The following is a 54,416-nucleotide window of genomic DNA, read 5'->3' on the forward strand; positions in this document are numbered from 1 at the left end:
CAGCGGACGGGACTCGAACCCGCGACCCCCGGCGTGACAGGCCGGTATTCTAACCGACTGAACTACCGCTGCGCGTAACTGCGAGATGGTGGGTGATGACGGGATCGAACCGCCGACCCTCTGCTTGTAAGGCAGATGCTCTCCCGGCTGAGCTAATCACCCTTCACTCTCGAAGTGGGGCGCATTCTAGAGAGCGATCCGAACCTTGGCAAGCTCTTTTTTTAAAAAAATCTGCAATCGTTCCAAAGGCTTAGCGATGGGTTGGCCAATGAGCCCCAGCGGAGAATAATGCGCGCTTTGCGCAATTGGAGAGTCAGCCCCATGTGGTTCCGCAACCTGCTCGTCTATCGCCTCACCCAGGACCTGCCTTTCGACGCCGAGGCACTCGAGGCTGCGCTGGCCACCAAACTCGCGCGTTCCTGCGCCAGTCAGGAACTGACCACCTACGGTTTCATTCCACCATTCGGCAAGGGCGCCGACGCGCCGCTGGTACATGTCAGCGGTGACTTCCTGCTGGTTGCCGCACGCAAGGAAGAACGCATCCTGCCGGGTAGCGTGGTGCGTGATGCCCTGAAGGAGAAGGTCGATCAGATCGAAGCGGAACAGATGCGCAAGGTCTACAAGAAGGAACGCGACCAGCTCAAGGACGAGATCGTCATGTCCTTCCTGCCGCGCGCCTTCGTGCGCCGCTCCGCCACCTTCGCCGCCATCGCCCCCAAGCTTGGCCTGATCCTGGTCGACTCGGCCAGCGCCAAGCGCGCCGAAGACCTGCTGTCGACCCTGCGTGAAGTGCTCGGCAGCCTGCCGGTGCGCCCGCTGGCCGTGAAGATGGCGCCGACCGCCACCCTTACCGACTGGGTCAAGGCTCAACAGGCGGCCCCTGACTTCTTCGTGCTCGACGAGTGCGAGCTGCGTGACGTCAACGAAGACGGCGGCGTGGTGCGCTGCAAACGCCAGGACCTGACCAGCGAGGAGATCCAGCTGCACCTGTCGTCCGGCAAGCTGGTCACCCAGCTGTCGCTGGCCTGGCAGGACAAGCTGTCCTTCGTGCTGGACGACAAGCTGGTGATCAAGCGTCTGCGCTTCGAAGACCTGCTGCAGGACCAGGCCGCCCAGGACGGTGGCGATGACGCCCTCGGCCAGCTGGATGCCAGCTTCATGCTGATGATGCTGACCCTCAGCGACTTCCTGCCGGCCCTGTTCGAAGCCCTCGGCGGCGAAGAGATTCCGCAAGGCATCTGACGCCTCGGCAGTACAGCCGCAAAGACGAAGCCCGCCAATTGGCGGGCTTCTCGTTTCAGCGCTGGTCGCCGCGCAACTGCGCGACCTGTTCCTGCAATAGCAGGCGCCCGGTGTCGGGTGGCAGCGGCTGGCCGGCGATAAGATTGATCCGCGACCAGAAGCGCTTGAACAGGCCCTTGTGCGGCGCACGGCTGAAGAAGCTGCCCCACAGCCCCTGCAGCGCCATGGGAATGACCGGCACCGGGTTGGCGGCGAGGATGCGCTCAATACCGGCCTTGAACTCATCGATCTCGCCGCTGGTGGTCAGCTTGCCCTCGGGGAAGATGCACACCACCTCGCCCTCCTCCAGGTACCTGGCGATAAGCGCGAACGCCGCCTCGAACACCTGTGGGTCCTCGTTGCGTCCGGCAATCGGCACCGTGCCGGCGGTGCGGAACACGAAGTTGAGTACCGGTAGGTTGTAGATCTTGTAGTACATGACGAAACGCACCGGCCGGCGGATGGCGCCGCCGATCAACAACGCGTCGACGAAGGACACGTGGTTGCACACCAGCACTGCGGCGCCTTCATCGGGGATCACGTCGAGGTTTTCATGACGTACCCGGTACATCGAATGGCTGAGCATCCAGATCAGGAAGCGCATGGTGAACTCGGGCACCACCTTGAAGATGTACAGGTTCACCGCGATGTTCATCAGCGAGATGGCCAGGAACAGCTGCGGAATGGACAGCTTGGCCACACTGAGAAAGAGGATCGAAACCAGCGCCGCCGCGACCATGAACAGCGCATTGAGGATGTTGTTGGCGGCGATGACCCGCGCACGCTCGTGCTCCTCGGTGCGCGACTGAATCAGGGCATACAACGGCACGATATAGAAGCCGCCGAACACGCCGATGCCGAGGATGGAACCCAGCACCCACCAGGCCTGGCCCACGCCGAGCAGGCTCAGCCAGTCGTAGCTGGCCGCTGCTGGCGGAAAGCCGCTGGAAGCGCCCCACAGCAGGATGCCGAACAGGCTCAGGCCGGCAGAGCCGAACGGCACCAGGCCGATTTCCACCTTGTGCCCGCTCATGCGCTCACACAGGATCGAACCCAGGCCGATGCCCACCGAAAACACCGCGAGAATCAGCGTCACCACACTCTCGTCGCCGTGCAGCAGTTCCTTGGCGAAGGCCGGGATCTGCGTCAGGTACACCGCGCCGAGAAACCAGAACCAGGAATTGCCCACCAGCGAGCGCGACACCGCCGGGCGCTGCCCCAGCCCCAAATGCATGATCTGCCAGGTCTGGCGGAAGATGTTCCAGTCCAGCTGCAGGCCCGGCAACCCGGCCGCCGCCGCCGGAATGGCGCGGCTGGCCAGGTAGCCAGCCACGGCCACCAGCACCACTATCGCGCCTACCAGGGCGGCGTAGCTGTCGCTGGCCAGCAACACGCCGGCACTGATGGTACCGGCGAGAATGGCCAGGAAGGTGCCCATCTCCACCAGCGCGTTGCCGCCTACCAACTCATGTTCTTCAAGAGCGGCCGGCAGGATCGAATACTTCACCGGACCGAACAGCGCCGACTGGGTCCCCATGGCGAACAGCGTGGCCAGCAGCAACGGCAGGCTATCGAGCAGGAAGCCCGTCGCGCCGAGCAGCATGATGAACACCTCGGCCAGCTTGATCTTGCGGATCAGACTGTCCTTGGCGAACTTCTCGCCGAACTGGCCGCCCAGGGCGGAGAACAGAAAGAACGGCAGGATGAACAGCAGCGCACAGAGATTGACCAGCAGATCGCGATCGGCGCTGACACTGAGCTTGAACAGAATGGCGAGGATCAGCCCCTGCTTGAACACGTTGTCGTTGAACGCGCCGAGCAGCTGGGTAATGAAGAACGGCAGGAAGCGCCGGGTGCCGAGCAGGGCGAATTGCGAGTGTTGGTTCATCGTCCTTGTACCTGTCTGAGGCCAAACGGCCGTCCAGCATTGGACTCCATCTGGCCTGCGCAAAGCCACACCCGTGTGTGGCTTTTGCGTACTACCAGGCTCAGATCGGCAACTGCCCCAACGCCCAGCGCAGCAGGAAGAACACCAGCAGACCGCCACCGATGGTGGCCAGCAGGTGGCGGGTCAGCGCGGCGATGGCGATGGTCGCCAGGCCGGCCAGCAGGTAGGCGTTATCCAGGTTCAACGCCCAGTGCTGGCCGTCCGGGAGAAACATGCCCGGCACCACGATGGCGGTCAGCACCGCCGTCGGCACATAGTGCAGGCCCTGGCGCACCAGCGGCGGAAAGCGAAGGTCGGGGAAAGCGAACAGGCTGTAGCGGGTGGCGAAGGTGATCGCCAGCATGCCGAGAATCAGAATCCAGTTTTCCATCACAGCTCCTTGTCCAGCAGCAGGCGATAGCGCTGCTCCAGCACCACGCCGACAACGATCCCGGCCGCCGCCGCAGCCATCAATCCGAGTTTGTAGGGCAGGCCATGGCAGGCCAGGGCCACGCCGCCGGCCACTAGGGCCGCCGCCACCTGCGGACGATTGCGCAGCATCGGCACGACGATGCCGATGAAGGTGGAGAGCATGGCGAAATCCAGGCCCCAGGCGGCGATGTTCGGCACGGCCTGGCCGAACAGCAGGCCGATCAGCGTGCACGCTATCCAGTTGCCATACATGGCCAGGCCGGCGCCGAGGAAATACCAGTGCTTGTGCGGCGAGACATCGTCCTCTGCGTAGCGGTGCTGGACCACCGCGAAAGCTTCATCGGTCAGGCAGAAGGCCAGCGGTACCCGCCAGCGTTTGGGCAGGTGACGGACAAACGGCTGCAAGGTGGCGCTGTAGAGCGCGTGACGCAGATTGACCACCAGCGTGGTCAGCCACAGCACCAGCAGTGTGGCACCGCCCCCCAGCAAGCTGATGGTGATGAACTGGGCGGAGCCGGCGAATACCAGTACCGACATGCCGATGGTCTGCCAGGGTGTAAGGCCAGCAGCGCCGGCCAGGCTGCCGTAGATGATGCCGAAAGGCATGGCGCCGAGCAGCATCGGCAGCATGTCGCGCAGGCCCTGCAGGAATTCGTGTTGACGGGACATGGAACCTCCTTGAACAGCGGAGGTTAACCAATTGGTCAGATCAGGTCTTGAACGATCTTGCTCAGGCCCTGGAACTCTTGAGTAAGGCAGGTGGGAGCGGCTTTAGCCGCGATGCTTTGCAACAGCCGACATCGTGGCTAAGCAGAGTGCAGAGCAATAGCCGCGCCCACGCTTATATGGCGCAGGCGCTGCGATATTCACCGGGGGCCACCCCATAGGCCTGCTTGAACTGCCGGGTCAGGTGGCTCTGGTCGGCGAAGCCCAGCTGCATGGCCACGTTCAGTGGCGTGCAGCCACCCTTCAGCAACGCCCGCGCCTGTTCCAGGCGCCGCTGCTTGAGCCAGGCATGCGGTGGCAAGCCCGTGGCGCGACGGAACACCCGGGCGAAGTGGAACGGCGACAGGTTGACCGCGCTGGCCAGCTCCTCCAAGGACGGCGGCTCGACCAGGCTGGCAGCCAACACTTCCTTGGCCCGTGCCACCGCCTGAGGCTCACGCCCGGCATCCTGTACTTCGGGAGTCCGCGCATGGCGTTGCAGCAACTGCAACATCACCTCGCGCCACAGGGTCTGGCGCTGCAGTGCAGGTATTTCGGGACACTCCAACAGGCGATGCAGCTGCCCCAGCGCAGCAACCAGGTCGGCGTCGTGGTGTACGCTGCCCTGGAACACCGGCGCGCTGCCGTGGGGCATTTCCAGTTCCGCCAGCAGCTCACGGAACTGCTGCGCGTGCGGGTAAAACACGCGGTAGCGCCAGCCCTGCTCACTGGCCTTGGAGCCGGTGTGCACTTCGTCCGGATTGAGCAGGGCAAAGCTGCCAGCGGCAGCCAGGTGTTCGGCACCACGATAGCGATAGCGCTCGGCCCCCTCCTCCAGCACGGCAATAGCGTAGGTGTCGTGCACATGAGGATCGAAGCTGTGCTCGATGAAACGCGCAGACAGCAGCTCCAGACCACCGAGGTCGCGCACCGAGCTGAAGCGTGATTGTTCGAGGACGGCCATTGCCAATCACGCGCCGAAGCGCGCCTCCAGCGCCAGCTTCACCTGCGGCCATTCACCGTCGGTGATGCTGAACAGCACGCTGTCGTCGAGACGACCATCGGCCAGCCGGCGATGGTTGCGCAGCACGCCTTCGCGCACGGCACCGAGCTTGGCGATGGCGGCCTGGGAACGCAGGTTGCTGGCCGCCGTCTTCAGCTGCACGCGCACCAGGCGCCACTCCTCGAAGGCGTGACGCAGCATCAGGTACTTGATCATGGCGTTCAGGCCACTGCCGTGCTGGCGCGCGTCGAGCCAGGTGTAACCGATCTCGGCGGCGGGCAGCAGCGGATTGAAGTCGAAGAAACGGGTGGTGCCGACCAGCTCGCCGGCCAGGCGAATGGCAAAGGCCACGGCACGCCCCTCGCGATGGTCAAGCAACGCCGTGCGGTAGTAATCGGGACGCAGGGTGCCATTCATGTACTGCTGGCTGTCGCGGTTGGCCTCGGCCAACTCCAGCAAGGCGGGTAGATCCGCCTCGGCCAATGGTTCCAGGCGCAGCGCGCCCTGCTGCAGGGTAATGGGGAGAGGCTGGAACATCGGGCAACTCTTCTGAAGCGAACTCGGCCAGTCACGCTATCAGCCCGCAGCGCCCGTCTCAAGCGACCTGCGACCTTGGTCGCCCCTGACGGGCGGCACGCCCCATGCGAGACTAGAGTCTGGCTTGATGCCCACACCTGGAGCCCGCATGTCGCTGTCCGGCGGATTGATCGCCTTCGTCGCCCTGGCCTACATGGCCACCCTGTTCGCCATCGCCTTCTACGGTGACCGTCGCCGTGCGCCGCTGTCGCCACGGCTGCGCGCCTGGGTCTACAGCCTTTCGCTGGCGGTGTACTGCACCAGCTGGACCTTCTTCGGCGCGGTCGGCCAGGCCGCCGGTGAGTTGTGGTCATTCCTGCCGATCTACCTGGGGCCGATCATCGTCCTGCTCTTCGCGCCCTGGGTGCTGGAGAAAATGGTGGCGATCAGCAAGCAGGAGAACATCACCTCGATCGCCGACTTCATCGCCGCGCGCTACGGCAAGTCGCAGAGCCTGGCCGTGGTCGTGGCGCTGATCTGCCTGGTCGGTGTGCTGCCCTATATCGCCCTGCAGCTCAAGGGCATCGTCCTCGGCGTCAACCTGCTGGTGGGCGCCACCTCCAGCGTCACCCGCGGCCAGGACACCGCGCTGATCGTGTCCCTGGTGCTGGCCGTGTTCACCGTGCTGTTCGGCACGCGCAACCTGGATGTCACCGAGCACCACCGCGGCATGGTCCTGGCCATCGCCTTCGAGTCGCTGGTCAAGCTGCTGGCCTTCATCGCCGTCGGCGTATTCGTCACCTGGGGCCTGTTCGACGGCTTCGCCGACCTCTGGCGCCAGGCCGAACAGGCACCGGAGCTGCGCGAATTCTGGGGCCAGACCCTGAGCTGGCCGTCGATGCTGGTACAGACCGGCCTGGCCATGGCCGCCATCGTCTGCCTGCCGCGCCAGTTCCACGTCAGCGTGGTGGAGAACAACGACCCGAGCGACCTGCGCCTGGCGCGCTGGGTGTTCCCCGCCTACCTGGTGCTGGCCGCCCTGTTCGTGGTGCCGATCGCCCTGGCCGGCCAGCTGCACCTGCCCACAGGCGTGCCGCCGGACTCCTTCGTCATCAGCCTGCCGCTGGCCGAAGCGCACCCGGCACTGGCCCTGCTGGCTTTCATCGGTGGCGCATCGGCGGCCACCGGCATGGTCATCGTCGCCTCGGTGGCGCTGTCGACCATGATCTCCAACGACATGCTGCTGCCGCTGCTGCTGCGTCGCCAGCGCACCGAGCGGCCATTCGAGGCCTTCCGTCACTGGATGCTCAGTGCCCGCCGGGTGAGCATCCTGATCATCCTGCTGCTGGCCTACGTCTGCTATCGCCTGCTCGGCACCAATGCCAGCCTGGCCACCATCGGCCAGCTGTCGTTCGCCGCTATCGGCCAACTGGCACCGGCCATGTTCGGCGCCCTGCTGTGGAAACAGGCCAACCGCCGCGGTGTATTCGCCGGCCTGGCCGCCGGCTGCACGCTGTGGTTCTACACCCTGGTGCTGCCCCTGGTGGCGGGCGGCCTGCGCTGGTCGCTGGACAGCTTCCCGCTGCTGCCGGAATTGCTCTACTACCCCATCGGTATCGAGGTCGAGCCGCTGACCCGCGGGGTGATCCTGTCGCTGGCCGGCAACATGCTGCTGTTCGCCTGGGTCTCCTGGTTCTCCCGCACACGGGTCTCGGAACACTGGCAGGCCGGGCGCTTCATCGGCCAGGACCTCGGCGCCCGCAGCAGTGGTCGCAGTCTGCTGGCCGTGCAGGTCGCCGACCTGATGCAGCTGGCCGCCCGCTTCGTCGGCGAAGAACGCGCACGGCAGAGCTTCGTGCGCTTCTCCTACCAGCAGGACAAGCCCTTCAACCCCAGCCAGAACGCCGATACCGAGTGGATCGCCCACACCGAACGCCTGCTCGCCGGCGTACTCGGCGCCTCCAGCACCCGCGCCGTGGTGCGCGCCGCCATCGAAGGGCGGGAGATGCAGGTCGAGGACGTGGTGCGCATCGTCGACGAAGCCTCGGAGGTGCTGCAGTTCAACCGCGCCCTGCTGCAGGGCGCCATCGAGAACATTACCCAGGGCATCAGCGTGGTCGACCAGAACCTGCGCCTGGTGGCCTGGAACCATCGCTACCTGGAACTGTTCGAGTACCCAGAGGGCCTGATCGGCGTGGGTCGGCCAATCGCCGACATCATCCGCTACAACGCCGAGCGCGGCCTGTGCGGCCCCGGCGAGGTGGAAAGCCACGTAACCCGGCGCCTGCACTGGATGCGCCAGGGCAACGCGCACACCTCCGAGCGCCTGTTCCCCAACGGCCGGGTCATCGAACTGATCGGCAACCCCATGCCCGGCGGCGGCTTTGTCATGAGCTTCACCGACATCACCGCCTTCCGCCAGGCCGAACGCGGCCTCAAGGAAGCCAACGAGGGCCTGGAACAGCGGGTGATCGAACGCACCCACGAGCTGTCGCAACTGAACCAGGCGCTGGGCGAAGCCAAGGGCCACGCCGAGGCGGCCAACGCCTCGAAGACCCGCTTCCTTGCCGCCGTCAGCCATGACCTGATGCAGCCACTGAACGCCGCGCGGCTGTTCTCCGCCTCCCTCGCCCACCAACAGGACGCCCTGCCCCGCGAGGCCCGCGAGCTGGTACGCCATCTGGATAGCTCGCTGCGTTCGGCCGAGGACCTGATCACCGACCTGCTGGACATCTCACGCCTGGAAAGCGGGCGCATCACGCCCGAACGCCACGTCTTCTCCCTCTGCCAGCTGTTCGAGGCCCTGGGCGCCGAGTTCAAGGTACTGGCCCAGGAACAGGGCGTGGACTTCCGCCTGGTTGCCAGCCAGCAACGCATCGACAGCGACCCGCGCCTGTTGCGCCGGGTGCTGCAGAACTTCCTCACCAACGCCTTCCGCTACGCCAAGGGCCGTGTGCTGCTTGGCGCCCGGCGCGAGGGCGACCAGCTGCGCCTGGAGGTCTGGGACCGCGGCCCGGGCATTCCCGAGGACAAGCGCAAGGTGATCTTCGAGGAATTCAAGCGCCTGGACAGCCACCAGACCCGCGCCGAGAAAGGCCTGGGCCTGGGCCTGGCCATCGCCGACGGCCTGTGCCGGGTGCTCGACCACCACCTGGAAGTGCGCTCCTGGCCGGGCAAGGGCAGCGTGTTCAGTGTCAGCGTGCCGCTGGTGCGCGGCCCCGCTCCACAAGCGCTGCCGGTAGCAGCCAATGGCGAACTCAATGGCCACAGCCTGGGCGGCGCCCAGGTGCTGTGCATCGACAACGAGGACAGCATCCTCACCGGCATGCACAGCCTGCTGTCACGCTGGGGCTGCCAGGTGTGGACGGCGCGCAATCGCCTGGAGTGCGAGCACCTGCTGGATGAAGCGGTACAACCGCAGCTGGCGCTGGTGGACTACCACCTGGACGAGGGTGACACCGGCACCGAACTGATGGCCTGGCTGCGCACGCGCATGGGCCAGCCCCTGCCCGGCGTGGTGATCAGCGCCGACGGGCGCCCGGAGCTGGTGGCAGCCGTGCATGCCGCCGGCCTGGACTACCTGGCCAAACCGGTCAAGCCGGCCGCCCTGCGCGCGCTGATCAGCCGCCACCTGAAACTGGCCTGACGGCCGGGGCGGCTCACCGATAATAGAGCGCCTGCCAAGGCAGGCCCTGCAGCGCTTCTCGGCACGACAAACAATCAATTAAATCGATATGAAGTAGCGGCTTTTTGCGCTTTTTATCAGTACCTCATCGATAGATCATTCGCTCCATCCCCTGCGGCGCAATCTGGCGCCCCGGACCACGGAGTCATCACCATGATCGAAGTACGCCCCTTTGCGTCCCTCGGCCACGCCCACCACGGCTGGCTGAATGCCCGTCACCACTTTTCCTTCGCCGAATACCACGACCCGCAACGCAACAACTGGGGTCGCCTGCGCGTCTGGAACGATGACGAAATCGCCTCCCAGAGCGGCTTCCCGCCACATCCGCACCATGACATGGAGATCATCACCTATGTCCGCGAAGGCGCGATCACCCATCGCGACAACCAGGGCAACCAGGGCCGCACCGAGGCCGGTGACGTCCAGGTAATGAGTGCCGGCACCGGCATCGCCCACTCCGAATACAACCTGGAGGACGTGACCACCAAGATCTTCCAGATCTGGATTCTTCCCGACCGTCAGGGCGAAGCCCCGGCCTGGGGTGCCAAGCCCTTCCCCAAAGGCGAGCGCGCCGGTCAGTTCGTGGTCCTCGCCAGCGGTCACGCCAGCGACGGCGAAGCCCTGCCGATCCGCGCCGATGCGCGCCTGGTAGCGGCCACGCTGAATGCCGGGCAGAGCGCCGAGTATCCACTGGGCCGCCTGCGCAAGGGCTATCTGGTCGCCGCGCAGGGCCGCATCGAGGTCAATGGCGTGGAAGCCCAGGCCCGTGACGGTGTGGCCATCGCCGATGAGGAAGTGGTGCGGGTCACCGCCCTGGAAGACAGCGAGGTGGTGCTGGTCGACGTGGCTTGACCTGCAGCAAGCACGAGGCAGTTGCGCGAGGCTAGACTGCGCGCAACAGCCTCGCTGAAGGAACACCTATGTCGCCCAATGCCGAGCTCGCCCTGAGCCTCGCCACCGCCCTCGCGGTCGGTCTGCTGATCGGCACCGAACGCGGCTGGCGAGCCCGGGACAGCGACGACACCCACCTGGTAGCGGGTATCCGCACCTTCGGCCTGATCGGTCTGCTCGGCGGGCTGGCAGCGCTGCTCGGCGAACACTTTGGTGCGGCCGTCTGGATCGCCATGCTGCTCATGCTCGGCCTGCTGGCCGTCGCGGGCTATCTGGGCGAAGTCAAACGCAGCGGCGACCTCGGCCTGACCAGCGAGGTCGCCATGCTGCTGACGTTCACGTTAGGCAGCCTGGCCATCGTGCATAGCCGCAGCCTCGCGGCCGGGGGCGCGGTGGTGGTCGCCCTGCTGCTGAGCCTCAAGGAACCCCTGCACAGTGGTCTGCGCCGCCTCTCGGAAGCCGAGCTGTCGGGGGCGCTCAAGCTGCTGTTCATTTCCCTGGTACTGCTGCCGGTATTGCCCAACCAGGGCTACGGCCCCTGGCAGGCCTTCAACCCCTACGCCACCTGGTGGATGGTGGTGCTGATCGCCGCTATCGGCTTCGTCGCGTATGTCGCCATTCGCCTGGTCGGTGCACGCCACGGCCTGCTGGTCACCGCGCTGCTCGGCGGCACCGTTTCTTCCACGGCCATGACCCTGACCCTCTCGCGCCTGCACGATGGCCCGCGTTTGCGCGCCCTGCTGGCAAGCGCTTTGCTGGCGACCTCGGCCCTGATGTTTCCACGGATTCTGCTGGAAGTCGGCGCCGTGAATGCCGACATGCTGCCACCGCTGTTGCTGCCACTGTTGCTGGCCGGGCTGGTTTACGCCAGCGGTGCGCTGGTGTTCTACCGCATTGCCGGCACCGAACTGCCGGACGCCCTGGAACCACCGCTGAAGAACCCTTTCGAGCTGGGCCCGGCGCTGCGCTTCGCCGCACTGCTGGTGGTCATTCTGTTTCTCATCGAAGGCGCTCGCGAAGGGTTCGGCGATGCCGGCATCTATGGGGTTGCCGTCCTGTCCGGGCTGAGCGACGTGGATGCCATCACCCTGTCACTGGCGCGCAGCGCACAGAGCGACCTGACCCCGGAGCTGGCGGTGCAGGGCATCTACCTGGCGGCATTCAGCAACAGCCTGGTCAAGGCCGGGCTGATCGCCCTGATCGGCGGTCGCGAACTGGCCATGCGCACGCTTCCGATCATGTTGCTCGGTCTGCTGCTGGGCCTCGGCGCTCTGCTGGCGTTCTGAACCACCCGGGGGAGCGGACCAACCAGCAGCCTTCCCGTTTACGGCTGACCTACTCCCCCGCCTCATCCAGCTGCGGCACGCCGGAAGCACGCTCGATCAGCTCCGGCGACAGGCTCTTGCTGGCGCGGGCGCCGAGCAGCTTGAGGTTCTCGACCCGGTTGATCAGGTTGCCGCGACCCTCGCACAGTTTGTTGCGCGCCGCGTCGTAGGCCTTGTCCAGCTGCTTGAGGCGACTGCCGACTTCGTCCAGATCACCGATAAAGGCGACAAACTTGTCGTACAGCTGGCCCGCACGCTCGGCAATGTCGCGCGCGTTCTGGCTCTGTCGCTCCTGACGCCAGAGGCTGTCGATCACCCGCAGGGTGGCCAACAGGGTGGTCGGGCTGACGATGACGATGTGCTGCTCGAAGGCTTCCTGGAACAGGCCAGGGTCGGCCTGCAAAGCCGCGGCGAAAGCCGCCTCGATCGGCACGAAGAGCAGCACGAAGTCCAGGCTGTGCAGGCCTTCGAGGCGCTGGTAGTCCTTCACCGAAAGACCCTTGAGGTGGCTGCGCAGGCTCAGCACATGCTGCTTGAGCGCCGCGGCGCGGCTGTTCTCATCCTCGGCTGCCACCAGCTGCTGGTAGGCAGTGAGGCTGACCTTGGCGTCCACCACCACCTGCTTGTCGCCGGGCAGCTGGATCAGCACGTCCGGTTGGAAACGCTCGCCGTCGCTGCCCTTGAGGCTGACCTGGGTATGGTACTCGCGGCCCTTCTCCAGGCCGGCGTGCTCCAGCACCCGTTCCAGCACCAGCTCGCCCCAGTTGCCCTGGGTCTTCTGGCCCTTGAGCGCGCGAGTCAGGTTGGTGGCCTCGTCGCCCAGGCGCTGGTTGAGCTGCTGCAGACGTTCCAGCTCCTTGGCCAGGGAGAAACGCTCGCGGGCTTCGTTCTGGTAGCTCTCCTCGACACGCTTCTCGAAGGCCTGGATGCGCTCCTTGAGCGGGTCGAGCAATTGCCCCAGGCGCTGCTGGCTGGTCTCGGCGAAGCGCTGCTCGCGCTCGTCGAAGATCTTGCCGGCCAACTCGGCGAACTGCGCGCGCAGCTCGTCACGGGCGGCCTGCAAGTCGGTGAGGCGCTGCTGATGATTGTCCTGCTGCTCGCGCAGTTCGGCGACCAGGCCGGCGCGTTCGCTTTCCAGACGGCGCAACTCGCCTTCCTTCTGTTCGCGCTCGCGGCTCCAGTCCTGCGCCGCCGCGCGCGCCGTTTCGCGCTCGCGGCCCAGCAGCTCGCTCTCGCGGCGCAGCGCAGCCAGCTCGGCCTGCTGGCGACTGCCCTCCTGCTGCTGGTTGCGCAGATCGTCCTGCACACCGTCGAGCTGCGCGCTCAGCCCTTCCTGGGCCAGGCGTGCCTGACTAAGGCGCTCTTCGAGCAACAGACGCTCGGCGGTCAGCAGGGCCTGACTACGCTGCAGACGCCAGGCCAGCACGGCCAGCGGCGCGGCGCCCAGCAGCAGGCCGAGCAGCAGGTTGGGAAGGTCGGGAACGAAGGACAGGGGCACGGGCGGACTCGCTGGCGACTGGAGAATTGCCCGGCAGTATACCCGGGCGACACGTAGCTCCGAGGGCTTGCAGCAGTAAGCCCCTTACAGGAGCGAGCACCAAGCACGAAAGGCCCGGCCATACATGTGGTTTCGCTGTGGGAGCGACTTTAGTCGCGATGCTTTTGTGCTGACCTAATCGCGACTGAAGTCGCTCCCACAAAAGCTTGGCTCGGCACAACCCCGCAATAGGGACGAGCCGACAAAGACCGTGGTTTCTACAGAGCCCTAGCGAGAGCCACTCAGTGCAGACGCTTCAGCAGGCGGGTGGCTTCGTGGGAACCCTGGGCTGCGGCCATTTCCAGCCAGTGACGCGCCTGCAACGGCTCGGCCTGGCGCGGCTGACTGTAGTGACGGGCCAGTTCCAGCTGGGCACGCAGATCGCCGGCACGGGCGGCCTGACGCAACAGTTCGAGGCCGATACGACGGTCGCGGGCATTACCGCAGTCGCGGCACAGCAGTTGCCCCAGACGGCTCTGGGCGACGACCACGCCCTGGCGCGCCGGCAGTTTGAGCATGCGCCCGGCGAGACGTTTGACACTGGCATGGTGGCCGAGACGGGGACGATCGAGCAGCCACAGGGCCAGGCGGGTCGGCAGGCGAGTGCTTGCATCGGGCTGGTGCTGGGCGGCGGACAGTGCGCGAGACTTCATGTAGGCATTGGCTGACATCGGGGCGCGCCACTCTACTCTCTTTTTTCGCGGGGTAAAGACTTGCAAAACGATGCGATTGCGGATCTAGAGCGGTCACTCTAAAAAGTCCACAGAAGCTGTGGATAACTCCGTGGGTAACTTGGTGAAAGTTCTTCTCATCGCCCAGCCGGTGGGGCTCGCGGTCAAACTGGCGCTTTTTTCACCAGCTTAAAAAAGCCTTATTTTTCAATGCCTTGAAAAATGGCCATGAATAATCAAACAGTTACAGCACATTGTGACAGAAGCTTGACAAGGTGCTTCGCCATTGTGCACAAGTGCATCGCGCGCACCATCGGCATGCCCAGTTTCAGAGCGCGCCAGGTGCGGCATATCCGCGCGTTTCTTCAGAACCATTAGGGTGCTACATTCGCCCCCCATGAAGCTCAGCCACTCACGCCGCGCCGCTACCGCCTGGATGCTCTACCTGTGCATCCTGAGCAACCTGCTGGCTTGCGCCATTGTCCACGGCCAATACGCCGGGCTCGAACTGAGCGGCATCGGTGGTCTGTACTGCTCGGCCAACGGCAATGCCGGGCCAGGCTTCTCCGGCGACCTGGCCGACACCTCCAGCGCCGGCCTGAGCAGCCCCTTCAGCTGTGCCCTGTGCGCCAGCGCCGTGGTCAGCCTCGGCCTGCTGTTCGTCCTCGCCTGGCTGCTGCGCCTTGCTCCTGGCCCGGCGCCATACCGCGAACCCCGCGGCAATATGCCGCCCCGCCACGCCTGGCCACCGGCCAACCCCCGCGCACCACCCCTGCACTGATCCCCCACCCCTGACACCTTTCGTCATTCGCGCGAGCAACGGCCTGCGGCCGGGCTTGCGCCACAGTGGATCAGAACAATGAAGAAACCGACTCAGATCGCCCGGCGTGCCTCTGCACGCCCCGTTTATCTGCTGAGCCTGCTCGCCCTGAACCTGGGCATGGCCAAGGCCGCATTGGCCGCCGAACAACTGCAACTCGACAGCACACGGATCGAGGGGCACTACGCAAGCGACCCGACAGCCCCCAGCCTGGCCGAGAAACGCGCGGAGTTCGCCCGCATTCCCGGCGGCGCCGAGGTCGTGGATGCGGAGACGTACAAGAACGGCCGTAGCAGCACCCTGCAGGACGCCCTGGGCCTGGCGACCGGGGTGTTCATCCAGCCGCGCTTCGGTTCCGAAGAAGCGCGCCTGTCGATTCGCGGCTCCGGCCTGCAGCGCACCTTCCACGGTCGCGGCTTGCTGCTGATGCAGGATGGCGCGCCGGTCAACCTGGCCGACGGCAGCTTCGACTTCCAGAGCATCGAACCGCTGGCCACCGACCATATCGAAGTACTGCGCGGCGCCAATGCCTGGCGCTACGGCGCGGCCAACCTGGGCGGCGCGATCAACTTCGTCAGTCCCACCGGCAAGACTGCGCCCCCGGTGACCCTGCGCCTGGAGGGCGGCAGCTTCGATTACCAGCGTCTGTATGCCGCCGTGGCCCAGGACTTCGGCGACTGGGATGCCTTCATCAGCCTCAACGACTATTCCCAGGACGGCTTCCGCGACCATGCACGCCAGGACAACCAGCGCTACTTCGCCAACCTCGGCGGGCGCATCAACGAGCGCCTGGCCACCCGTTTCTACCTGACCCATGTGGAAACCGACTCGGACCTGCCCGGTAGCCTGAGCAAGTCCCAGCTGCGCAAGAACCCGGAGCAGGCCTCGGCAGGCAGCCTGAGCGGCGACCAGCAACGCGATTTCACCTTCAACCGCCTGGGCAATATCAGCACCCTGCAACTGGACGGCGGCCACAGCCTGGAGCTGGCGAGCTACTACAGCGAGAAGTCGCTGTTCCACCCGATCTTCCAGGTACTGGATATCGACAGCGAGGATTACGGCCTGCGCCTCAGCCATAAATGGCAAGACGCCGACGGCTGGCGCTGGCAGGGCGGCCTCGATGCCAGCCAGGGGCGCAACTGGGACTCGCGCTATATCAACCAGGCCGGGCACAAGGGTCGTAAAGTCAACGAACTGCACCAGACCGCCCGCAATGTCGCCCTGTTCGGCGAACTGGAAGTTCCCCTGGCCGAACGCTGGGCCCTGCTCGCCGGGGCGAACTGGCAGCATCAGGAGCGCGACGTGGATGACCGCCTGCGCTGCAACGCCTTCGTCAGCGGCTTCTGCCTGGCGCAGGACGAGTCCTTCAACAAGAGCTACATCGGCCGCAGCGGGCGTATCGGTCTGCGCCACGACCTGAGCGAGGGCGTGCAACTGTTTGCCAACCTCAGCCAGAGTTTCGAGCCGCCAACCTTCAGCGAACTCACCGGCGGCCAGGTGATCAGCGCCAACGACGCACAAAGGGCCAATACCCTGGAGCTCGGCATGCGCTGGAATCGCGACAATCTGGACCTGGATCTGGCCGTCTATCGCAGCGAGATCCGCGACGAGCTGCTCAGCCTCAACGATGCCGATGGCAACCCGCTGGGCACGGTCAACGCCGACCACACCCTGCACCAGGGCATCGAACTGGGCGCCGCCTGGTCCCTGGGCCAGTTCGTCCTGCGCGGTCAGTACCTGCTCAACGATTTCCGCTTCGATGACGACGCCACCTACGGCGACAACCGCCTGGCCGGCGTGCCACGCCAGTTCGTCAAGGGCGAGGCGCTATGGCAACGGGATGGCTGGTATGCCGGGCCGACCTTCGAGTGGGTGCCGAGCCACTACAACGTCGACCAGGCCGAGAGCCTGTATGCCGAGGGCTATGCGATCTGGGGCCTGAAGGGTGGCTACCGCCCAGCCGAGGGCCTGGGCTTCTTTATCGAAGGGCGCAACCTCTCGGACACCACCTATATCGCCACGACCGGCGTGATCGCCGACGCCCGAGGCCAGGACTCTGCCCAGTTCCTGCCGGGCGACGGTCGCAGTCTCTACGCGGGACTGGAGTGGCGGATGTAACAGATTTGAAGAAGCGCCGCGCCCCATGACAGGATCTGCGACCAGCCCCTGCAGCGGCGCGGCACAACGCGTACAACACCGGTTACCCACAAGGAGATGCACCATGAAGCTGCCCAAGTTCCTGCTTATCGCCGGCCTGCTGGCCTCGCCACTGCTGGCCCAGGCCCATGAATACGACGCCGGCAAGATCCATATCGACCATCCCTGGTCGCGCGAGATGCCGCCCAGCGCACCCAACGCCGCCGCCTATTTTGTCCTGCACAACAAGGGCAACAGCGCCGACCGCCTGACTTCCGCCAGTACGCCGGTGGCAGAAAAGGCCGAGCTGCACCAGCACATCCACCAGGACGGCCTGATGAAGATGCAACAGGTTCAGACCGTGGATGTGCCCGCCGGCGGCGAGGTGCAGTTCGCGCCCATGGGCTACCACGTCATGCTGTTCGGCCTGAAGCAGCAACTGAAGGATGGCGAGCGCTTCCCGCTGACCCTGCACTTCGACAAGGCCGGCGATGTGCAGGTGGAAGTAGCCGTGCAGAAGGACGCCCCGGCCGCCGAGCACCAGCACTGATCAGGCGGGCTGCGGCAGGCGCCCGTCCACGAGATAGAGTTCGAGCGCGAACAGGCGTGGCGTATCCGGCGCCTGGGCGCTCTTGAAGGCCACGTAACCTGCCGTGGTTTCGCACAGCCAGGGCTGCAGGTTGCGCGGCCGCTTCTCGCTGAATGCACCCGGCGCATACAGGGCGACATTGTTGCCCTGTTGCGGGCAGCGCGCCGAGGGATATTCGAAAGCCTCCACCCCCGCCTCGCGCATGGCGCTGCCAAGCGCATGGGTGGCGGCGTAGTCGCTGCGATGAATGAGCGCCTGGCGATAACGATCGAACGGCGGCATGTGCAGGCGCACACCTCGCTCCACCTGGTAACGCGCCTCGAAGGACGAATGTTCGGAGAGAATCCGCCCGCTGGGCGGCGGCTCGGCCATCCCCTGCCAGAGCACGAAGCGATAGTAGCCGGTTTCCGCCATTGCCGTTTCCAGGCGGCAGGCCGCGTAGAACAGACTGGGCTCGTGCCTGCGCCCGAAGCGCGAACCCCAGCGCAGCGGCGGGTAGCGAAACGGCGTGTGCAACAGGTAATGCAGCGGTTCGGCACTGGCCGGCAGCGGTGGCTTGCTGCTCTCCAGCAACTGTTCGAGCAGGGCCTGCTCTTCCAGGGTGTCCACCAGTTGCAGAGTGGCGACCTGCTCCTGATTCTCCACCAGCCGCACCAGCCGACCGCGCAACGGAATGATCTGCGCCACACCGGCGCAGGCTTGCCAGATATCCATATCGCAACTCGCTTAGGTCCCGCGGACCGTCAAAGCCACATTCAAGTCCGACAGTCAGACCTTGCCGCGAATGGCGTCGAGATACTCCACCACCCGTACCAACCCCTGCACCTGAGCCATCTGCTGCAATGGCACTCCCGCCAGGTGGCGGTTCTCGGTGCGCAAGAAGTGACGCATGTCCTGCAGATTGCCGCCGAACAGGGCAAACAGCGCGCGATAGGCACGGATCAGCAACAGCGCCAGCTCACCGGTCTTGCTCTGCGGCCGCAGACCACCGCTCTCGCTCCAGCGACTGATGGCGGAGCGATTGACCCCGACGATACCGGCCAGCTCCTGCTGGGTCAGGCCCAACTGCTCGCGGGTACTGAGCAGGGCCTTGAGCAATACCGCATCGGCATCAACGCCGGGCTTGCTGAGCGCACTCATGATCGCCTCCAGATGTTTGTTTCAAACAAAAATAGCAGAAAAAAAGCACAACAAACATATAGACAACAATCTGAGCCGCACTCGGCTCGCCCTAGAACAACCCTCGAGTGGATTTCGTCACTGCAGAAACGCAAAAACCCCAGGAATCCGGAGACTCCTGGGGTTTTGCACTTTGTATGGCGGGAAGATAGGGATTTGAACCCTAGGTGCCATTGCTGACACAACGGATTTCGAATCCGTCCCGTTCGACCACTCCGGCATCTTCCCAAAGCGGTGCGCATGATACCAGTTGATCGCCTTTAGTCCAGCTATTTTTCTTGTGCGATCAGACGCTTGCGCACCGCATACGAAAAAGGGCGCCGCAGCGCCCTGATTCGTTACCCGGCAGATTATTGCGTCAGCCGGGTCAGAGCCTCGCGGTACTTGTCGGCGGTCTTTTGTGCAACGTCGGCAGGTACGGTCGGGGCAGGTGGCTGCTTGTTCCAGCCAGTGGACTCGAGCCAGTCGCGTACGAACTGCTTGTCGAAGCTCGGCGGGTTACTGCCTTCGGCATAGCTGTCGGCCGGCCAGAAGCGGCTGGAGTCGGGAGTCAGCGCCTCGTCCATCAGGGTCAGGGTGCCGTCTTCGTCCAGGCCGAACTCGAACTTGGTGTCGGCGATGATGATGCCACGCGTGGCGGCGTACTCGACCGCCGCACTGTACAGGGCGATGGCAGTGTCACGGACCTTGGCGGCCAGCTCCTTGCCGATAATGGCCTCGCACTGCTCGAAGCTGATGTTCTCGTCATGATCGCCGACGGCGGCCTTGGTCGAGGGGGTGAAGATCGGCTGCGGCAGCTTGGCCGCTTCCTGCAGACCTGCCGGCAGCTGGATGCCGCAGACGGTGCCGCTCTTCTGATACTCCTTCCAGCCGGAACCGACGATATAGCCACGCACAATGGCCTCCACGGCCACCGGCTTGAGGCGTTTGGCGACCACCGCACGACCTTCCACCAACGGCAGCTCGGCGGCCGGCACCACGTCCTCGACCTTGTCGCCGGTAAAGTGGTTGGGCACCAGGTGGCCCAGCTTGTCGAACCAGAAGTTGGAGATGGCGGTGAGAATCTTGCCTTTCTCCGGGATCGGCTCGTTGAGGATCACGTCGAAGGCCGACAGGCGATCGGTGGCAACCATCAGCATGCGCTTGGCATCGATCTCGTAGAGGTCGCGGACTTTGCCGGAGTAGATCTTCTTCAGGCTCAGGGTGCTGGGTGTAGTCATGTCGAAATTCCGCCTGGTTGAAACGAAACAGGCGAAACCCACCGGGTTTCGCCTATCGATTGGCTGCGCAGCCGGCTAACGCCGGGCCGGATTAGCCGAGGTTTTCCTGGATCAGGGTCAGCACACGGCGCGCTACGTCGGCCGGAGCCGCGGTATTGATGTCCTTCTCCACCGAAACCTGCACTTCGCCACCGGCACTGCTGGTCAGGCGTACCTGATAGCGCTCGGCACGGGCGTCGATCTCTTCCTTGCTCGGCTCGCTGCTGAACAGGCCGCTGATGAAGCCTTTCTCTTCTTCCGGCTTCTTCGCGCCCTCGGCCAGGTTGACGTAATACACCCCGAGGCTGCGGTTGATGTCGTCGATACGCACATCACCCAGCTCGAGTGCACGGCCAACGCTGGACCAGGCACGATCAAAGTCGGTGCTCAGGTTGAGTACCGGGTTACCGGCACCATCAGCGGTCAGGTTGACGCGGCTCGGGGCGTCGTAACTACGTGCGGCCAATAGCGATACCGAACCATGTTCGGTGGTGCTGCTGAGGTCCGCGAGCATGCCATCGAGCAGAGAAGCTTCCAGGCTGGCAATGCCGGTACGGGCGGGGAAGCCCACATCGGCGCTGCTGCCCTCCTCACGCTCGACGCTGGCCACGAAGACTTCGCTGGTGCCACGCACAACGCCCGGCTCGATACGCACACGCACACGAACCTGGTTGTCCTCGTCGGACAGCAGACTGCCTACACGTCGCCCCATGGAAGGGGCCAGCTCGGCCGGAGTCTGCCATTCGGTACTGAACTCGCCGGTTTGCGGGCGCTCTTCGGCAATACGGAAGCCATTGTTCTCGAAATAGGAACGCGCCACCGGCCAGACCGCCGCCGGATCACGCTGCGCCACCAGCCAACGCGAATCACCGCTCTTCTGCAGGCTGAACTGGCTGGCCTCGCCGGTCACACCAATGGGCTGCGGGCGCGGCACTTCGAACTCCTGCGGAGTCAGAGTGCTGGTGGCAACATGGGTCGGCACCGGCAGCAGGGGATCGAGTCGCTTGGCGTCCACGTCCGCGGGAACCTGCATCGGCGCCGTCTGGCGCGCATCGAGGTAATCGGTGGAACGATCACGGAAGTAGCCTTCGTCGCCCCAGAGCCAGCCGCAGCCGCTGGTGCTGGAGATGATCAGGGCAAGGGTGGAAAGTCCAGCCAGTCGCTTCATGCGTAATACTTCCTCGATTAAGCCAGGACGCCGGTCTGGCGCATGGCCTGACGCAGCGGTTCGTGACAGCGCGGGCTGAGCCAGGTCAGCGGCAGACGAATGCCGTCGCCCATCAAGCCCATCTCATGCAGGGCCCACTTCACCGGAATCGGGTTGGATTCGATGAACAGGTTCTTGTGCAGCGGCATCAGGCGCTCGTTGATGGCGCGAGCGGTAGCGGCATCGCCGGCCATGGCGGCGGCACACAGCTCGGCCATCGCGCGCGGGGCGACGTTGGCCGTTACCGAAATGTTGCCCTTGCCGCCCAGCAGCATCAGCTCGACAGCGGTGGCATCGTCGCCGGAGTAGACCAGGAAGTCGGCGCTGACCCGATCCAGGATGTCCTGGGCGCGCTGCAGGTCGCCGGTGGCTTCCTTGATACCGATGATGTTGCTGATCTTGGCCAGGCGCTCGACGGTCTCCGGCAGCATGTCGCAGACGGTGCGGCCCGGCACGTTGTAGAGAATCTGCGGAATCGCCACAGCCTCGGCGATATGGCGGAAGTGCTGATACAGGCCTTCCTGGGTCGGCTTGTTGTAGTAAGGCGTGACCAGCAGGCAGGCGTCGGCACCAACACTCTTGGCGTTCTGGGTCAGCTCGACCGCTTCGCGGGTGCTATTGGCGCCGGTACCTGCGATGACCGGAATACGCCCGGCAACCTGGTCGACTACGCGACGGATGACTTCGACATGCTCATGCACATCCAGCGTGGCGGACTCGCCAGTGGTGCCCACGGCGACGATGGCGTTGGTGCCTTCCTGCAGGTGGAAATCCACCAGTTTGTGCAGGCCATCCCAGTCCAAACCACCCTGTGAGTCCATGGGCGTGACCAGTGCCACCATGCTGCCCGAAATCATGCAACCGCTCCTGCCGGAAAAAGAGAGCGGTAATGGTACTGGTGCCACCTGTGTTGTACAAGCGAACCCACGGGCCCCAGGGCATAGCCCGGCATTCCCCTGAGCGGCGCTTTTCGCTACCCTTCTTGCTTTGCTCGGCACCGCTCAGGTACCGATCACCCCTCCTCTCAGGAAAGCTGCATGTCCACCCCCCCGGTTCGCGAACAATTCCTCGTCATCAGCGCCCTCGGCGCCAACCCCATGGAGCTGACCAGCGTGCTTTGTCGCGCCACCCAGGAGAACCGCTGCGGCGTGGTCAGCAGTCGCCTTACCCGTCACGGCGAGTACAGCGCGCTGACCCTGCAGGTCAGCGGCAGCTGGGACGCGCTGGCCCGCCTGGAAGGCGCACTGCCAGCCTTGGCCAAGCGCCACACGTTCAGCGTCAACATGACCCGCAGCGCCGCCCTCGATGTGCGCCCCGACTCGCTGCCCTATGTGGCCTACGTCAGTTGCGCCTACCGGCCGGACATCCTCAACGAGCTGTGCCAGTTCTTCAGTGACCATCGCGTAGAGCTGGAGAACATCACCTGTGACACCTACCAGGCCCCGCAGACGGGCGGCACGCTGCTCAATGCCACCATTACCGTGACCCTGCCGGCCGGCACTCAGATCAGCTGGCTGCGTGACCAGTTCCTCGACTTCGCCGACGCACTCAACCTGGACGCACTGATCGAACCCTGGCGCCCACAGAACCCGTAAACAAGGAGCAGACGATGGCCGTAGCCCTCGACCAAGCGGTTGCCGACTTCAGCGCCGCCGCCACCAGCGGCCAGCAGATTAACCTGAGCGCCCTCAAGGGCCAGCAAGTGGTGATCTACTTCTACCCCAAGGACAGCACACCGGGCTGCACCACCGAAGGCCAGGGCTTTCGCGACCAGCACGCGGCCTTCCAGGCGGCCAATACGGTGATCTTCGGCGTGTCGCGTGACGGCCTGAAGTCCCACGAGAACTTCAAGTGCAAGCAGGCCTTTCCCTTCGAGCTGATCAGCGACAAGGACGAGGCCCTGTGCCAGCTGTTCGACGTGATCAAACTGAAGAAGCTGTATGGCAAGGAATACTTAGGGATAGACCGCAGCACCTTCCTGATCGACGCCGAAGGCGTACTGCGCCGCGAATGGCGCGGCGTGAAAGTGCCAGGCCATGTGGACGAGGTACTCGCTGCGGCACAAGCCCTGCACCAGGGCTGAGCCCACTGACGACAAGGGCCGCGCTTGCGGCCCTTTCTGTTAAAGATGAATCACGCCTTCCTCAGCCAGTAGCGAAACACTCCTCCCTCTTCCTCTTCGCGCAACAGCGCATGCCCCGCCAATCGACTGAAAGCCCGAAAATCGCGCTGCGAACCGGCATCGGTAGCCGTCACCTTGAGCACCGCGCCACTGGTCAGGCGATTGAGCTCGAGCTTGGCCTTGAGCAACGGCATCGGGCAATTGAGGCCGCTGGCATCCAGCTCGGCATCACACTCTGGAATATCGGTCATCGCATCCTCCTCGAAGGTCGGCAAGGATACCGCACAAGCCTGGCCAGCGGCCCACCCGGCCAGCTAGAGTAACGGCTTTGCCCAAGCCAGAGCCTCTGCATGAATCTTCTGCGCCCGACCCTGCTTGCCCTTGCCTGCCTGACCCTGCCAGCCGGCGCCAACGACCTGCCCTCACTGGGCGACGCCAGCTCCTCGATCGTTTCGCCCGAGCAGGAACACCGCCTCGGTCGCGCCTGGCTGAGCATCCTGCGCGGGCAGATCGATCAGCTGTCCGATCCGCAGCTCAAGGACTTCGTGGAAACCAGTGTCTACCGCCTGGCTGAAACCAGCGAGCTGCAGGACAAGCGGCTGGAGTTCGTCCTGCTCAACAGCCCGCAGATCAACGCCTTCGCCGCACCCGGTGGAATTGTCGGGGTCAACGGCGGCCTGCTGCTCAACGCCAAGACCGAAGCCGAGTACGCCTCGGTGATGGCCCACGAACTGGCGCACCTTTCACAACGCCACTTCGCCCGCGGCGTCGAAGCCCAGCAGCGCATGCAGGTGCCGGTGATGGCCGCCATGCTGGCCGGTATCGTGGCTGCCGCCGCCGGCGCTGGCGACGCCGGTATCGCCACCATGATGGGCGCCCAGGCCGCTGCCATTCAGGAGCAACGCCGTTTCTCCAGACAGAACGAACAGGAGGCCGACCGCATCGGCCTGCTCAACCTGAAAAAAGCCGGCTACGATCCGCGCGCCATGCCGAAGATGTTCGAGTTGCTGATGCGCCAGTACCGCTACGACTCGCGACCGCCGGAATTCCTCCTCACTCACCCGGTCACCGAGTCGCGTATCGCCGACACGCGCAACCGCGCCGAGCAATTCCCCGCCGGCGGTATCGAGAACAGCCTGCAATACCAGCTGATGCGCGCCCGGGTGCAACTGATCTTCGAGGAGACTCCCGGCATTGCCGCCAAGCGTTTCCGCGCCATGCTCGACACCGACCCGACATTGGAAGCCGCTCACTACGGCCTGGCCATCGCCCAGATCAAGGGCGGACAAGCCGAAGCCGCACGCAAGGAGCTGGACGGCCTGCTGGCCAAGGCCCCGGACGAACTGGCCTACAACCTGGCCATGGTCGATGTGGACACAGCCACCAGGCGCCTGGGCGAGGCCCGCCAACGCATCGAACGCATGCGCGGCCTGTATCCGGAAAGCTACCCGCTGGAGCAGGCTCGCATCGACCTGATGCTCAAGCAGGGGCAGAACAAGCAAGCCGAAGCGGCGCTCGATCAACTCCTCAAACAACGCGACAACGACCCGGACGTCTGGTACCAGGTCGCCGAAGTACGCGGCCTGACCGGCAACATCATCGGCCTGCATCGAGCCCGCGCCGAGTTCTTCGCCCTGGTCGGCGATTACGATCAGGCTCTGGAACAGCTCGACCTGGCCAAGCGTCGCGCCAGCAGCAACTTCCCCATGGCCGCACGCATCGACGCACGCCAGCAGGAAATCCAGGACGAGAAAAGGGCCATCGACAAGATGCTGCGCTAAAGGCCGCAGACAAAAAAAGCCCGGCTATACGCCGGGCTTTTTATTGCGACCGCTATCAGGCATTGCCGCTCAGTTTCATCCGCGCCGCCTGGGTGAAGTCCAGCATGCGCTTGAGCGGGCGCACTGCGCGCGGAATCAATGCCGGCTCGACGAGAATCTCGTTGCTGCCTTCGCGCAGGCACTGCAGGGTACGCTGCAGGGTATTCATGGCCATCCACGGACAATGCGCACAGCTGCGACAGGCCGCGCCGTTGCCGGCGGTCGGCGCCTCGACGAACTCCTTGTCCGGACACAGCTGCTGCATCTTGTAGAAGATGCCGCGATCGGTCGCGACAATGAAGGTCTTGTTCGGCAGGGTCTGCGCCGCCTTGATCAGCTGACTGGTGGAACCCACCGCATCGGCCAGCTCGATCACCGCTTCCGGCGACTCCGGATGCACCAGCACGGCCGCGTCCGGATACAGCGCCTTCATGTCTTCCAGCTGCTTGGCCTTGAACTCTTCGTGAACGATGCAGGCACCGTCCCACAGCAGCATGTCGGCGCCGGTTTCACGCTGGATATAACGCCCCAGGTGCTGATCCGGCGCCCAGAGAATCTTCTCGCCGTTGTCCATCAGGCTCTCGACGATCTCCAGTGCGCAGCTGGACGTCACCACCCAGTCGGCACGTGCCTTTACCGCCGCCGAGGTGTTGGCGTAGACCACCACCGTGCGGTCCGGGTGCTGATCACAGAACGCCGAGAACTCGTCCACCGGACAGCCCAGGTCCAGCGAGCAGGTGGCATCCAGGGTCGGCATCAGCACGCGCTTTTCCGGATTGAGGATCTTCGCCGTCTCGCCCATGAACTTGACTCCGGCCACCACCACGGTTTGCGCCGCGTGCTGGTTGCCGAAGCGAGCCATTTCCAGAGAGTCGGACACACAACCACCGGTTTCCTCGGCCAAGGCCTGGATCACCGGATCGCAATAGTAGTGGGCCACCAGCACGGCATTCTGCTTCTTCAGCTCCGCAGCGATCTCGTTGCGGTAGAAGGCTTCCTGCTCTGGCGTCAGTGCCACCGGTTGCTTGGCGTCGAGATGAGCCTGAACCAGAAGGCGTTCGGAAATATGCGTCATATCATCAGACCTGCGGGCGCTCTTTGGCGAGCGGCGAGTATATCACCCAGCCCTCCGCCCCCAGCAGCGCTGGCCGGGCACAACATCGGCAGAAGGCTTTTCCGAGGGCAAAAAAAAGCCAGTCTTGCGACTGGCTTTTGCGATTTGGTGGGTCGTGTAGGATTCGAACCTACGACCAATTGGTTAAAAGCCAACTGCTCTACCAACTGAGCTAACGACCCAACGCGGGGCGTATAATACTGATTTAATTCAGGAAATCAACACCCCACAAGAAAATTAGCGATATCGGGTCGGGTCCGCCACGCCAGCTGCGGCAAAACCGGCCGCACGCAGGCGACAGCTGTCGCACTTGCCACAGGCACGCCCTTGATCGTCGGCCTGGTAGCAGGACACAGTCAGACTGTAATCCACGCCATGACGCAGCCCAACCTCGACGATCTGCGCCTTGCTCAGGTTCTGCAGCGGCGCCTGGATACGGAAGCCATCGCCCTCGACACCCGCGCGAGTCGCCAGGTTGGCCATCCGCTCGAAAGCCTCGATGAAAGCCGGCCGGCAATCCGGATAACCCGAATAGTCCACCGCATTGACCCCGATGAAGATATCTCGTGCACCCAGCACCTCGGCCCAGCCCAGCGCCAGGGAGAGGAAGACAGTATTGCGTGCCGGCACGTAGGTCACCGGAATGCCTTCGGTCGGCGCCTCGGGTACATCGATGGATGTGTCAGTCAGGGCCGAGCCACCAATGCCGTTGAGGTCGAGGCCGATCACCTTGTGCTCGACCACACCCAACTGGGCCGCTACCCGCTCGGCCGCCTGCAGTTCGGCACGATGACGCTGACCATAATCGAAGCCCATGCTGTAGCAGGCGAAACCTGCTGCTTTGGCCTGCGCCAGGATGGTCGCGGAATCCAGGCCACCCGAGAGCAGCACCACGGCTTTCTTGTCGCTCATATCACTACCCTCCTCAGTGTCCGGGCTCGTCATTCCACAGAATCTTGTGCAACTGCATCTGGAAACGCACCGGCAAATTGTCTGCGACTATCCACTCGGCCAACTCACGCGCACTCACCTGTTGGTGACTGGGCGAGAACAGCACCTCGCCGGCCCGCTCGTCGAGGCGATACTCGATCAGTTTGGACACAGCCCAGTCGTAGTCCTCTCGTGAACAGATCACGAACTTGACCTGGTCGTTGCGAGTCAGCTCATGCATGTTGCTGTACAGGTTGCGCGAGACTTCCGCGGAGCCCGGTGTCTTCAGATCGACCACACGACTGACGCGCCGGTCAGTCGGTGCGATATCCATGGCACCACTGGTCTCCAGTGACACCTGGTAACCGGCGTCGCAGAGGCGCTCAAGCAGGGGAATGCAGTTCGGCTGGGCCAGCGGCTCGCCGCCGGTGACGCAGACATACCGCGGCTTGTAGCTGGCAATCTGCGCGCAGATAGCGTCCAGAGTCATGAGCTCGCCGCCATTGAAGGCATAGGCGGTGTCGCAGTACTGGCAGCGCAACGGGCAGCCGGTCAGGCGAACGAATACCGTGGGCAGACCACTGGTACGCGTCTCGCCCTGCAACGAGTAGAAAATCTCGGTAATGCGCAGGGTTTCTTGCATATGAGCACCGGGCGTGACGGCGAAACAGGCCATCCGCCTCCGTTGCGGGTGATTCGGGGCGGCGATTCTAAACGAAAACACCCCAGCAGACATGGTTAACGGAGTGCATGCGACGACCAGCGGACAGCGCCACAAAGAGCCAGGCACAAAAAAGCCCGCGGCTGGCGCGGGCTTGCGGATCCGTCAGCGTATTTAGGGCAGGCGCTGCAGGTCGCGCTGCGCCAGCTGTGCCGCCGAGGTACCGGGGTACTGAGCGATCAGCTGCTGCAGGATGCCCTTGGCATTGGCCGTGTTACCCATGCGCTGCTCGACATCGGCCAGCTTGAACAGTGAGTCCGGGACCTTGGCATGGGTGGGATAATTGGCGCTGACCAGTGCAAAGGCACGGCCGGCAGCTTGCAGATCGCCCTTGGCCAAGTTGACCTCGCCCAGCCAGTACTGTGCATTGCCAGCGTACTGACTCTTGGGGAACTTGCGCAGGAAACCGTCGAAGGCCTGGCTGGCCTTGTCGAAGTCCTTGGCCTTGATCAGATCGAAGGCAGCGTCGTAGTACAGCTTTTCCTTCGCCGGATCGGCGGGTTCATTGCTCGCCGGAGCCTGCTGGCTCGGCGCGGCGGGAGTGCCGGCGGCGTTGATCGCGCCACCGGCAGGAGAATTCTGGGCAGGTGCCTGAGCACCGGCTGCACCGCCTTGCAGGCGGCCATCGAGATCCTGATAACGCGCCAGGCTTTCCTGCTTGAGGCGTTGAATCTCGTTCTGCTGTTCTTCAACCATGCCGCGCAGCTGGGCAATCTCGGATTGCATCTGCTGCAGCTGCATGAACAGCTCACCCTGCGCCGAGGTCGGAGTCGCAACCCCTCCCCCGGCGTAGGCGCCACTCGTACCATAACCGGCTGGTGGGTAGCTGCTGCCGTAACCGGCACTGCCGTCCACCACAGGAACCTCGGCCAGCGCCGCAAGCGGCAGGGCCAGTACCAGAGAGGTCAGAATACGAGGGCACTTATGCATGGCGAATTACTTGCGCAGTTCGACGCGGCGGTTCTGAGCCCAGGAGGACTCGTCGCTGCCGGTAGCAACCGGACGCTCTTCACCGTAGGACACCAGCTCCAGCTGAGCCGGGGAAACGCCCTGCAGTACCAGGTAGCGCTGAACGGCCTTGGCACGACGCTCGCCCAGAGCCATGTTGTACTCGCGGGTGCCGCGCTCGTCGGTGTGGCCTTCCAGAACGACGCGAGCGCCGTTGCCTTTCAGGTCCTTGGCGTGTACGTCCAGAGCGCGCATGGCTTCCGGCTTCAGGTCGGAGCTGTCGTACTCGAAGTAGAAGGTGGTGATGGCGCGCAGAGCAGCTTCTTCGCTCATTGCACCGTCAACGCCGTTGGCGTTGGCGTCGTAGCCAGCGTTCGGGTCTACCGCGCCTTCGCCGGAGGTGTCGCCGCCTTTGGAGGAGCAACCTACAGCTACGGCCAGAGCCAGACTCAGAGCAGCAAATTTGCCGAATTTAAGCATATCCATAATGGACTCCTAATGATCCCAGGTGTGTTTAGAAAGGTGTTGGTTCTGATTACCGCATCAGTTCAGGTATGGGGACCACGAAGGCTCTCGGACATCGCCTTGAGCGGTAGGAATTGGGAGCCTAACGCGCCCATTGGTGGACACGAGCATCAAGACTCCCCGGCCCTGCTGGCGGGTGGCGTAGATTAGCATGACGCCATTTGGCGCAACAGTGGGCGAATCATCCAGACTGGTCTCCGAAAGGATGCGCAAACGGCTGGTAACCAGGTCCTGAGCAGCCACTTTGAAGTTAGTGAAACCGTCCTGACGGTGAATCATCACCAGGGTCTTCTCGTCCGCCGATAGCTTCGGGTTGGCATTGTAGTTCCCCTTAAATGTCACCCGTTCGGCATTGCCGCCATAAATGCTCTGCTTATAGATCTGCGGTTTGCCGGCACGGTCGCTGGTGAAATACAGAGTCTTGCCATCCTTGCCCCAGAAAGGCTCGGTATCGATGGCGTAGTGATTGGTCACTCGCTGCAGTTGGCGACTGGCCAGATCCATCACATAGATCTCCGGGTTGCCGTCCTTGGACAACACGAATGCCAGACGGTTGCCATCCGGCGAAAACGCCGGGGCGCCATTGAGGCCCTCGAAGTTGGTGATCTGCTCGCGGCGGCCGGTGTCGATGTGCTGAATGAAGATGCGCGGACGGCGCTGCTCAAACGACACATAGGCGATACGCCGACCATCCGGTGCGTAACGCGGCGACAGGATCGGCTCACGCGACTGCAGCAGGGTTACGCCGCGCGCGCCGTCGTAGTCGGAGCGCTGCAGAGTGAAGCGAGTGTTGTTAACGCCGAAACGCTCGGCAGTGACGTAGAGCATCTTGGTGGAGAACGCGCCCTTGACCCCGGTGAGTTTCTCGAATGCCTGGTCCGCCGCGTAGTGCGCCATATCGCGCAGCTGGTCGGTGGTACCGCCGACGGTACCGGCCATCACCTGCTGCTGGGTCGCCACGTTGAACAGCGCGTACTGCGCCTGCAGACGCGCGCCATTGGCGGCAATGCTGCCGACCATCACGTACTGGGCACCGAGGGCCTGCCAATCGCGATAAATGATCTCAGCCGCCGAGGTCGGCAGACTGATCATGTTCTGCCGCGGGATAGGCTCGTACATGCCGGTATTGCGCAGGTCGTTACCAATAACGGTGGCCAGGTCTTCCGGCAGCACAGTACCGCCTTGCCAGCCGAACGGCACAACGGCGATCGGGATGGCGCGGTCAGCGCCACTGGTCACCAGGATATTCTTTTCCTCAGCCATGGCCAGACTGGCAGCACAGCAGAGCAGGAGCAGCAGGCCTCGAAACTTAGTGATCACAGATCCAGATCCTCTGGGGTAAAGGTCATCTTGAACGAACGGTAGGCATTGAAATCGCTTGGGCTCATGCCGCTCATCTCGGGTATGCGGCCAACGTTACGCACCGCCGTCACCGCCGAACTGTCGAAAGCGGCATCGCCGCTGGAGCGCGCTACCGTCGCATTGGTAATGGTGCCATCGGGCAACATGTTGATCTGCACCATGACACTCATGCCGTTACGCGCCGACGGTGGACGACTCCAGTTCTGCGAGACCAGTTGGCGAATCAGATCATCATAGTTGCCGGAAACCTGATCGCCGATCTCATCGGCCACGGCCTGCTGACGCTCGGTGGTATCCGAGAGCAGCTCGGCCAGCGCCTGCGCCTTCTTCTCTTCCGCAGCCTTGCGCGCAGCCTCTGCGGCTTTACGTTTCTTGTCCGCCTCGGCCTTTTTCTTGGCCTCCTCGGCTTTTTTCTTCTGCGCCTCGTAGGCCTTCTTCTTGGCCTCCTCCGCCGCCTTCTTCTTCTCGTCCTCGGCCTTCTTCTTGGCGATTTCGGCCTGCTTCTTCTGCTCGACCTTCTTCGCCTCTTCGGCTTTCTTGGCCTCTTCGGCTTTCTTGGCCTCAGCCTGTTTTTTCGCTGCCTCGGCCTGTTTGGCCGCTTCAGCTTTCTTTTGTTCCGCAGCCTGTTGTTTCTGCTGCTCTTCCTTCTTGGCCTCCAGCTGCTCGGCCTCGTACTGGCGAGCCGCCGTCTTCTTGGCTTCGCCGGCGATCTTCTGGTTGGTCTGGGTGGTCGCCTGGCTTTGCGACTTGAGCTGATAGAGCGTTGCCTGGACGATAGGTTTGGCCGGCGGCAGTTCTGGCGCGAAATGGAAGCTGACGAACAGCATGGCGAACATCAGGGCGTGCAGAGCCACGGCCCAGATGGTTGGCCAGAAATAGCTTTCCGAGGAGGAGCGTGTGCTCTGCTGCTGCATCAGGGCGCCTCGGTGATCAGCCCGACGTTACCCACGCCGGCCTGCTGCAAACCGCCCATCACGGCCATGACCGAACCGTAGTCGACGGACTTGTCGCCCCGCACGAAGACCTGCACCTTCTTACCCTGGCTGGCGTTCTGATTGAGGATGGCCCCCACCGTCTGCACCAGTGCGGGCAGCTCGGTCGCCGTTTCACTGGCCTTACTCTGATCCGGGTCGACTTCCTCGCCCATGTTCCAGTAGTAGGTCTTGTCGGCCTTGATCGAAATGGTCAGCACGCGGGCGTTGTTGTCCTGCGGCAGCACCTCGCTGGAAACCTTGGGCAGGTCGACCTTGACGCCCTGGTTGAGCATCGGCGCGGTCACCATGAAGATCACCAGCAGCACCAGCATCACGTCGATATAAGGTACGACGTTCATCTCGGCGACTGGCTTGCGTCTGTTGCGAATTCTGGCCATGGGCTGAGCCTCAGTCTTCCGAGGTATGCACTTTGCGGTGCAGGATCGCCTGGAACTCGTCGGCAAAGGTGTAGTAGCGGCCGATCAGGCGCTCGCCCTGCGCGGAAAAGCGGTTGTAGGCGATGACCGCCGGGATCGCCGCGAACAGGCCGATAGCCGTGGCGATCAACGCCTCGGCAATACCCGGCGCCACGGTGGCCAGAGTTGCCTGCTGCACCTGCGCCAGACCGCGGAAGGAGTTCATGATGCCCCACACCGTACCAAACAGACCGATGTAGGGGCTGGTGGAGCCGACGGTAGCGAGGAACGGCAGGCTGGTTTCCAGCTTCTCTTCCTCACGCGAGATGGCCACACGCATGGCACGCGCCACGCCATCCATGACCGCATCCGGGTCGACCCCGGACTGCTGACGCAGACGGGAGAATTCCTTGAAGCCGGCACGGAAGATCTGCTCCACGCCGCAGTCCGGGTCCGGGTTGCTACCCGCCTGACGGTACAGTTTGGACAGATCGATGCCCGACCAGAAGCGCTCTTCGAACACTTCCAGCGACTTTTTCGCCGCACGCAGCATGGTGCTGCGCTGGAAGATCATGATCCACGAAGTGACCGAGGCGGCCACCAGAACCAGCATGACCAGCTGCACCACGAAACTGGCGTTGCTGATCAGGCTCCACATCGACATATGGTCAACGGCGTTGGCTGCTTCCACGCTTACTCTCCTACTGGAACGGAAACCGCGCCGGCGAAGGCCGTACGAAGGACCTCGGGGATGGCGCGGGGTTTCAAATTGTCGGCACGCACACACGCCACCAGGAACTGCCCCTCGCAGAGCAGCACGTCATCCGCAGCCCGTCGTACCTGTTGACGGAAACGCAGGCTGGCACGGTTCAACTCCATCACCTCGGCACTGATAACCAACTCGTCGTCCAGCTTGGCCGGCGCGTGATAACGCGCTTCGGCGGAATGCACGACGAACAGCAGGTTCTCGCCAGCCAGCTGCGACTGGGCGAAACCCAGGTGCCGCAAGCATTCTGTGCGAGCCCGCTCCATGAACTTGAGGTAATTGACGTAGTAGACAATGCCGCCGGCGTCGGTGTCTTCGAAATAAACCCGACAGCGGTGGGTAAAAGGCTTGGCCTCGTTTTGTGCGCGCATACTCTAGTGCTAGCTCCATGGGTTGCCAATCGGGGTCGGCAACTATTTTTTGTTACTCGTCGTCTGCTGCGAACAGGTCCGTTGTCGGCACGTCGAGCAAGCGCTTGGGCAGGTTAAGGCCGAAGTGCAGGTAGGCATGACGAGTCACCACCCTGCCCCGCGGCGTGCGCATGATGTAGCCCTGCTGAATCAGGTAGGGCTCGAGCACATCCTCAATGGTGCCGCGCTCTTCGCCGATGGCTGCCGCCAGGTTATCGATACCCACCGGCCCGCCGTCGAACTTGTCGATCATGGCCAGCAGTAGACGCCTATCCTGGTGGTCGAAGCCACGTTCATCCACATCCAGCATGTTCAGCGCCTGGTCGGCCACTGCCCGGCTGATCTGCCCGGTGGCACGCACCTCGGCGAAATCACGTACGCGGCGCAACAGGCGGTTGGCAATGCGCGGCGTGCCACGGGCGCGACGGGCGATCTCGAAGGCGCCCTCGGCATGGATGGGCAAACCAAGAATTCCGGCAGAGCGGGTCACGATGGTTGCCAGATCGGCGCTGGAGTAGAACTCCAGGCGCTGCACGATACCGAAGCGGTCACGCAGCGGATTGGTCAGCATGCCGGCACGGGTGGTGGCGCCAACCAGAGTAAAGGGTGGCAGGTCGAGCTTGATCGAGCGCGCCGCGGGACCTTCACCGATCATGATGTCGAGCTGGAAGTCCTCCATGGCCGGATACAGGACTTCCTCGACCACCGGTGACAGGCGATGGATCTCGTCGACGAACAGCACGTCGCCGGCTTCCAGGTTAGTCAGCAGCGCGGCCAGATCGCCAGGGCGCTCCAGCACCGGGCCCGAAGTGCTCTTGATCGATACGCCCATCTCCTGGGCGATGATATTGGCCAAGGTGGTCTTGCCCAGACCCGGCGGACCGAAGATCAGGGTATGGTCCAGCGCTTCCTGGCGATTCTTGGCGGCCTGGATGAACAGTTCCATCTGCTCGCGCACCACGGGCTGGCCGATGTACTCGGCCAGTTTGAGCGGACGAATGGCGCGGTCGAGCTGCTCGTCGCGGTCACGACTACTGGCTGTGATCAGGCGGTCGGCTTCGATCATCGCGGGTTACACCATTCCTTTCAGGGCGCGGCGGATCATTTCTTCGCTGCTCAACCCGTCTTCCTTGATCGCCGCCACGGCCTTGCTGGCCTCCTGCGGCTTGAAGCCGAGGGCGATCAATGCACTCAGGGCATCGCTCTCCGCGCTTGAGACTGCCACACCGGCGCGAGGTTCCACCACCAGCGGGGCGATGGTCGGCATGCTTTCCCAGGCCTTGAAGCGATCCTTGAGCTCGACCAGCAGGCGCTCGGCGGTCTTCTTGCCGACACCGGGGATCTTCACCAGGGTCGAGGTGTCCTGAGCCTGCACACAGCGCACCAGCTCGTCCACCTCCAGCCCGGACATCAACGCCAGGGCCAGCTTGGGCCCGACGCCATTCAAGCGGATCAGTTCGCGAAACAGCTCGCGCTCGCGCTTCTCGAAGAAGCCGTAGAGCAGATGGGCGTCCTCGCGCACCACCAGGTGGGTGTGCAAGGTCACCGGCTCGCCGACCGAAGGCAGGCGATACAGGGTGGTCATCGGCACTTCCAGTTCGTAGCCGACGCCATTCACATCGAGAACCAGATGCGGCGGCTGCTTTTCCGCCAAAGTGCCTTTCAGGCGTCCGATCACGGGTTCGCTTCCTTCTTCTATAAGCGCAGACGACCGCTACGGCGCTTGGCGCCAAGCAGGCCGTGGGGAATCAGGCTTTGTCGGTGGTGGGCATGACAGAGGGCAATGGCCAGGGCGTCGGAGGCGTCGATCTGCGGCTTCTGCACCAGCTTGAGCAGATGCATGACCATCATCATCACCTGCTGTTTGTCCGCCCCACCGGTGCCGGCGATAGCCTGCTTGACCTGGCTGGCGGTGTACTCGCTGACATCCAGCCCTGCCTCGATGCCGGCGACGATAGCCGCGCCACGGGCCTGGCCCAGCTTGAGCGCCGAGTCGGCATTCTTGGCCATGAACACCTGTTCGATGCCCATGGTTACCGGGCCGTGCAGACGAATCACCTCGCTGACACCGCGAAACACCTTCTGCAAGCGATCCGGCAAGGCGCCGTCGCCTGTGCGAATGCAGCCCGAAGCCACATATTCGCAACCGCGACCGGTATCGCGCACCACGCCATAGCCAGTGATGCGCGAGCCGGGATCGATGCCAAGAATCAGGGTCATGCCGCCGCGCACTCCATAACCGGCCAAGGCCGGCATACTGTCTATTTATCCAGCCGCGAGTATACGGAGTGGCACCGATATAAAAAAGCCGGAAGCGCCTGAGGCGACTTCCGGCTTCTGTAACACAGCCGCAATCAGTCCAGCTGCTCCATGATCTCGTCCGGGATCTCGGCGTTGTGGTAGACGTTCTGCACGTCGTCCAGATCTTCCAGCATGTCGATCAGCTTGAGCACCTTCTTGGCCGTGTCGAGATCGGCAATCGGTGCGCTGATGGACGGCACCATCGCCACCTCGGCCTCCTCACCCTTGAAACCCGCCGCGTTCAGCGCCTCGTTGACCGCCAGGAACTCGGCGAAGCTGGTCGACACAAGCGCCGAGCCGTCCTCGCCCATCTCCACGTCATCGGCACCCGCCTCCAGAGCCGCCTCCATAAGCGCGTCTTCATCCACGCCCGGGGCGAAGCTGATCTGCCCCTTGCGGTCGAACATATAGGCCACGGAACCATCAGTGCCGAGGTTGCCGCCACACTTGGTGAAGGCATGGCGCACCTCGGCGGCAGTGCGATTGCGGTTGTCGGTCATGGCCTCGACGATGATCGCCACGCCACTGGGCGCGTAGCCCTCGTAGCTCAGCTCGGTCATGTTGTCGGCTTCCGTGTTGCCGGCGCCGCGCGCGATGGCTCGGTCGATCACCTCGCGGGACATGTTGGCAGTCAGCGCCTTGTCCACCGCCAGACGCAGGCGCGGATTGTCCGCCGGAACCGGACCGCCATGTTTGGCCGCCACGGTCAGCTCGCGAATCAGTTTGGTGAATATCTTGCCGCGCTTGGCGTCCTGGCGCCCTTTGCGGTGCTTGATGTTGGCCCATTTGGAATGACCAGCCATAACTCACTCCGTCTCTTTCAACTCAGGTTTAACAGGGCATGGCCCCATAACGAAGAAGCCTGGAAATCCAGGCTTCTTGTACCGATTTACTCAGCCTTGGGCTGTTCGCGCAGGCGAATGTGCAGCTCGCGCAGCGACTTGTTGTCCACCTCGCCCGGCGCCTGGGTCATGACGCAGGCCGCGCTCTGGGTTTTCGGGAAGGCGATCACTTCACGAATCGACTGAGCACCGGTCATCAGCATCACCAGGCGATCCAGACCGAAGGCCAGGCCACCATGGGGCGGCGCACCGTACTTCAGCGCGTCGAGCAGGAAGCCGAACTTCTCCTGCTGCTCTTCTTCGCTGATGCCCAGCACGCGGAACACGGTCTGCTGCATGGCCTTGTCGTGGATACGGATCGAACCGCCACCCAGCTCGGTGCCATTGAGCACCATGTCGTAGGCACGCGACAGCGCGGCGGCCGGATTGGCCTCCAGCTCGGCCGGGCTGCAGCTCGGCGCGGTGAAGGGGTGGTGCATGGCAGTCAGGCTGCCGTCGTCGTTTTCCTCGAACATCGGGAAGTCGACCACCCACAGCGGCGCCCACTCGCAGGTGAGCAGGTTGAGGTCGTGGCCCAGCTTGATGCGCAGCGCGCCCAGGGCTTCGCTGACGATCTTGGCCTTGTCAGCGCCGAAGAACACGATGTCGCCATCGACTGCACCGACGCGGTCGAGAATCACATTGATGTTGTCCAGCGGGATGTTCTTGACGATCGGCGACTGCAGGCCGTCAACACCGGCAGCACGCTCGTTGACCTTGATATAGGCCAGGCCCTTGGCACCGTAGATGCCGACGAACTTGGTGTAGTCGTCGATCTGCTTGCGCGGCATGCTCGCCCCACCCGGAACGCGCAGCGCAGTGACGCGGCATTTCGGGTCGTTGGCCGGACCGGCGAACACCTTGAAGTCGACGTCTTTCAGCTGATCCTCGACATCCACCAGCTCCAGCGGGATGCGCAGGTCCGGCTTGTCGGAACCGAAGCGGCGCATGGCCTCGGCCAGGGTCATGTGCGGCAGCTCGCCGAACTCGACATCCAGCACTTCCTTGAACAGGTTGCGCACCATGGTCTCGGTGATGCCCATTATGTCTTTCTCATCGAGGAAGCTGGTCTCGATGTCGATCTGGGTGAATTCCGGCTGGCGGTCGGCGCGCAGGTCTTCGTCGCGGAAGCACTTGGCGATCTGGTAGTAGCGGTCGAAGCCGGCCACCATCAGCAGTTGCTTGAACAGCTGCGGCGATTGCGGCAGGGCAAAGAAACTGCCGGCGTGGGTGCGGCTCGGCACGAGATAGTCGCGCGCGCCTTCCGGAGTGGCACGGGTGAGGATCGGGGTCTCGACGTCGAGGAAGCCGTTCTCGTCCAGGTAGCGGCGGATGCTCGAAGTAATGCGCGAACGCAGCTTGAGCTTCTCGGCCATTTCCGGGCGACGCAGGTCGATAAAGCGGTAGCGCAGGCGGGTTTCTTCGCCCACATCGGTGTACTCGTTGAGCGGGAACGGCGGGGTTTCCGCCTCGTTCAGCACTTCCAGCTCGTAGCCCAGCACTTCGATAGCGCCGGAGGCCATATTGGCGTTGCGTGCGCCTTCCGGACGCAGGCGCACCTTGCCGACGATTTTCACCACGTACTCGCTGCGCACGCGGTCGGCCTTGGCGAAGGTCTCGGCACGATCCGGGTCGAACACCACCTGGGCCAGGCCTTCACGGTCGCGGATATCGAGGAAGATCACACCACCGTGGTCGCGACGGCGATGAACCCAGCCGCAAAGGGTGATTTCCTGACCGTCCAGGCTTTCGTTCAACTGGCCGCAATAGTAGCTGCGCATCATGGTCGTGTTCGCTTCTCTAATCAGTCTTGAATTCGGGTCCGGACATCGAAGGTGCTTCGCAGGCATTTTCTTCAATTCGGAGGCGAAAAAGCGCGAACAGTCGACCAGTGGTGGCATGGCGCTGCGACTGGCGCGGTTCCGCGTCCGGGACAAGGGGCGCGATTATATATGGTTAATCGCATCGACGCAGCCGCCAGCCAAAGCAGCACGCCACCACCTTTCTATACTGAAAGTCCAGCCACGCGGAGAGCATTCCATGGCCCTGCCCCGCCCCGTCGATATCCCTCAGGATCTGCTCGAGGATTTCCGCCTCGATACCCGCGAGCAACTGCCGCGCTGCGAACAACTGCTGATCGAGCTGGAGCGCCACCCCGATGACAGCGCGCGTCTGCGCGAGCTGTTCCGCCTGATCCACACCATCAAGGGCAGCCTCGGCTATGTCGGCCTGAACCAGTTGCTACCTCTGCCTCAGGCCATAGAAGACGTACTGGGCAGCCTGCGCGAGGGTGATCTGCAGTTCGATAGCCTGCTGGGCGATATCCTGCTGCTCAGCCTCGACCAGTTGCGCAACCTGATCGATGCCACCCTGGGCCTCGGCGAAGCACCGCCCCCCCAGCAGATCGCCAACCAGTGCCAGGCCCTGCAAGCACTGGCCAGCGCCCCCGCCTCGCGACAAAGCGAAATTCGCCGCACCCTGCTGCAACACCTGGACCCCAGCACCCGCCTACAGCCTGTCGAAGTGGGCAACGGGCAGCTCCAGCAGTTGCTAGAAACCTATGACATTGAGGCCGAAGCGGACCTGCTGTTCTTTGCCGAGCTGATGAACGCCAGCGAACAACGCTCACCCTACTGGCATGGTCGCGGCCTGCGCCTGCTCGACCTGGCCCTGAGCATGAACGAGACAGCCGGCAAACCCGTGGAACCCGGGCAATTGGCGGCCGCTGTGTGCCTGCATGACCTGGGCATGGCTTTTCTCCCGCTCGATCTACTGCACAAGAACAGCGAACTGAGCCGCGAAGAACGCCGCCAGATGCAGAGCCACCCGCGCCAGGCCTGCGAGCTACTCAAGCGCATGCCCGCCTGGAGCACGGCTGGCGAGATTATCCTGCAGCATCAGGAGCATGCCGATGGCAGCGGCTACCCAAAGGGACTGCGAGAAGCGGAAATCCACCCCGGCGCCCTGCTCCTGAGTGTCGCCGACACCTTCGACGCCCGCACCCACGAACGCGCCCACCAGACGCTGAGCAAACGACCGCGCCTGCGCGCCATTCTGGAAATCAACAACCTGTCAGGACAGCAGTTCAGCGCAAGATGGGTCGAGGTATTCAACCGCACCCTGCAGGTCAGGCCAGCACTGGCGCACCTATAGAAAGATGGAACCAGGCGCACCTCGATAGCCTCCAAGCATGGCTTCGATTGATACAAGACAAGCCGGGTAGAAGTGCGCCTGTGATAGGCTCCCGTCATCAAGGGGAGCGTCTACCCCGGCCACCTGAGAGGAGAGACAAGGTATGGAAATCAATATCGGCATCGCTGAACAGGATCGTGCCGCCATCGCGGAAGGACTTTCCCGCCTTCTGGCAGACACCTACACCCTGTACCTGAAGACCCACAACTTCCACTGGAACGTTACCGGGCCGATGTTCAACACCCTGCACCTGATGTTCGAGGGTCAGTACACCGAGCTGGCCCTGGCCGTCGACATGATCGCCGAGCGTATCCGCGCCCTGGGCTTCCCGGCGCCAGGCACCTACGCCGCCTACGCCCGCCTGTCCTCGATCAAGGAAGAAGAAGGCGTACCCAGCGCCGAAGAGATGATCAAGCTACTGGTTCAAGGCCAGGAAGCCGTCGTGCGCACCGCCCGCGGCATCTTCCCACTGCTGGACAAGGTCAGCGACGAGCCTACCGCCGACCTGCTGACCCAGCGCATGCAAGTGCACGAAAAAACCGCCTGGATGCTGCGCAGCCTGCTCGCCGCCTGAGCACAGCCCGAGCCGACCAAGGCCCGGCTAGTCCGGGCCTTTTGCTAGGCACCCAGCCAGCAACTACTCTATCCTTTGCCCATTCACCTATTCGCCACAGTGACGTGCATGAGCCAACCGCCCAAAGCCCCTTCCATCCTCGAGCAATATCCTGAAGAAACGCGCGAGGCTGCAGACCTGCTCAAGCAGGCGGTTCCGCATATGGTGCGCCACGACATCCCGCCAAACCCCGTGCACTACGCACTCTGGTACAGCTACTGCAGGGGCAACGAGCCCGAGCTGAATCGCCGCCTGGACAAGATCATCAAGGACTTCTCCAGCTTCCCACCGGAAACCGCAGCCAAACTGTTTCGCGACTACATCATTCGTGGCGAACTGGACGAGGCCCGAGCCGGCCAGCAGCAGGTCATCGAACTGGTCGACGACATAGAAGACGACGTACAGCGCAGCGTGACCGGGAGCCAGCACTATCAGGAAAGCCTCTCGCAAGGCCTGGCCGCCCTGCAGGAGCCCATAGTCGACGACCTGCCCACCGTGCTCAACGACCTTCAACTGAGCACCCTGCAGATGCACGAGCAGCAGGAAAAATTCCTCTACCGCCTGCGTGCCGCTCAGGGCGAAATACAGAACCTGCGCAGCCAGCTGGAGCGTGCTCAGGCCGCAGCAACACTGGACAGCCTGACCCACGTCTTCAATCGCCACGCATTTACCCGCCTGCTGGAACAGGCGCTGGCCGGAGACGTTACTGGCCTGGCCCTGGTGATGCTGGATATCGACCATTTCAAGCAGTTCAACGACCAGTACGGGCATCCTCTGGGCGACCGTGTATTGCAGCACGTAGGCCAACTGCTTCGCGACCTGCTGCCGGCACGCGGCGTAGCGGCCCGCTACGGCGGCGAAGAGTTCTGCATCATCCTCAAAGACTGCTTCGACCTAGGCACCGCTAGCGCCTTCGCCGAACAGCTGCGCCTGAAAATCCAGGCCCTGCGAGTCAAGGTGCGTAGCACCGACAAGGTGCTGGACAGCATCACTGCCTCCTTCGGCCTTGCCCTGGCCGAACCCGGCGACACCTTCGACAGCCTGGTGACCCGGGCAGACGATGCGCTCTACCAGGCCAAACGCAACGGTCGTAACCAGATCCACCCCGCCAATCCCGAAACGGCCCTGAGCGCCTGATTTGAGCGCTCCCCCGCTTTGCGGTTAAATACGCCAGTGCTGCATCCGCAGCGCCAGCTGGCCAGCTCGGCGTCCGGGACCCAGTCACCGGGTCCACACCGGCACCGCTAGCCACGTTCAAGACAAATCGTGAATTTAAGTGAGCTCATCACCCATGTTGAAGATCGTCCACCTGATCACAGGCGGCGGCGCTCTGCTGCTGTCCTTCCTTCCCAGCCTACGCAACGAAGCCCTGCCCTTTCTACAGACCCCCGACGCTCTCTACCTCGCACTGTTCGGCCTCACCAACCTGTTCATGGCGCCACTCCCTGCACGCCAGCAAGGTGCTCGCAGCCAACTGCAAGTACTGGTCAGCGCCCTGCTGGTATTTGCCACCGTGCTGCAGGCCCTGATTCTGCTTGCCCCACTCCCGCAAATCGGCAGCCAGCCAGCAGTACTCTTGAGCCTGGCCACCCTGGCAGCCGCAGCCATCCTGCACTTGAGCATCAGCCTGAGCAAAAGCAGCCCGCGCAGCAGCCTGCCGAGCCACAGCCCAAACGACAACCGCGAGACTGGCACGGTCAAGTGGTTCAACACCTCGAAGGGCTTCGGTTTCATTTCCCGCGATAGCGGCGACGATATCTTCGTGCACTTCCGCGCCATTCGCGGTGAAGGTCATCGAGTCCTGGTCGAAGGCCAGCGCGTCGAGTTCTCCGTCATGAATAGAGACAAGGGCCTGCAGGCCGAAGATGTGATAATCGCCCTACCCGGTTATCGCTAAGTCAAAAAGAAGCCCGCAAATCGCGGGCTTCTTTATATTCAGTAGTGCGGTGGAGGCGCCTCGCCCTCAGCCAGCCCAAACTGACCAGCCCCTTCCTCCTGGCGCCTGGCCAACTCGACGATCTGCACCTGCAGGCGCTCGACAGTGCGTTGCTGCTGCACCAGCGCATCATTCAACGCAGCAATGGTGTCATCCTGAAACGCCAGGCGACTCTCCAGTTCCACAACCCGATCTTCCAGACTCATATCAAACCTCGGCCCACTGAAAGCCATCCGTCAGCACCAACCGCAGACGCTCACGCATAGCCACAAGCTGTTGCTGCGAATATGGCACCGCCGGATGACGCCCCCAGACTGGAGCCGGCCAGGATGCGTCGTCGCGGCGCCGTACCACGACATGCATATGCAGCTGACTGACCACATTGCCGAGCGTAGCGATATTCATCTTGTCTGCCACGAAAGCATCCTTGAGGGTTTCCGCGAGCCAGGTCGTTTCCTGCCAGAGCTGTTGCTGCTCATCTGCCGCCAACTGAAAAAGCTCACTGATCGCCTCGCGCCGCGGCACAAGAATGAACCACGGATAGCTGGAATCGTTCATCAGCAGCAACCGACACAAGGGGAAATCCCCCAGAACCAGGGTGTCCTGCTGCAAACGCGGATCAAGGCTGAACATCTGACTTCCCTCCAGCTCGTGTCATACCAATCATCGGGCGCGCAGCATAACGGGATGCCACGCGCAGTTCACCTCATGACAGGCCAGCCAGTCACAGCCCAAGCCCCAAAAGCAGGCATGGGCACGACCATCCCTGAAGCAGGACCAAGGGCACGCCCCATATGTGGGCAGAAAAGTGGCAGTCATGCCCACAAATTGAACAACCGCACAGGTAAAAGCGTTACCGAGGAGTAGATTGCTCCCGAACCATCGTACCAACGCATCGCGAGAACCACGACTGATGCCGCCTACGCTATCTGGAACCCCCTATCTAGGAGCGCTGCAGAACCTTCTGGAACGCGAGAACCAACCGCCAGAGAAAGTTTTTCAGGCCTCAAAGCAGTTTGTGCATGGAAGTTGCTTTAGCACTGTCACCGTCGGCACAGGAGAGCCCCTCGACCCGAGCCTGACTCCCACGCAAGGCATGCCTTAACGCCGTAAGCGCTTGGATTCATAGCTTTTTCGAGACGGCAGGGACGGATGAAAAACAGCGGCACGAACCTACATAAATGCGACATTGCAAATGCAGATTTGCGACAAGCACTCTAACTAAAACGTAGGGAATCAATGATATCTGTCGCCAAGTTAAATCTCCGTGCTATAAGTTAGCGCCGACACAAAAAGAAAGAGCCGCCCATATAACAAAACAGTGGGCAGCACAACTCTTCTAAACCAAAGGAGCAATCACAATGCAAGTGATGAAGTGGAGCGCACTGGCTCTCGCCGTGACCGCCGCAACTACCCAACTGGCTTTCGCCAGCGCGCAGTCCGAGTCCAAGGGCCTCGTTGAAGATACCAGCTTCGACATCTTCAACCGTGTTCTGTACATGAACCGCGATTTCCGCAACGGTGCCTCCAACACCAATGACGTAACGGGCAAAAAAGCCGGCTATCGCGAAGAAACCGGCTATGGCCTGCGCCTGCTGCTGGAATCCGGTTTCACTCAAGGCACTGTCGGTGTTGGCTTCGACGCCCACTCGCTCTCCAGCTTCAAACTGGACGGCGGTCGTGGTCACTACGGCAGTGGTCTGTTCGGCCAAACCGACGAAGGCCGTGGCGATGACACCCAGACCGAAGTGGGTGGTGCAGTCAAATTCCGTGTTTCTGACACCGTCCTGAAGTACGGCAACCAGTTCGTTGCCAGCCCTGTATTCTCTACCGACGACAGCCGTATCCTGCCGGAAGTCGCTACTGGCACCTATGTTGTCAGCAACGAAATCGAAGGCCTGGAGCTGAGCGGTGGTCACTTCACCGCCAACAACAGCCAAGAAAACACCACTCGCGATGGACTTGGCCTCAAGTCTGCCGATATCGTGGGCATCAGCTATCAATTCACCGATGATTTCAGCGCCGCCTTCCATGCTTCTGACGTAGAAGACTACTGGAAGAAGTACTACGGCAACCTGAATTACACCCTTGGTGACCTGAACTTCGACTTCAACATTTACAAGACCGACTACGAAAAAGGCTACATCGAGTCCGCCACTGCAAATGAAGACGATGGCATCCCTGGTGTACGCGAATCCAAAGACAACACCATCTGGAGCCTTGGCGCTGCCTACACCTTGGGCGCGCACACCTTTACTCTGGGCTACCAACAATCCAACGGCGATCGCGGCTATGACTACGGCGTTGATGGCGGCGGCACTGTCTGGCTGACCAACTCGGTTCAGTACTCCGACTTCAACGGTGAAGACGAGCGTTCCTACCAAGCTCGCTACGACCTGGATATGACCGAGTACGGCGTACCTGGCCTGAGCTTCATGACTCGCTACATCACCGGCACCGATATCACCGTTCGCGGCGATCTGGATGCAGTAGTTGATGACAATGCTAAAGAGCATGAACTGGATATCGAAGCCAAGTACGTAGTTCAGGAAGGCGCTGCCAAAGACCTTTCCTTCCGCGTACGCAATGCCATCTACCGCACTAACAGCAGCTACGGTAATGACATTAATGACTTCCGCCTGATCGTCGAGTACCCGCTGGACGTGCTGTAAGTCCTAGCGATACCGCAATCAGTGCAAAAGAACCCGGCCTAGGCCGGGTTCTTTTTTATCTACTCAGACGGCTCAGAGTGGCAAAGCGTAGGTACCAGTGACATGCGCCACCAACTCGCCCTCCTCACCTAACGAATAAAGCTGCACTTCACACACCGCCTGACGCTTGGAAAGACGCAGGATGCGCGCCTCGGCGACCAGATCTACCGGCTTGGGCCTGGCCAGGAAGTTGATATTCAGGTTGGCCGTCACAGCCATCTCCACCCGCCCCAACCGCCCCAGAACCACTGCATACATGGCCGCGTCGGCCAGCGACATGATAGTCGGCCCCGACAGGGTGCCACCTGGTCGCACCAGCTTGCCGTGGAACGGCACCCGCGCCACCGCCAAGTCTCTATCCAGCCGGTCGATGCGCAGATCGATATCCTCCGCCATCGGCACACCGGCACGAATCAGCGCCTGCACCTGGCCAGCAGTCAGCTCCGCCATACTCAACTCCCGCTCCGTCCTGTACGCCACATGGTTGGCCCCGTACAATGCCGAGTCATTATTTGCCCTCGCAACCGACAGAACGGCCAAACATGCGTACCAGTCAGTACCTGCTCTCGACCCTCAAGGAAACCCCCTCCGACGCCGTGGTAATCAGCCACCAGCTGATGTTGCGGGCCGGCATGATCCGCAAACTGGCCTCGGGCCTGTACAACTGGATGCCGATGGGACTGCGCGTACTGCGCAAGGCCGAAGCGGTGGTGCGCGAGGAAATGAACGCCGCCGGCGCCCTCGAAGTGATGATGCCCGTCGTGCAACCTGCCGAGCTGTGGCAGGAGTCCGGGCGCTGGGAGCAATACGGCCCCGAGCTGCTGCGCATCAAGGATCGCCATGACCGTGCCTTCTGCCTCGGCCCGACTCATGAAGAAGTGATCACCGATCTGGCCCGCAACGAGCTGAACAGCTACAAGCAGCTGCCGATCAACATGTACCAGATCCAGACCAAGTTCCGTGACGAGATCCGTCCGCGCTTCGGCCTGATGCGTGGCCGCGAGTTCCTGATGAAGGACGCCTACTCCTTCCACCTCGACCAGGCCTCGCTACAGGAAACCTACGACCGCATGCACCAGGCCTACTGCAACGTGTTCAGCCGCCTGGGCCTGAATTTCCGCCCGGTACAGGCCGACACCGGCTCCATCGGCGGCACCGGTTCCCACGAGTTCCACGTCCTGGCCGAATCCGGTGAAGACGATATCGCCTTCAGCGACAGCTCCGACTACGCCGCCAACATCGAGAAGGCCGAAGCCACCCCGCGCGAAACAGCTCGCGGTGCTGCCACGGAAGAATTGCGCCTGGTCGACACCCCCGATGCCAAGACCATCGACGACCTGGTCAGCCAGTTCGGCCTGGCCGTTGAGAAAACCGTGAAGACCCTGGTGGTGCATGCCGCCGAGGAAGGCAAGCTGGTCGCCCTGATCGTACGCGGTGATCACGAACTGAACGAAATCAAGGCTGCCAACCACGAACTGGTCGCCAGCCCACTGGTTTTCGCCTCCGAAGCCGAAATCCGTGCGGCCATCGGCGCCGGCCCTGGCTCCCTTGGCCCGCTGAACCTGCCGATCGCCTGCGTCATCGACCGTAGCGTCGCCCTGATGAGCGACTTCGGTGCCGGCGCCAACGTCGACGGCAAGCACCACTTCGGCCTCAACTGGGAACGCGACCTGCCGTTGCCGGCCGTGGCCGACCTGCGCAATGTGGTCGAAGGCGACCCGAGCCCGGACGGCAAGGGCACCCTGGTGATCAAGCGTGGTATCGAAGTCGGGCACATCTTCCAGCTCGGCACCAAGTACAGCGAGGCCATGGGCTGCAAGGTGCTGGGCGAGAACGGCAAGCCGGTGACCCTGATCATGGGCTGCTACGGCATCGGCGTATCCCGCGTGGTCGCCGCCGCCATCGAGCAGAACTGGGACGAGCGCGGCATTCTCTGGACCGACGCCCTAGCGCCTTTCCAGATTGCCCTGGTGCCGATGAAGTACGAAAACGAAGCCGTGCGCGAAGCCACCGACAAGCTCTACGCCGAGCTGACCGCCGCCGGCTACGAAGTGCTGCTGGACGACCGCGATAAGAAGACCAGCCCCGGTGTGAAATTCGCCGACATGGAGCTGATCGGCATACCGCACCGCATCGTGGTCAGCGAGCGTGGCCTGGCCGAAGGCAACTTCGAATACAAAAGCCGCCGAGACAGCGACAGCCAGCAATTGCCGGCCGCCGACATCCTGGCTTTCCTTGCCGAGCGCATCGCCCGCTGAACCCAGATCAAGTAACTCACATGTTCCAGCGAAACACCCTTAGAACCGGCGCCGCCCTACTCGGCGCCCTGCTGCTCGGCGGCTGCGCCAACCAGCTGCCGCAACGCAGCGAGCACGAGGAACGCCTCGAACGGCGTCTGCTTGCGCACAGCCTGCAGATCGACGTCGGCGAACCTCGCGTGCTGGCCTTGCCGCAGCGCCGGATCCGCATCCACGAGCAGAAGACCTTCGAAGTTACCGAGTTCGAAGTCACCCGTCGCTATGACCGCTACACCCCCTATCAGCCCTGGCGCGAGCTATACGAAGTGCCTCTTGGCGCGGTCGCCATAGTCGCGGGTGTCGGCGCCAATATCGTCAACGTCATCATGCTTGGACGCCTGCCCGACAGCGTGACCAAGGATTGGATCAACTACGGATTTGCCGGGATCAACCCGGCGATGAACGTCGAGTCCAACGGCCGCTCCGAACAGAATCTGGCCAAGATCGATGAGGTCCAGCGGGACAAGCGCACCGAATACTCCAGCCTGCCCTGGGCGGAGCGCACGGTACTGGTGAAGGCCGGCAGCGAAAACCATGAGATGAGTACCGATCGGGCCGGCGTGCTGCGCCTGAATCTGCTCGATGGCCCCTTCGCCGATCACGACGCCAGCCAGGTCGGCACCCTGCTGCTCAGTGTCGAAGATCCGCAGGACAACACCCGAGCCGACGCAACCCTGCTGGTCAGCCGTGACCTGCGCGGCAAGTTGCGCGAAGCGCATGCCCTGATCTACGACGACCTCGAAGAAGACGATGTGGCGCACTGGGTACACAGGGTCAAACGCCTGTCCGACCTCGGTCTCGAGGAAGAGGCAAGCGAACTGGAGCAGAGCCTGATCGAGCTGACCCGCAACGACCCCGAATTGCAGCAGGAGTTTCTCCACGCCCTGCTCAAGGATGCCGGGCGCCTGGCGGCCGACCCCGGCGAGGACTGATCAGCGGCGAATCAGGAAACCGGCGATACCCTGCAGCGGCTGCTCTTCCAGAGCCACGCCGCTGACCTCCGCACGCTCCGGCCCCCGCTCCAGCCAATCGGCCAGCTCACGCACAGCGCTCTCCTCACCTTCGGCAAGCACCTCAACACGGCCATCGGCCAGGTTGCGCACCCACCCATCCAGATCAAGACGCTCGGCCTCTTCCTGGGTGAACTGACGAAAGCTCACACCCTGCACCTTGCCGCTGACGAAACCGTGCATACAGATGCGCATAGTCATTGCTCCTGTGCCTGCCAATGGGCCAGCCGCGCCCGCAGGCCGGCAGCCGTCTGTTCTCCGACCAAGCGCTCGCGCAGCCTGCCGTCGGCACCAATGATGTAGGTAACCGGCAGCACATCGTTACGTGGCAGATCGAGACGTGCCGCCGGGTCTGTAGCCAACACGGTGAAGCCTATGGAGAAGGTGTCGCTGGCCTTGCTCAGCGCCTCGCCCTGCAGGGCATCGAAATTGACCCCGAGCACCTGCGCGCCCTGGCCGTGCAGCTGTTGATTCAAGCGATTCAGCTCGGGAATCTCGGTACGACAGGGCTTGCACCATTCGGCCCAATAATTGATCAGCAACCACTGGCCATCCAGCTGCTCAGCCGTTACCTTTCGTCCATGCTGATCGAGGCCCCAGTCCTCGGCACAGCCGGCCAGGAGAAGCGCGGCGATGCAACCTATCACCATCCGGAGTGACCTTCCCATGCATTCGCTCCTCGTGCACGCGGGGTTGATATGACGCTGGATGCCCTGCACCTCGAAGTGCCGGACATCCTCGACGGGGATGCTACGTCACTCGCAGGCCTCAACGAGCAATTGAGCGCAGCGCGCCAGCAGCCCAGCGAGGAAGGACTGCAACAGCTGTTGAGCCTGCTGTTCCGCCTCAATCGCAGTGCCATGACCTTACTGGAAAGGCAGCGCGCCCTGCAAAGCTTCTGCGAGGAATACCGCCACTACAGCGCCCCGCTGCTGGCCGGCAAGCAACCCTCCGCATTGTTCCTGCATCTGTGCGACGAACTGGCCAGCGGCTTCAAGCGCCTGCTACTGCAGATACTTCAGGGCCGCCAGCCATCACGTCCGCATCTGGCCTGGTGCCTGTACATGGCCGAACACTTCCTGGCCCAGAGCCTGCTGCGCCATTACCAGCTGTACAAGGAGCCGGCCGAATCGCTTTGGAGCGACAGCCACCTGCTGTACTGGATCGGCGAGCATCAGGGCTGCCTGGACGAACATGTCGCCGCGCCCTTCCAACCGACACCCGCCGGCACCTTGCGCGGGCTTTATCAGCAGATGCTACTGCTGGCCCTGAGCAGCCCCTTCCACCTGGCCAGCGATGAATGCGTCCTGCTGTTCGGCGCGCTCACTCCACTGGCCGAGCTCGCCCGCCTGATGCCCTGGGAAGAGGATGAGGAAAATGACGGCCCGCTGATCGACCTGAGCCAATCGCTGCCCTGCCTGCCCTATGACGTGCCGGTCAAAGGCACGGTCGACTACCTGCGGCGCCTGGAGCTCGGCGCCCTGCTGGTCGCCCTGCACGAACCGGCCCCGCTGCAGAGTGCGGCGGAACGCGAGCTGCTGGAGCGCGTACGCCAGCACTGGCACGGCCGCCAACAGCGCCGCCACCCGCGTGCCGACTTCAGTGCCGACTGCTCCCTGGTGGTCGGCCTCGCCGCCATCCACGCGCAACTTCTGGAGAAGCGCCCGCCGAGCACGGCGGCGCAGATGCTCGACGCCAGCCCCGGCGGTGTTCGCCTGCTCTGCCCCGGCGACCAGGGTAACCAGTTGCCTGTTGGCCAACTGGTGCTAGTACTGACCCATAGCGGCACCCCGACCCTGGCCCTGGTGCGCTGGCGCCACCTCAATCAGCAGGGCCTGCACCTCGGCCTGCGCTACCTGAAAGGCCTGCCGCGCCCGGTATGGTTGCGCCGCGCACCCAGCGCCCAGACTCATCCGGGCGTACTGCAAAGCACTCCAGAGCCTGGGGCAGGCTGGCACCATGGATTGTGGCTACCCTGTGGCCAGTTCGTCGAAGGCGAGAACCTCTGGCTGCAACTGGCCAACGTCAACAACCAGGCCGTGCTACCACTCCCAGCGGCCAATCTGAATACCGCCAGCGTGGTGCGCCACCCTCTGCGCCTGGCTTGAGCAAACAGCCAGGTTCTGCGAAGAAAGTCTCAGCTGGCGCAGCCTCAGTGCACAGTTTCCGCGCGACCCCCTGCCTATAATCGCACCATACCTATACCAACGAGTTCTGCCGGAGCCCTCCATGTCCCAAGCCAATGACAAGCTGATCGGTCCCGTTCCCTCCAGCATCGTCAATAGTGCGCGCAGCAGCGTGACGCCCTACGAAGGGCGGGTAGCGGAATACAACGTGGCGGTCTGGCTGCATCTGCCGGGGCTGGCCACCCTTCCTGTGTCGCTGATGGTTCGCTATCGCGACGGCAACCAGCAACGCGAAGTGGCGGTGGACCACGGCAAGGTCAACAGCCACAACAAGGTGATGCTCTCGGGCATCGCCCGGCTGCCGATGAAGAGCAAGATCGAGGATATGCAGGTGCGTCTGCGCTCGGCGGTACCGGCGCAGACCTTGATAGTCGAAGAGCTCTTCGTGCAGGCGGTAGAGCTGCTGGAAAACGCCAATCGGCAAGCCATGGCCTGATAGGCAAGACTGCGATTCTCAACCCCCGCTTCGGCGGGGGTTTTGTTTCAGGGGCTCAGAACACCCCGAAACGCACTACCGAGCTGGGTCTCTCCGGCTCAGCTTCCTCGGCGGCCTGACGGGCCAGAGCTGCCAGAGACTCGGGCCAGCGCGCAAAGCGCAGGCCGGTAATACGGTTGAGCCGATCCAGCGCCTCGTCGCTATCGCGCGGCTGTAACGGCACCACTTTATTCTTGCTACTGCTCATCCACTCGACTTCCCTGAGTCTTCAGGCCGCTAGCAGTCTGCCAGCATATGACTGGTAGATAGCCAGAAGCGTGCCAGCCTTCCCGGGCCGGTATTGCGGCGTCTCAGCGCCCCTGCAGTGGCGTGGAGCCGACTGCGCCTCGCCCTAAACTGACTTTTTTCGTCACTTCTGGCAAGCCCCGCCGAGCCAGTGCGCAAGGCTGCCTTCGAACAGAGTCGCCTGCTCGACGTGAAGCCGCTCCAATACCTCACGCAACGCCGGATACCAGGCCTCATCGAGCTGCTCCGGCAGCTGTCCAGGCCGTGGCAAAGGCCAGGGGCTACGCATGAGCAACTGATGCAGACTGTAGTGCTGTAGATCGCGGCACAGTACCCAGCCACCACCGCTGACACGGCAGATCAGCTGCTCCCCCGCGAGAAACTCGGTCAACTCCGCCCACTCGTCCTCAGGCAGCAGCCAACCTTCACGCTGCACTTCGGCATGGCTGACCGCCCGCCCATTTTGCTGCCCCTGATGAAACACCCGCAGCACACCAAGCAAAACCAGCACACGCGGCAAGGCACGACGCCGCCAGTGGCGCGAAGACGACAGATTGCAGACCAGTTCGGCGCCAAACAGCACGATCAACCAGGATAGATAGATCCACAGCAGGAACAGCGGCACCGTGGCGAACGCGCCATAGATCAGCTGGTAACCGGGAAACAGGCTGACATAGAGACCGAACATGCCCTTCGCCAGCTCGAACAGTACAGCCGTGAACAACCCGCCGGCGAAGGCATGACGCAGCGGTACTCGGGCGTTCGGCACGCTGGAGTAAAGCAGCGTGAAGGCCGCCACGCTGGACAGCAACGGGGCGAAACCGATCAGCGTCTGAGCGCCAACCAGTGCGTCCGGCCCGGACAACAGCGACAGCGAGGTGATGTAGGTAGTCGCCGCGAAACCGGCCCCCAACAGTATCGGCCCCAGGCTGAGAATCGCCCAGTACAACAGGAAACTGGAGATGCCTCGACGCGGCTGACGCACGCGCCAGATGGTGTTGAACGCCTTCTCGATGGTCACCAGCATCATGAATGCGGTCACTGCCAGCAATACCACGCCGACCCAGGTCAGCTTGCGCGCCTGGGTGGTGAACTCGCGCAGATACTCCTGCACCGTCTCGCCGGAAGAGGGTACGAAATTGTGGAAGATGAAACTCTGGATCTGCTCGCCGGTGCCCTGGAACGCCGGAATGGCGGAGAGCATGGAGAAGGTCACGGTCATCATGGGCACCACGGCGAATAGCGTGGTGTAGGTCAGCGCAGCCGCGCTGTTGATCGCACGATCGGCAAGAAAACGCCGGAACAGGAAGCTCCAGAACTCCACCCAGTCATCCAGCCGCCGTCGCATGCCCTCTCCTTAGCCCGTTTCGCGTTCTAGGCGGCTAGAATAGCGCCCTCATTCGCCAATGGGCACCCGCCATGACCGACCTGACCCTCTACCACAACCCGCGCTGCTCCAAGTCCCGTGGCGCGCTGGAACTACTCGAAGCCCGCGGCCTGGCACCCACCATAGTGCGTTACCTGGAAACCCCGCCCAGCGCTGCCGAGCTGCGTGAGCTGCTGGGCAAGCTGGGCCTCTCCCCGCGCCAACTGCTGCGCAGTGGCGAGGACGAGTACAAGGCACTGGGCCTGGCCGACGCCAGCCTGAGCGACGAGCAACTCATCAGCGCCATGGCCAGCCACCCCAAGCTGATCGAGCGCCCGATTCTGATTGCCGGCGACCGCGCCGTGGTCGGCCGCCCGCCGGAGAAGGTCCTGGAGCTGCTGGCATGAGTTCGCCCTACATCCTGGTGCTCTACTACAGCCGCCATGGCGCCACCGCCGAGATGGCCAGGCAGATCGCTCGCGGCGTCGAACTGGGCGGTCTGGAAGCGCGCCTGCGCACGGTGCCGGCGGTTTCCAGCGAGTGCGAAGCGGTTGCCCCCGCAATTCCCGAGGAAGGCGCGCTATACGTCAGCATCGACGACCTCAAGGGCTGCGCCGGCCTGGCACTGGGCAGCCCCACCCGCTTCGGCAACATGGCCGCACCGATGAAGTACTTCCTCGACGGCACCAGCAGCCTGTGGCTGACCGGCGAGCTGGTCGGCAAGCCAGCTGGGGTATTCACCTCGACCTCCAGCCTGCACGGTGGCCAGGAAAGCACCCTGCTGTCGATGATGCTGCCATTGCTGCACCACGGCATGCTGATCTGTGGGCTGCCCTACAGCGAAGGCGCACTGCTGGAAACCCGTGGCGGCGGCACCCCTTACGGCCCCAGCCACCACGCTGGCGCCGATGGCAAACGCGCCCTCGACGAACACGAAATAGCCCTGTGCCGCGCCCTCGGCCAGCGCCTGGCGGCTACCGCCGCGCAACTGGAGACTTCCCGTGGCTAAAACGCCCAAACCCCTGCCCAGCCTGGATTGGCTGGCTCCGCGCCTGAAGCTCAGCCGCGCCCTCAGCCTATTCAGCTTCCTCGCCCTGCTGCTCCTGCTGCTGGTGTGGAACCTGCTGTTCGCCGACCTGCACGGAGCACGCACTTGGGTGGTACTAAGCATCCAACTGTTGCCGCTGCTGCTGCTCGCCCCCGGCCTGCTGCTGGGCCACGCCCGCGCCCATGCCTGGGCCTGCTTCGTGGTCAACATCTACTTCATCCAAGGCGTGCTGGCCGCCATCGACCCGGCCCGCGCCCTGTTCGGCGCACTGGAGGCGGTGATCAGCCTGGGCCTGTTCTGCAGCGCGCTGATGTATACCCGCTGGCGTTTCCAGTACGACCGCAAGTTGGCGGGAGAAGGTTGATTCGCCTGCTCCTACTGCCCGGGCTGAACGGCAGCGACCGCTTGTTCGCACCCCTGCTGCCGTGGCTCGACGGGATTCAGGTCACTTGCCTGGAGCTGCCACGACGAGGGGCTCAGGATCACGACAGCCTGGCCGAAGCCCTGTCCGGGCAACTGGGTGATACACCTTTCGTCCTGCTGGGCGAATCCTTCTCAGGGCCGCTGGCCCATCGCCTGGCGCTACAGGCACCATCAGGGTTGCGCGGCCTGATACTCGCCGCCAGCTTCCTGCAATGCCCCTCGCCGCTATTGGCACTGGCAAAGCACCTGCCATTGCCGCGCAGCCTGCTCGGCCACCCCGCCACGTTACGGTTGCTGTGCACGGGCAAGATCGAGCCACAACACCTGCAAGCAATAAGCGAAGAAATCCAGCGACTACCGAGCGAACTGCTGCGCGCCCGCCTACGTAGCCTGGCCAACCTGCGGGAGCCGGAGCGCACCCTGCAGCTGCCGACCCTGCATCTATGGCCGCAAGCGGATC

At 63.3% G+C, this 54,416-nt stretch carries 58 protein-coding genes, 3 tRNA genes and 1 pseudogene (1 of these 62 running past the window's edge); 24 read left to right on the forward strand and 38 right to left on the reverse strand.

Annotation, left to right across the window (positions count from 1 at the left end; all coding sequences use genetic code 11):
• Nucleotides 1–86: 86 nt before the first annotated feature.
• Nucleotides 87–162 (reverse strand) — tRNA-Val (locus tag AYB31_RS10845).
• Nucleotides 163–321: 159 nt separating this feature from the next.
• Between AYB31_RS10845 and rdgC the strand changes: the two genes are divergently transcribed.
• On the forward strand, nt 322–1,242 hold the full coding sequence (gene rdgC / locus AYB31_RS10850) for a recombination-associated protein RdgC (RefSeq protein WP_068828517.1): 921 nt from the start codon (nt 322–324) through the stop codon (nt 1,240–1,242).
• Between the two features lie 55 nt (nt 1,243–1,297).
• On the opposite strand, the gene AYB31_RS10855 is transcribed toward rdgC, so the two are convergent.
• The 5 genes from AYB31_RS10855 to AYB31_RS10875 all read right to left on the reverse strand — a co-directional run bounded on the left by AYB31_RS10855 (nt 1,298) and on the right by AYB31_RS10875 (nt 5,885).
• Complete coding sequence (locus AYB31_RS10855) at nt 1,298–3,169, reverse strand: MFS transporter (protein ID WP_068828518.1); 1,872 nt, start codon at nt 3,167–3,169, stop codon at nt 1,298–1,300.
• A 100-nt stretch (nt 3,170–3,269) separates the two neighbouring features.
• Nucleotides 3,270–3,599, reverse strand: a complete 330-nt coding sequence (locus AYB31_RS10860) for an AzlD domain-containing protein (protein WP_068828520.1) — start codon at nt 3,597–3,599, stop codon at nt 3,270–3,272.
• Nucleotides 3,599–4,309, reverse strand: a complete 711-nt coding sequence (locus AYB31_RS10865; protein ID WP_068828522.1) for an AzlC family ABC transporter permease — start codon at nt 4,307–4,309, stop codon at nt 3,599–3,601. The genes AYB31_RS10860 and AYB31_RS10865 overlap by 1 nt, the downstream gene beginning before the upstream one ends.
• Before the next feature lie 172 nt (nt 4,310–4,481).
• Entirely contained in the window at nt 4,482–5,309 is an 828-nt protein-coding gene (locus tag AYB31_RS10870; protein WP_068828524.1) for an AraC family transcriptional regulator, read from the reverse strand.
• 6 nt (nt 5,310–5,315) lie between these two features.
• Nucleotides 5,316–5,885 carry a GNAT family N-acetyltransferase gene (locus AYB31_RS10875; RefSeq protein ID WP_068828525.1) on the reverse strand — a complete coding sequence of 190 codons (570 nt, stop codon included), beginning with the start codon at nt 5,883–5,885 and terminating at the stop codon, nt 5,316–5,318.
• A gap of 148 nt (nt 5,886–6,033) precedes the next feature.
• On the opposite strand from AYB31_RS10875, the gene AYB31_RS10880 reads away from it, so the two are divergent.
• The 3 genes from AYB31_RS10880 (at nt 6,034) to AYB31_RS10890 (ending at nt 11,726) form a co-directional block, all read left to right on the forward strand.
• Nucleotides 6,034–9,510 carry a PAS domain-containing hybrid sensor histidine kinase/response regulator gene (locus AYB31_RS10880; protein WP_068828527.1) on the forward strand — a complete coding sequence of 1,159 codons (3,477 nt, stop codon included), beginning with the start codon at nt 6,034–6,036 and terminating at the stop codon, nt 9,508–9,510.
• Between the two features lie 192 nt (nt 9,511–9,702).
• On the forward strand, nt 9,703–10,401 hold the full coding sequence (locus AYB31_RS10885; RefSeq protein ID WP_068828529.1) for a pirin family protein: 699 nt from the start codon (nt 9,703–9,705) through the stop codon (nt 10,399–10,401).
• Between the two features lie 68 nt (nt 10,402–10,469).
• Entirely contained in the window at nt 10,470–11,726 is a 1,257-nt protein-coding gene (locus AYB31_RS10890; RefSeq protein WP_068828531.1) for an MgtC/SapB family protein, read from the forward strand.
• 49 nt (nt 11,727–11,775) lie between these two features.
• Here AYB31_RS10890 and rmuC read toward each other — a convergent pair whose 3' ends face one another.
• Nucleotides 11,776–13,137, reverse strand: a complete 1,362-nt coding sequence (gene rmuC / locus AYB31_RS10895; RefSeq protein ID WP_162493006.1) for a DNA recombination protein RmuC — start codon at nt 13,135–13,137, stop codon at nt 11,776–11,778.
• 407 nt (nt 13,138–13,544) lie between these two features.
• The gene (locus AYB31_RS10900; protein ID WP_068828662.1) at nt 13,545–13,955 is read right to left on the reverse strand and encodes a tetratricopeptide repeat protein; all 411 of its coding nucleotides are present in this window, start codon (nt 13,953–13,955) and stop codon (nt 13,545–13,547) included.
• Nucleotides 13,956–14,370: 415 nt separating this feature from the next.
• Here AYB31_RS10900 and AYB31_RS10905 point away from each other — a divergent pair, with 415 nt between their 5' ends.
• The 3 genes from AYB31_RS10905 to AYB31_RS10915 all read left to right on the forward strand — a co-directional run bounded on the left by AYB31_RS10905 (nt 14,371) and on the right by AYB31_RS10915 (nt 17,479).
• Complete coding sequence (locus tag AYB31_RS10905; protein ID WP_068828533.1) at nt 14,371–14,754, forward strand: DUF2946 domain-containing protein; 384 nt, start codon at nt 14,371–14,373, stop codon at nt 14,752–14,754.
• Between the two features lie 78 nt (nt 14,755–14,832).
• Nucleotides 14,833–16,911 carry a TonB-dependent receptor family protein gene (locus tag AYB31_RS10910; RefSeq protein ID WP_068828535.1) on the forward strand — a complete coding sequence of 693 codons (2,079 nt, stop codon included), beginning with the start codon at nt 14,833–14,835 and terminating at the stop codon, nt 16,909–16,911.
• A gap of 103 nt (nt 16,912–17,014) precedes the next feature.
• On the forward strand, nt 17,015–17,479 hold the full coding sequence (locus tag AYB31_RS10915; RefSeq protein ID WP_068828537.1) for a copper chaperone PCu(A)C: 465 nt from the start codon (nt 17,015–17,017) through the stop codon (nt 17,477–17,479).
• On the opposite strand, the gene AYB31_RS10920 is transcribed toward AYB31_RS10915, so the two are convergent.
• The 6 genes from AYB31_RS10920 to dapA form a co-directional block, all read right to left on the reverse strand.
• Complete coding sequence (locus AYB31_RS10920; protein ID WP_068828539.1) at nt 17,480–18,232, reverse strand: RES family NAD+ phosphorylase; 753 nt, start codon at nt 18,230–18,232, stop codon at nt 17,480–17,482.
• A gap of 54 nt (nt 18,233–18,286) precedes the next feature.
• Nucleotides 18,287–18,658, reverse strand: a complete 372-nt coding sequence (locus tag AYB31_RS10925; protein ID WP_068828541.1) for an antitoxin Xre/MbcA/ParS toxin-binding domain-containing protein — start codon at nt 18,656–18,658, stop codon at nt 18,287–18,289.
• 177 nt (nt 18,659–18,835) lie between these two features.
• A tRNA-Ser gene (locus tag AYB31_RS10930) sits at nt 18,836–18,925 on the reverse strand.
• A gap of 122 nt (nt 18,926–19,047) precedes the next feature.
• Nucleotides 19,048–19,917, reverse strand: a complete 870-nt coding sequence (locus AYB31_RS10935) for a phosphoribosylaminoimidazolesuccinocarboxamide synthase (RefSeq protein ID WP_068828543.1) — start codon at nt 19,915–19,917, stop codon at nt 19,048–19,050.
• Between the two features lie 91 nt (nt 19,918–20,008).
• Nucleotides 20,009–21,124, reverse strand: coding sequence for an outer membrane protein assembly factor BamC (bamC, locus tag AYB31_RS10940; RefSeq protein WP_068828545.1), 1,116 nt, complete (start codon nt 21,122–21,124; stop codon nt 20,009–20,011).
• 17 nt (nt 21,125–21,141) lie between these two features.
• Nucleotides 21,142–22,020, reverse strand: coding sequence for a 4-hydroxy-tetrahydrodipicolinate synthase (dapA, locus tag AYB31_RS10945; protein ID WP_068828547.1), 879 nt, complete (start codon nt 22,018–22,020; stop codon nt 21,142–21,144).
• A gap of 180 nt (nt 22,021–22,200) precedes the next feature.
• Between dapA and AYB31_RS10950 the strand changes: the two genes are divergently transcribed.
• Together AYB31_RS10950 and AYB31_RS10955 are read left to right on the forward strand one after the other, a co-directional pair.
• Nucleotides 22,201–22,758: a glycine cleavage system protein R gene (locus AYB31_RS10950; RefSeq protein WP_068828549.1), complete on the forward strand. Its 558-nt coding sequence runs from the start codon at nt 22,201–22,203 to the stop codon at nt 22,756–22,758.
• A 14-nt stretch (nt 22,759–22,772) separates the two neighbouring features.
• Nucleotides 22,773–23,246, forward strand: coding sequence for a peroxiredoxin (locus tag AYB31_RS10955; RefSeq protein WP_068828550.1), 474 nt, complete (start codon nt 22,773–22,775; stop codon nt 23,244–23,246).
• A gap of 50 nt (nt 23,247–23,296) precedes the next feature.
• Here AYB31_RS10955 and AYB31_RS10960 read toward each other — a convergent pair whose 3' ends face one another.
• A complete protein-coding gene (locus AYB31_RS10960; protein ID WP_068828555.1) occupies nt 23,297–23,536 on the reverse strand; it encodes a sulfurtransferase TusA family protein in 240 nt (79 codons plus the stop codon).
• 99 nt (nt 23,537–23,635) lie between these two features.
• Between AYB31_RS10960 and AYB31_RS10965 the strand changes: the two genes are divergently transcribed.
• Nucleotides 23,636–25,066, forward strand: coding sequence for a M48 family metalloprotease (locus AYB31_RS10965; protein WP_068828557.1), 1,431 nt, complete (start codon nt 23,636–23,638; stop codon nt 25,064–25,066).
• Nucleotides 25,067–25,121: 55 nt separating this feature from the next.
• Here AYB31_RS10965 and nadA read toward each other — a convergent pair whose 3' ends face one another.
• The 16 genes from nadA to aspS form a co-directional block, all read right to left on the reverse strand.
• A complete protein-coding gene (gene nadA, locus AYB31_RS10970; protein WP_068828558.1) occupies nt 25,122–26,180 on the reverse strand; it encodes a quinolinate synthase NadA in 1,059 nt (352 codons plus the stop codon).
• A 145-nt stretch (nt 26,181–26,325) separates the two neighbouring features.
• Nucleotides 26,326–26,401, reverse strand: a tRNA-Lys gene (locus AYB31_RS10975).
• 55 nt (nt 26,402–26,456) lie between these two features.
• Entirely contained in the window at nt 26,457–27,131 is a 675-nt protein-coding gene (gene queC, locus AYB31_RS10980) for a 7-cyano-7-deazaguanine synthase QueC (RefSeq protein ID WP_068828559.1), read from the reverse strand.
• A 13-nt stretch (nt 27,132–27,144) separates the two neighbouring features.
• Nucleotides 27,145–27,792 (reverse strand): 7-carboxy-7-deazaguanine synthase QueE, encoded by a 648-nt coding sequence (gene queE / locus AYB31_RS10985; RefSeq protein ID WP_068828664.1) that lies wholly within the window; start codon nt 27,790–27,792, stop codon nt 27,145–27,147.
• Nucleotides 27,793–27,984: 192 nt separating this feature from the next.
• Entirely contained in the window at nt 27,985–28,800 is an 816-nt protein-coding gene (gene ybgF / locus AYB31_RS10990; protein WP_068828560.1) for a tol-pal system protein YbgF, read from the reverse strand.
• Between the two features lie 6 nt (nt 28,801–28,806).
• A complete protein-coding gene (pal, locus tag AYB31_RS10995; protein ID WP_068828561.1) occupies nt 28,807–29,304 on the reverse strand; it encodes a peptidoglycan-associated lipoprotein Pal in 498 nt (165 codons plus the stop codon).
• A 57-nt stretch (nt 29,305–29,361) separates the two neighbouring features.
• Nucleotides 29,362–30,606 carry a Tol-Pal system beta propeller repeat protein TolB gene (gene tolB, locus AYB31_RS11000; RefSeq protein ID WP_236715541.1) on the reverse strand — a complete coding sequence of 415 codons (1,245 nt, stop codon included), beginning with the start codon at nt 30,604–30,606 and terminating at the stop codon, nt 29,362–29,364.
• Between the two features lie 53 nt (nt 30,607–30,659).
• Nucleotides 30,660–31,619: a cell envelope integrity protein TolA gene (tolA, locus tag AYB31_RS11005; protein WP_068828563.1), complete on the reverse strand. Its 960-nt coding sequence runs from the start codon at nt 31,617–31,619 to the stop codon at nt 30,660–30,662.
• A complete protein-coding gene (gene tolR, locus AYB31_RS11010) occupies nt 31,619–32,077 on the reverse strand; it encodes a protein TolR (protein ID WP_068828564.1) in 459 nt (152 codons plus the stop codon). Before tolR ends, tolA begins: the two co-directional genes overlap by 1 nt.
• A gap of 10 nt (nt 32,078–32,087) precedes the next feature.
• The gene (tolQ, locus tag AYB31_RS11015; protein ID WP_068828666.1) at nt 32,088–32,759 is read right to left on the reverse strand and encodes a protein TolQ; all 672 of its coding nucleotides are present in this window, start codon (nt 32,757–32,759) and stop codon (nt 32,088–32,090) included.
• A gap of 29 nt (nt 32,760–32,788) precedes the next feature.
• Nucleotides 32,789–33,232, reverse strand: coding sequence for a tol-pal system-associated acyl-CoA thioesterase (ybgC, locus tag AYB31_RS11020; protein WP_068828566.1), 444 nt, complete (start codon nt 33,230–33,232; stop codon nt 32,789–32,791).
• Nucleotides 33,233–33,284: 52 nt separating this feature from the next.
• Nucleotides 33,285–34,337 (reverse strand): Holliday junction branch migration DNA helicase RuvB, encoded by a 1,053-nt coding sequence (gene ruvB / locus AYB31_RS11025; protein WP_068828568.1) that lies wholly within the window; start codon nt 34,335–34,337, stop codon nt 33,285–33,287.
• Nucleotides 34,338–34,343: 6 nt separating this feature from the next.
• Nucleotides 34,344–34,949, reverse strand: a complete 606-nt coding sequence (gene ruvA / locus AYB31_RS11030; protein WP_068828570.1) for a Holliday junction branch migration protein RuvA — start codon at nt 34,947–34,949, stop codon at nt 34,344–34,346.
• Nucleotides 34,950–34,966: 17 nt separating this feature from the next.
• A complete protein-coding gene (ruvC, locus tag AYB31_RS11035; protein WP_068828668.1) occupies nt 34,967–35,491 on the reverse strand; it encodes a crossover junction endodeoxyribonuclease RuvC in 525 nt (174 codons plus the stop codon).
• A gap of 134 nt (nt 35,492–35,625) precedes the next feature.
• On the reverse strand, nt 35,626–36,375 hold the full coding sequence (locus tag AYB31_RS11040) for a YebC/PmpR family DNA-binding transcriptional regulator (RefSeq protein ID WP_068828572.1): 750 nt from the start codon (nt 36,373–36,375) through the stop codon (nt 35,626–35,628).
• A gap of 86 nt (nt 36,376–36,461) precedes the next feature.
• Nucleotides 36,462–38,237 carry an aspartate--tRNA ligase gene (gene aspS, locus AYB31_RS11045; RefSeq protein WP_068828574.1) on the reverse strand — a complete coding sequence of 592 codons (1,776 nt, stop codon included), beginning with the start codon at nt 38,235–38,237 and terminating at the stop codon, nt 36,462–36,464.
• Between the two features lie 256 nt (nt 38,238–38,493).
• Between aspS and AYB31_RS11050 the strand changes: the two genes are divergently transcribed.
• From AYB31_RS11050 to AYB31_RS22020, 5 genes and pseudogenes are all read left to right on the forward strand, one after another.
• A complete protein-coding gene (locus AYB31_RS11050; protein WP_068828576.1) occupies nt 38,494–39,606 on the forward strand; it encodes an HD domain-containing phosphohydrolase in 1,113 nt (370 codons plus the stop codon).
• Nucleotides 39,607–39,748: 142 nt separating this feature from the next.
• Nucleotides 39,749–40,219 carry a Dps family protein gene (locus tag AYB31_RS11055; protein WP_068828578.1) on the forward strand — a complete coding sequence of 157 codons (471 nt, stop codon included), beginning with the start codon at nt 39,749–39,751 and terminating at the stop codon, nt 40,217–40,219.
• 108 nt (nt 40,220–40,327) lie between these two features.
• Nucleotides 40,328–41,395: a GGDEF domain-containing protein gene (locus AYB31_RS11060; RefSeq protein WP_068828579.1), complete on the forward strand. Its 1,068-nt coding sequence runs from the start codon at nt 40,328–40,330 to the stop codon at nt 41,393–41,395.
• A 154-nt stretch (nt 41,396–41,549) separates the two neighbouring features.
• A pseudogene (locus AYB31_RS22165) lies at nt 41,550–41,819 on the forward strand (cold shock domain-containing protein membrane protein); the annotation flags it as partial.
• 93 nt (nt 41,820–41,912) lie between these two features.
• Nucleotides 41,913–42,155, forward strand: coding sequence for a cold-shock protein (locus AYB31_RS22020; RefSeq protein ID WP_236715542.1), 243 nt, complete (start codon nt 41,913–41,915; stop codon nt 42,153–42,155).
• Nucleotides 42,156–42,193: 38 nt separating this feature from the next.
• Here the strand turns inward: AYB31_RS22020 and AYB31_RS11070 are convergent, their stop codons facing one another.
• Complete coding sequence (locus AYB31_RS11070; RefSeq protein ID WP_068828585.1) at nt 42,194–42,400, reverse strand: SlyX family protein; 207 nt, start codon at nt 42,398–42,400, stop codon at nt 42,194–42,196.
• Between the two features lies 1 nt (nt 42,401).
• Complete coding sequence (locus tag AYB31_RS11075) at nt 42,402–42,827, reverse strand: HIT family protein (protein ID WP_068828588.1); 426 nt, start codon at nt 42,825–42,827, stop codon at nt 42,402–42,404.
• Nucleotides 42,828–43,555: 728 nt separating this feature from the next.
• On the opposite strand from AYB31_RS11075, the gene AYB31_RS11080 reads away from it, so the two are divergent.
• Nucleotides 43,556–44,866, forward strand: coding sequence for an OprD family outer membrane porin (locus AYB31_RS11080; protein WP_068828591.1), 1,311 nt, complete (start codon nt 43,556–43,558; stop codon nt 44,864–44,866).
• A gap of 72 nt (nt 44,867–44,938) precedes the next feature.
• Here AYB31_RS11080 and AYB31_RS11085 read toward each other — a convergent pair whose 3' ends face one another.
• Nucleotides 44,939–45,346 (reverse strand): PaaI family thioesterase, encoded by a 408-nt coding sequence (locus AYB31_RS11085; RefSeq protein WP_236715543.1) that lies wholly within the window; start codon nt 45,344–45,346, stop codon nt 44,939–44,941.
• 101 nt (nt 45,347–45,447) lie between these two features.
• On the opposite strand from AYB31_RS11085, the gene AYB31_RS11090 reads away from it, so the two are divergent.
• Together AYB31_RS11090 and AYB31_RS11095 are read left to right on the forward strand one after the other, a co-directional pair.
• Nucleotides 45,448–47,163, forward strand: coding sequence for a proline--tRNA ligase (locus AYB31_RS11090; RefSeq protein ID WP_068828594.1), 1,716 nt, complete (start codon nt 45,448–45,450; stop codon nt 47,161–47,163).
• Between the two features lie 20 nt (nt 47,164–47,183).
• Nucleotides 47,184–48,134 carry a hypothetical protein gene (locus tag AYB31_RS11095; protein WP_068828597.1) on the forward strand — a complete coding sequence of 317 codons (951 nt, stop codon included), beginning with the start codon at nt 47,184–47,186 and terminating at the stop codon, nt 48,132–48,134.
• Here the strand turns inward: AYB31_RS11095 and AYB31_RS11100 are convergent, their stop codons facing one another.
• Together AYB31_RS11100 and AYB31_RS11105 are read right to left on the reverse strand one after the other, a co-directional pair.
• The gene (locus AYB31_RS11100) at nt 48,135–48,407 is read right to left on the reverse strand and encodes an acylphosphatase (protein ID WP_068828599.1); all 273 of its coding nucleotides are present in this window, start codon (nt 48,405–48,407) and stop codon (nt 48,135–48,137) included.
• A gap of 2 nt (nt 48,408–48,409) precedes the next feature.
• Nucleotides 48,410–48,880 (reverse strand): TlpA disulfide reductase family protein, encoded by a 471-nt coding sequence (locus AYB31_RS11105; protein ID WP_068828601.1) that lies wholly within the window; start codon nt 48,878–48,880, stop codon nt 48,410–48,412.
• 30 nt (nt 48,881–48,910) lie between these two features.
• Between AYB31_RS11105 and AYB31_RS11110 the strand changes: the two genes are divergently transcribed.
• Both AYB31_RS11110 and AYB31_RS11115 read left to right on the forward strand, forming a co-directional pair.
• On the forward strand, nt 48,911–50,320 hold the full coding sequence (locus tag AYB31_RS11110) for a PilZ domain-containing protein (protein ID WP_068828604.1): 1,410 nt from the start codon (nt 48,911–48,913) through the stop codon (nt 50,318–50,320).
• Between the two features lie 121 nt (nt 50,321–50,441).
• Nucleotides 50,442–50,834 carry a hypothetical protein gene (locus AYB31_RS11115; protein ID WP_068828606.1) on the forward strand — a complete coding sequence of 131 codons (393 nt, stop codon included), beginning with the start codon at nt 50,442–50,444 and terminating at the stop codon, nt 50,832–50,834.
• Between the two features lie 55 nt (nt 50,835–50,889).
• On the opposite strand, the gene AYB31_RS11120 is transcribed toward AYB31_RS11115, so the two are convergent.
• Nucleotides 50,890–51,081 carry a hypothetical protein gene (locus tag AYB31_RS11120; RefSeq protein ID WP_068828608.1) on the reverse strand — a complete coding sequence of 64 codons (192 nt, stop codon included), beginning with the start codon at nt 51,079–51,081 and terminating at the stop codon, nt 50,890–50,892.
• A gap of 162 nt (nt 51,082–51,243) precedes the next feature.
• A complete protein-coding gene (locus AYB31_RS11125; protein WP_068828610.1) occupies nt 51,244–52,467 on the reverse strand; it encodes a virulence factor BrkB family protein in 1,224 nt (407 codons plus the stop codon).
• 71 nt (nt 52,468–52,538) lie between these two features.
• Here AYB31_RS11125 and arsC point away from each other — a divergent pair, with 71 nt between their 5' ends.
• The 4 genes in view from arsC to AYB31_RS11145 are tightly spaced (at most 41 nt apart) and all read left to right on the forward strand, a layout consistent with a single transcriptional unit that may run on beyond the window.
• Nucleotides 52,539–52,892, forward strand: a complete 354-nt coding sequence (gene arsC / locus AYB31_RS11130; protein ID WP_068828612.1) for an arsenate reductase (glutaredoxin) — start codon at nt 52,539–52,541, stop codon at nt 52,890–52,892.
• Nucleotides 52,889–53,494, forward strand: a complete 606-nt coding sequence (wrbA, locus tag AYB31_RS11135) for an NAD(P)H:quinone oxidoreductase (RefSeq protein ID WP_068828614.1) — start codon at nt 52,889–52,891, stop codon at nt 53,492–53,494. Before arsC ends, wrbA begins: the two co-directional genes overlap by 4 nt.
• Nucleotides 53,487–53,897 (forward strand): DUF2069 domain-containing protein, encoded by a 411-nt coding sequence (locus AYB31_RS11140; RefSeq protein ID WP_068828617.1) that lies wholly within the window; start codon nt 53,487–53,489, stop codon nt 53,895–53,897. The genes wrbA and AYB31_RS11140 overlap by 8 nt, the downstream gene beginning before the upstream one ends.
• Nucleotides 53,898–53,938: 41 nt before the next feature.
• On the forward strand, nt 53,939–54,416 hold the 5' portion of the coding sequence (locus AYB31_RS11145; RefSeq protein ID WP_236715540.1) for an alpha/beta fold hydrolase. The gene runs 170 nt beyond the window's last position; the window shows 478 of its 648 coding nt (coding positions 1–478); it begins with the start codon at nt 53,939–53,941; its stop codon lies beyond the right edge, outside the window.

The organism is Pseudomonas sp. BMS12 (assembly GCF_001592875.1).
Taxonomy (GTDB): Bacteria; Pseudomonadota; Gammaproteobacteria; order Pseudomonadales; family Pseudomonadaceae; genus Aquipseudomonas.

What these genes read in the sequence shown, in the direction of transcription:
- wrbA (WP_068828614.1), top strand. Translation starts at nt 52,889, where the DNA reads ATGAGTTCGCCCTACATCCTGGTGCTCTACTACAGCCGCCATGGCGCC.
- nadA (WP_068828558.1), bottom strand. Translation starts at nt 26,180, where the DNA reads ATGACGCATATTTCCGAACGCCTTCTGGTTCAGGCTCATCTCGACGCC.
- AYB31_RS10925 (WP_068828541.1), bottom strand. Translation starts at nt 18,658, where the DNA reads ATGAGTGCGCTCAGCAAGCCCGGCGTTGATGCCGATGCGGTATTGCTC.
- AYB31_RS10900 (WP_068828662.1), bottom strand. Translation starts at nt 13,955, where the DNA reads ATGAAGTCTCGCGCACTGTCCGCCGCCCAGCACCAGCCCGATGCAAGC.
- tolQ (WP_068828666.1), bottom strand. Translation starts at nt 32,759, where the DNA reads ATGTCGATGTGGAGCCTGATCAGCAACGCCAGTTTCGTGGTGCAGCTG.
- AYB31_RS10950 (WP_068828549.1), top strand. Translation starts at nt 22,201, where the DNA reads ATGTCCACCCCCCCGGTTCGCGAACAATTCCTCGTCATCAGCGCCCTC.
- AYB31_RS11100 (WP_068828599.1), bottom strand. Translation starts at nt 48,407, where the DNA reads ATGCGCATCTGTATGCACGGTTTCGTCAGCGGCAAGGTGCAGGGTGTG.
- AYB31_RS10905 (WP_068828533.1), top strand. Translation starts at nt 14,371, where the DNA reads ATGAAGCTCAGCCACTCACGCCGCGCCGCTACCGCCTGGATGCTCTAC.
- AYB31_RS10880 (WP_068828527.1), top strand. Translation starts at nt 6,034, where the DNA reads ATGTCGCTGTCCGGCGGATTGATCGCCTTCGTCGCCCTGGCCTACATG.
- tolA (WP_068828563.1), bottom strand. Translation starts at nt 31,619, where the DNA reads ATGCAGCAGCAGAGCACACGCTCCTCCTCGGAAAGCTATTTCTGGCCA.
- AYB31_RS10875 (WP_068828525.1), bottom strand. Translation starts at nt 5,885, where the DNA reads ATGTTCCAGCCTCTCCCCATTACCCTGCAGCAGGGCGCGCTGCGCCTG.
- AYB31_RS11060 (WP_068828579.1), top strand. Translation starts at nt 40,328, where the DNA reads ATGAGCCAACCGCCCAAAGCCCCTTCCATCCTCGAGCAATATCCTGAA.
- AYB31_RS10915 (WP_068828537.1), top strand. Translation starts at nt 17,015, where the DNA reads ATGAAGCTGCCCAAGTTCCTGCTTATCGCCGGCCTGCTGGCCTCGCCA.
- dapA (WP_068828547.1), bottom strand. Translation starts at nt 22,020, where the DNA reads ATGATTTCGGGCAGCATGGTGGCACTGGTCACGCCCATGGACTCACAG.
- ruvB (WP_068828568.1), bottom strand. Translation starts at nt 34,337, where the DNA reads ATGATCGAAGCCGACCGCCTGATCACAGCCAGTAGTCGTGACCGCGAC.
- AYB31_RS10920 (WP_068828539.1), bottom strand. Translation starts at nt 18,232, where the DNA reads ATGGATATCTGGCAAGCCTGCGCCGGTGTGGCGCAGATCATTCCGTTG.
- queC (WP_068828559.1), bottom strand. Translation starts at nt 27,131, where the DNA reads ATGAGCGACAAGAAAGCCGTGGTGCTGCTCTCGGGTGGCCTGGATTCC.
- AYB31_RS11070 (WP_068828585.1), bottom strand. Translation starts at nt 42,400, where the DNA reads ATGAGTCTGGAAGATCGGGTTGTGGAACTGGAGAGTCGCCTGGCGTTT.
- bamC (WP_068828545.1), bottom strand. Translation starts at nt 21,124, where the DNA reads ATGAAGCGACTGGCTGGACTTTCCACCCTTGCCCTGATCATCTCCAGC.
- AYB31_RS10865 (WP_068828522.1), bottom strand. Translation starts at nt 4,309, where the DNA reads ATGTCCCGTCAACACGAATTCCTGCAGGGCCTGCGCGACATGCTGCCG.
- arsC (WP_068828612.1), top strand. Translation starts at nt 52,539, where the DNA reads ATGACCGACCTGACCCTCTACCACAACCCGCGCTGCTCCAAGTCCCGT.
- AYB31_RS10910 (WP_068828535.1), top strand. Translation starts at nt 14,833, where the DNA reads ATGAAGAAACCGACTCAGATCGCCCGGCGTGCCTCTGCACGCCCCGTT.
- AYB31_RS11125 (WP_068828610.1), bottom strand. Translation starts at nt 52,467, where the DNA reads ATGCGACGGCGGCTGGATGACTGGGTGGAGTTCTGGAGCTTCCTGTTC.
- AYB31_RS11095 (WP_068828597.1), top strand. Translation starts at nt 47,184, where the DNA reads ATGTTCCAGCGAAACACCCTTAGAACCGGCGCCGCCCTACTCGGCGCC.
- AYB31_RS10935 (WP_068828543.1), bottom strand. Translation starts at nt 19,917, where the DNA reads ATGACTACACCCAGCACCCTGAGCCTGAAGAAGATCTACTCCGGCAAA.
- rdgC (WP_068828517.1), top strand. Translation starts at nt 322, where the DNA reads ATGTGGTTCCGCAACCTGCTCGTCTATCGCCTCACCCAGGACCTGCCT.
- AYB31_RS11080 (WP_068828591.1), top strand. Translation starts at nt 43,556, where the DNA reads ATGCAAGTGATGAAGTGGAGCGCACTGGCTCTCGCCGTGACCGCCGCA.
- AYB31_RS10885 (WP_068828529.1), top strand. Translation starts at nt 9,703, where the DNA reads ATGATCGAAGTACGCCCCTTTGCGTCCCTCGGCCACGCCCACCACGGC.
- AYB31_RS10890 (WP_068828531.1), top strand. Translation starts at nt 10,470, where the DNA reads ATGTCGCCCAATGCCGAGCTCGCCCTGAGCCTCGCCACCGCCCTCGCG.
- AYB31_RS10960 (WP_068828555.1), bottom strand. Translation starts at nt 23,536, where the DNA reads ATGACCGATATTCCAGAGTGTGATGCCGAGCTGGATGCCAGCGGCCTC.
- tolR (WP_068828564.1), bottom strand. Translation starts at nt 32,077, where the DNA reads ATGGCCAGAATTCGCAACAGACGCAAGCCAGTCGCCGAGATGAACGTC.
- AYB31_RS10870 (WP_068828524.1), bottom strand. Translation starts at nt 5,309, where the DNA reads ATGGCCGTCCTCGAACAATCACGCTTCAGCTCGGTGCGCGACCTCGGT.
- AYB31_RS11115 (WP_068828606.1), top strand. Translation starts at nt 50,442, where the DNA reads ATGTCCCAAGCCAATGACAAGCTGATCGGTCCCGTTCCCTCCAGCATC.
- AYB31_RS10955 (WP_068828550.1), top strand. Translation starts at nt 22,773, where the DNA reads ATGGCCGTAGCCCTCGACCAAGCGGTTGCCGACTTCAGCGCCGCCGCC.
- AYB31_RS11120 (WP_068828608.1), bottom strand. Translation starts at nt 51,081, where the DNA reads ATGAGCAGTAGCAAGAATAAAGTGGTGCCGTTACAGCCGCGCGATAGC.
- AYB31_RS11075 (WP_068828588.1), bottom strand. Translation starts at nt 42,827, where the DNA reads ATGTTCAGCCTTGATCCGCGTTTGCAGCAGGACACCCTGGTTCTGGGG.
- AYB31_RS11050 (WP_068828576.1), top strand. Translation starts at nt 38,494, where the DNA reads ATGGCCCTGCCCCGCCCCGTCGATATCCCTCAGGATCTGCTCGAGGAT.
- AYB31_RS11090 (WP_068828594.1), top strand. Translation starts at nt 45,448, where the DNA reads ATGCGTACCAGTCAGTACCTGCTCTCGACCCTCAAGGAAACCCCCTCC.
- AYB31_RS10965 (WP_068828557.1), top strand. Translation starts at nt 23,636, where the DNA reads ATGAATCTTCTGCGCCCGACCCTGCTTGCCCTTGCCTGCCTGACCCTG.
- queE (WP_068828664.1), bottom strand. Translation starts at nt 27,792, where the DNA reads ATGCAAGAAACCCTGCGCATTACCGAGATTTTCTACTCGTTGCAGGGC.
- pal (WP_068828561.1), bottom strand. Translation starts at nt 29,304, where the DNA reads ATGGATATGCTTAAATTCGGCAAATTTGCTGCTCTGAGTCTGGCTCTG.
- AYB31_RS11055 (WP_068828578.1), top strand. Translation starts at nt 39,749, where the DNA reads ATGGAAATCAATATCGGCATCGCTGAACAGGATCGTGCCGCCATCGCG.
- ruvC (WP_068828668.1), bottom strand. Translation starts at nt 35,491, where the DNA reads ATGACCCTGATTCTTGGCATCGATCCCGGCTCGCGCATCACTGGCTAT.
- AYB31_RS10860 (WP_068828520.1), bottom strand. Translation starts at nt 3,599, where the DNA reads ATGGAAAACTGGATTCTGATTCTCGGCATGCTGGCGATCACCTTCGCC.
- AYB31_RS11105 (WP_068828601.1), bottom strand. Translation starts at nt 48,880, where the DNA reads ATGGGAAGGTCACTCCGGATGGTGATAGGTTGCATCGCCGCGCTTCTC.
- aspS (WP_068828574.1), bottom strand. Translation starts at nt 38,237, where the DNA reads ATGATGCGCAGCTACTATTGCGGCCAGTTGAACGAAAGCCTGGACGGT.
- AYB31_RS11040 (WP_068828572.1), bottom strand. Translation starts at nt 36,375, where the DNA reads ATGGCTGGTCATTCCAAATGGGCCAACATCAAGCACCGCAAAGGGCGC.
- AYB31_RS10855 (WP_068828518.1), bottom strand. Translation starts at nt 3,169, where the DNA reads ATGAACCAACACTCGCAATTCGCCCTGCTCGGCACCCGGCGCTTCCTG.
- AYB31_RS11110 (WP_068828604.1), top strand. Translation starts at nt 48,911, where the DNA reads ATGACGCTGGATGCCCTGCACCTCGAAGTGCCGGACATCCTCGACGGG.
- tolB (WP_236715541.1), bottom strand. Translation starts at nt 30,606, where the DNA reads ATGGCTGAGGAAAAGAATATCCTGGTGACCAGTGGCGCTGACCGCGCC.
- ybgC (WP_068828566.1), bottom strand. Translation starts at nt 33,232, where the DNA reads ATGCGCGCACAAAACGAGGCCAAGCCTTTTACCCACCGCTGTCGGGTT.
- ybgF (WP_068828560.1), bottom strand. Translation starts at nt 28,800, where the DNA reads ATGCATAAGTGCCCTCGTATTCTGACCTCTCTGGTACTGGCCCTGCCG.